This window comes from Rhodococcus sp. NPDC049939, assembly GCF_040656415.1.
GTDB lineage: Bacteria > Actinomycetota > Actinomycetes > Mycobacteriales > Mycobacteriaceae > Rhodococcus_F.
The window spans coordinates 402,487-460,157 of record NZ_JBFAMC010000001.1; the positions used below are offsets into that span (position 1 = coordinate 402,487).

Consider the following 57,671-nt stretch of genomic DNA (forward strand, 5'->3'; position numbering starts at 1 on the left):
GGTGATCGCGATCCGATCTGCACGTCCGTGTCGCACCGCGTTCGTGATCGCGTTCTCGAGCACGAGACGAAGCCCCGATGGCAGCCCGCTTATCGGCAGCGACGTCGGTGCGGACAACTCGAGGGCCACGTCCGGCAGGCGCCGGGACGCCTCCTGTACGCAGCGGTCGGCAAGTTCCACGAGGTCGAAGTCTTCGTGATCGGAGGCTTCGAACAGTTCTCCCACGGCCAGGCTCTCCAGGTCGGTGAGCGTCGCCTCGATCTGCCGTTCCGTTGCACGGAGTTCGTGCAGGATCTCGGTGCGTTGCTCCTCTGTGAGACGCATCGTTGCCAGGACTTCGAGGTCGGTGCGCATCGACGTGAGGGGCGTGCGCAACTCGTGGGCCGATACTGCGGCGAAGTCCCGAGCTGCGCCGAGTGCCTCCTGGGTTCGGTTCTGGGCCTTACCTATTCGTTGGAGCATGAGCCCGATCGCATCGGCTAGTTCCTCCGCCTCGCGGGCCCCCCGGATATCCGGTAGCGCGGCAGGCGGCTCGTCGCCGACGCTGTGCGTGGCAGTGGCGAGGAGCTCGAGAGGTCGTACGGCCCGACCGGCGAGTAGCCAGCCCAGACCGGCCGCGACGGCGATGGCCGCGAGCGACACTCCCGCTACCTGCCACTGCCGCTCCCGAATCGCACGGCTGAGGGTGTCCGCAGGAACCGAGATCTCAACGAAACTGCCGCTCATCCCCGTGATGGGAACTTCGCGCAAACGCACGTCCCTGCCGTCGATGACTCCCTCTCGTACCGAATCGTACGAGAGCGGATTGTCCAGCGTGCCGGGTGTGACGATGGTATATCGTTGTGCTGCCACGGTGGGAGGGCTGACCGCTATCCCGTCGGGGGTACTGAGCGACACCGAATCCAGGGTGTGATCGAGCTGCTCGGACCCGTTGACTCGTAGGAAGACTGCGAATACAACACCAATCGCGGCGATGACGATAGTGGCGGCCAGCGCGGAAACCAATGCGACGCGGGCACGCAACGACAGCGAGCGGCGACGCGTACTCACGGCTGCTCCCGCAACACGAACCCGACGCCGCGAACGGTGTGCAGTACGCGGGGCATCCCGCGGGCCTCCAGCTTCTTCCGTAGATAGGTGACGAAGACGTCGACGACGTTGGTGTCGGCGTCGAAGTCGTAACCCCACACCAGCTCCAGCAACTGGACGCGGCTGAGCACGATCCCCACGTTTTCCGCGAGTACGGCCAACAGGTCGAACTCCCGTTTGGTGAGTTCGACGCGCTCGCCGCCGACGTGGACTCGCCGTCCCGGAAGGTCCACTTCGAGCGCGCCGACCGTGACCGTTCCCGCCGGTGCCGGGGTGCGGGGTACCCGGCGCAACAGTGCACGTAGTCGAGCGGCCAGCTCACCGAGTTCGAACGGTTTGGTCAGGTAGTCGTCGGCGCCGGCCTCGAGTCCCGCTATCCGGTCGCCGACAGTACTGCGCGCGCTGAGTACGCAGACCGGAACGTCGTTACCCATCGCCCGGAGCGCTGTGACCACACCGACGCCGTCGAGCACCGGCATGTTCACATCGAGCACGATGGCGTCCGGCCGCGACTCGGTGACAGCCCGGAGCGCGGAGGCTCCGTCTTCAGCGGTCTCGAGTTCGAAACCGGACAGTCGGAGCCCCCGCGTCAGGGAGGACAAGACCTTGGGGTCGTCGTCCACAAGAAGGATGCGGGCACTGTCAGTCATGCGCTCCATGATGCCTGCATCCCCAGGCGCTAGCAGGGATTCACGGCGTGGATCGACTGGCCGGGAGTGACCTCGACGAGGTTCCAGTCGCCGTCGAGTCCTGGGCTCGCCCCGGTGATCTCGACTGCGACCCCATCCTCCACGCTGTACTTCTGGATGGTGCCGTCAGGGTACATGAGCTGTATCTGACCTGCGCCATCTATAGGTTCGGCGTACCGAATCTCCCCGTTTTCGAAGTCGAAATTCTGGATGATGCTGTCGGGCTGCACGATATGTGCCTCCCCGGAGGGGATCGCCCGTTCGATGTATTGGCAGCCTTCGCGATCAGGTGCTGCCGCCTGGGCAAGTGAGCCGATCGCTGTGGGGGAGCTGCTACCGATCGGACTTTGGGCCCAGGCGACGCTGGGAACCGCAATTGCGGCCGCACCGAGGCAGGCTGCGGCGACAGCGACTCGGCGTCGAGTCGGGTTGATGAAACTGGCGAATCTCATGTGCTGACTCCTCGTTCGTGTGGGCCCCCATGGCTTCCACACCGAAGAAGTTATGCGCCCAAAACTGCCCTCCCATTGGTGGATTCTTAGAGATCGATGAGAATGACATTTTCTCGGCCCCGGCCCCGGCCCCGGCCCGGATTCGGGCGCCGCTGCCGCTCATCCCGCAACTCTGACGACTTCAGGCCATGGTGTGGCGCCCCCGGCGCCGTCGTCGATCGATCGGGGTGGCGACCCGCGGGCGTGCAAGCAGCACTGCTATTGCCGTCGTAAGGGGAACCGACAGCGCGAGCGCGATACCGCCCACCGCGGATCGGGCGATCTCGACCGCGACTGCATCGCCCGTCAACACGTTCGTGACGGAGTCCCCCGAGACGCTGAAGAGCAGGAGCAGCGGCAGCGCACCGCCGGCGTATGCGAGTACCAGCGTGTACACCGTGCTGGCGATGTGATCACGTCCCACTCGCATCGAGGCCGCGAAGACGTGCCGACGGGAGGCCGACTCGTTCATCGACGCAATCTCGAACGCGGCCGACGCCTGGGTGATCGTGACGTCGTTGAGCACGCCGAGTGACCCGATGATGAAGCCGGCCAGCAGGAGTCCGGTGATGCTGACCTGTTGGACGTAGGCCTGGACGTTGACGTTCTGTTCCTCGGAGAGGCCGGTCAGCCGGGTTATTCCGATCGCGGCGGTGGACAGCACTGCAGCGACGAACATCGACGCGAGAGTTCCAAGTAATGCGGAACTCGTCCGCAGATTCACCCCGTGCGCCAAGTACAGCACTACGTAGAGGATTGCCGCCCCCGACACGAGCGCCACGGGCATTGCGGGTTTGCCGTCGAGCAGTGCGGGCAGGGTGAAGATGACCAGCACGCCGAACGCGAACCCGAGCCCCACCAGTGCGCGCAACCCACGCCATCGAGCAACGACGACAATCGCCACGACGAACAACGCGACGACGAGTGTCAACGACAGTCCCCGCGCGTAGTCGTTGAACGAGTAGGTCGGGGTGCCGGTCGAATCCGTCTGTCGGACAAGGCGGATGTGATCGCCAGCTGCCAGGTTCGGCCGGCCGGGTCCCGGCACGATCTCGAGTAGTGTCCGGGTTCCCTCGTTGGGTCCGGACTCGATGGTGACCAAGCTTCGTTGGCAGTCGATGCTGCCGCCGGTCGTCGGGGGCGGTGCGGGATCGCCCGAGAACGCCCGCCCCGCGGACGGGCTGCCGCACGGCGCCAGGTCCTGCTCGACGACCGTCCCGGCTTCGGTTGTGACGGCCTGACCGTCGGCGTTCCGGAACGGCAACGGGATCTCGACGTGCTCATTACTCGGCCACAGGATCGCAGCTCCGCCTATGACGGCGATCGCAATCGCGACGAGAATCCCGACGACAATTCGGGCTGCGGTCGGACCGACCGGTGCCGGTCCTTCGAAATGTCCGTGACCGTGACCAGCAGGCGGGAGGCGTGGACCGCGCTCTCCGCTGGGGGACAGCTGCGCTGTCATCGGCATTTTCTCCGCACCAGGCCAGGCTAGCGGGAAAGCGCTTAGAGGTGGACACCAGGGATTTGGAGTGGTCCAGCACGCCGCTCGGCTCGACATACGACACGCCTGGGATCACGTTGAGCGATCCCACATGAGTGCCCCGGGTCGGATCGATGACCAGCAGTGCCTCGGTTCCTTCCGCAAGAAGGATGCGGGCACTGTCAGTCATACGATCCATGGTGTGTATGCATCCGCGGGCTCTAGCAGGGATTCGAGCCGTGGATCCGGTCGGGGTTGATCTCGACGATGCGGTGGTCGCCACCGGCTCCGGGGCCTGTATCGGTGATCTCGACTTCGACCATGTCGTTCGGGCTGTAGTCCCGGACGGTGCCGTCGGGGTACATGATCTGCATCTCGCCGGGGCCACTCCCCGGTTCGGCGTACCTTATCTCCCCGTTTTCAAAGTCGAAATTCTGGACGGTGCCGTCAGGCTGCACGATATGTGCCCGCCCCGAGGGGATCGACTCTTCGAAGGATGGGCAGCCTGCGCGGTCGGGTGCTGCCGCATGGGCAGCAGCGCCGATCCCTGCTTGGGAGTTGCCGAGGGTCGGACTTTCGGCCCAGGCGACGCTGGGAACCGCTAGCGTGGCGGCACCGAGGCAGGCTGCGGCGACAACGGCTCGGCGTCGAGTCGGCTTGTCGAAACTGGCGATTTTCATGGATGGACTCCTTATTCGTGTGGGCCTCTGTGGCTTCCACACCGAAGAAGTTATGCACCCAAGACTGTGGACCGATTGGTAGATCCTTAGAGATCGATGAGGGTCACGGCGGTCCGTACGGGCGCTCTGGCACCCGTACGAACCGGCATCCGCAAATCAGGCTGCGCTGAGCAGGGGCTCGACGATCTGCTCGGCAATGGCAAGCCGAGCCTCGGCCGGGATGCGGGCTTCGTGGGCGCGGCGCATTGCCATGGCGAGTCGATCAGCAGTCTCGTTCAGCAGGTGTCCGTTGTGCCCCCGAACCCACGACAGGCGTATTTCGCGGCCACGCATCGCCTCGTGGATACGGTCCACCGTTGCCCTCACGTGGCCCGTCGCACGCAACGGCTGCTTCGTCCGAACCGCACCGAGGTGCGCGAGCGAGGCCTTGCTGTCGGTGAGAATGTGCAGTCGGCGATCAGGGAACCGCGCAATGGCAAGCTCGATCGCGAGCAATTCGCCTTCCAAGACCGTAGCGACGTTGGGGATCATCCTCTGGTAGCGGACGCCGTCCTCGCTGACACAAGCCACGCCGACTCCCCGGCGGCGCGACTTGGATGCGTCGGTGGCGACCCTCAGTTCCGGCAGCGCCGCGATCCGCTCGAGCTCTCGCTCCTCGCGCGCGGCCTCACGGTCACGGCGGTCGGCGTCGAGGACCTCGAGTGCTGCGAACGAAAGATCCAGGATCGCGCCGCGCGCGACCCCGACGATCGTCACCGTTGGGAAGAGATCGATTACGGCGCTGATCTCCTTGCGGAGCGTGTTGTCGGTGATGTGAAGGAGGATGGGTTCCGACGTAGCGGCCGAGATCTCGAGGAGCAAGGTGAAGGCATCGATGCCGGCCCCATAGTAGGACGCATCGCTCGCGTCGTCGTAGACGAACAGGCGGGTCTCGACTGCGTGGTCGGACCGCCATACGGCGACCGCGCGGGCAAGTTCGATTCGTGCGCCAGGGTTTCTGCGGATGTGGATGACTGCGAGCACTGTATCTCCTTCTGATCGAGGTTTGGAGTGTTGGACACATTGCCCGAGATGTACGACAAAGGGGCGAAATTGTCTGATAACCCCCGTTATCGGCAGAGTCATCAAGTCGAGTTCCCGCGGAGATCCTGTATCGGTTAGATTTCTCGAGCGGCCACACACGGGGGCTGTCGGTCAGCGAGAGGGGGTGCGTTACATGCAGCAGGCCAGTTCGTCTTCGACGCTCCTGCTTACCAAGCGGGATATCGCGACTCTGGCGAAGGTGAAGCGTCCGGTAGTAACGACATGGGCGAGACGATCCCGTAGCGGCGATCTTCCCTTTCCGCACCCGGTGGCTGTCGACGGACGGATCGAGAAGTTCGACGCCGCCGAGGTTGCCGAGTGGATTCAGACGCGCGGGCTGGGCAACAACGACTCGTTTGCCCGCGACGTCGCAATGCATGCGGTGTTCGAGCACGCTTCCGGGCTCGAGTCGGGCGTGGTTGCCGACGGCATCACTGCGCTGCTCTGCGTCAAAGCGTTGCTCGGGGAGCAGCTGGGTGACCTCGATTCGGACGAGCTGCTCGACGAGGTCGACGAGCTCGACCCAGATGACGAGTTCCTCTACTCCGAGGTCGACGCGCTGGGCGATCACCTCCTTGTGGTCGCCTTGCACGTCGATCGGATGGCCGATGCCGCATTCACCCCGGCTCAGGCGTTTGAAGCGCTGATGGCCAGGAGGTTCCGGGAACAGTGGTCGGCTCTTGCGGAAACCACACTCACGGCCGGCGCTGTGACGCTGTGTGCGCGGATGGGCGTGGCGTTGGCGCCGGACCAGCATCCCCTGTTCGTCGATCCTGCTCCGGACAGTGCAGATCTGCTGATCGCCATTCGTGAGGCTCTGCCCGAATACAGCGATCTGACTGTCATGACCGGGGCGGCCGACACCGTGGGGGCGCGACGGGCGCGACGGAGGTTGGCCGTACATCGGGCGAGGCGAATTGCACCGCCGGACAGCGGGTTCGCAGACGGGTTCAGCCTCGACCGGCCGACGATGTTCCTGACGCAGTACCCGTCGCCGTCGACGATCGACTACACCGACGGTCAGATGCTGGGCGAGATCGACAACATTGCCATGCAGATGGGGCCGGGCCAGCGTGCGGTGATCATCGGTCCGGCCAGTGTGCTCGTCGACGAGCTGCGTGATCGCGAGTGTGAGTCGATCCGCTCGGGGTTGCTCCGGTCAGGGCATCTGCGTGCAGCGATCCGGCTACCGGAAGGGCTGCTGACTGCACGCCCCGGCCGGTCGATGGCACTGTGGGTTCTCGGTGCGGTCGACTACTCCGTACCTGCCACGGAACGGCACATGGTGCTGGCCGATCTCGGTGGTGTCGAACTGTCTGACGACGTGATCGACGGCGTACTGGCCGACGTCTCGGCGGCGATGGGGTCGTCGCGCGAGGTTCGGGCGCACGCCTTCCGGTTCGGTTACGCGCGTCGGACATCGGATCTGCTGGCGGAAGCCGGTGCGCTGACCGCCCTTCCACGCGTTCACCGTTTGCGTCCTGAGCCCGCGGAGAGTGCCGCGCGGGTACTCGAACTGGTGGGTACCGCCGATGCCGCCGCGACCAGAGTCGAGACGGGACTGGGCCTGCGCGTCGAGTACCGCGACGCGGACGGTAGGCGAATGTCGACGGCAGGCGAACTGGCGGACGCCAAGGAACTGCGCGTGGTACCGGGAAACCGCCTCGATCCCGAAGACATCGACCCGGGTGGCACCGTGTCGGTGATCGGAGTGGACGAGGTGTACGGGCGTCGGGCGGTCGGTAGCAGGGGGATCGACCGCCTGACGTTTACGACGAATTACGCCAGCGGCCGATATACCGAGCCGGGCGACATCGTGTTCTGCACCGGTTCTACACCCGGTGCCCTTGTCGATCACGAAGGCGCGTCGGTGGTGCAGTGGCCGGCGCGGATCCTGCGTATCACTGATCCGCAAAGTTCGGGTCTGATACCGGAATTCGTTGCACAACACATTCGGGTGCGGGGACCTGCAGAGAGACCGCCCGGCGCGATCCGAGCCGGGTCGGCGTGGCGGCGGTGGGAGATTCCACGGGTGCGCCCGGATCAAGTGGCTGCGGTCACGGCGGCCATGGATGACCTTCGGGCTCGCCGTACCGCCGCCCGCAGGCTGCTCGACACCCTCGAAGACTTGACCACCACGCTGGTGGACGGTGTGGCGTATGGTGCGCTCACCCTGGCACCGGCACCAGAGACCGTCACAGAGAAAGGCTGACGATGCCCCCGAGGAAAAAGGCCGCGAAAGACACGGTCTCCGCACCGTCGACGATGAAGGAGCTGAAGGACACGCTGTGGAAGGCCGCGGACAAGCTGCGCGGTTCCATGGATGCCTCCCAGTACAAGGACGTGATCCTGGGCTTGGTGTTCCTCAAATACGTCTCCGACGCGTTCGACGAGCGCCGGGAGCAGATCCGTGCGGAACTGGTTGCGGAGGGAATGAACGAGGAGCAGATTTCATATCTGATCGATGATGAAGACGAGTATGTGGGCGGGACCGTCTTCTTCGTGCCGGAGAAGGCGCGGTGGTCGTATCTTGCGCAGAATGCGAGGGGCATCCAGGATGCTGTCGGGGTCGAGGGCCGCACGATCGGTGAGTTGGTCAACGCTGCGATGCGGGAGTTGATGCAGGCCAACTCGACTCTGGCGGGAACACTCCCGACGATCTTCAACAATCCGAGCGTAGATCAGCGTCGGCTCGGCGAACTGATCGACCTGCTGGGTGACACACGTTTCACGGGCGACGGTGCCACGAGAGCCCGCGATCTGCTTGGTGAGGTGTACGAGTACTTCCTCGAGAAGTTCGCCCGGGCCGAGGGCAAGAGGGGTGGCGAGTTCTATACGCCCGCCGGGGTGGTGCGGGTGCTAGTGGAGATGCTCGAGCCGTATGGCGGACGGGTATACGACCCGTGCTGCGGTTCCGGTGGCATGTTCGTGCAGACCGAGAAGTTCATCGAAGGCCACGGCGGCAATCCTACTGACGTATCCGTGTACGGGCAGGAGCTGAACGAACGCACGTGGCGGATGGCGAAGATGAACCTCGCGATCCACGGCATCACCGGCAATCTGGGGGACCGGTGGGAAGACACCTTCGCGCGGGACAACCACCCGGATCTGTTGGCCGACTACATCCTTGCCAATCCGCCATTCAACATCAAGGACTGGACCCGCAAGGAAGACGACAGCCGCTGGAAGTTCGGCGTTCCGCCTGCGGGCAATGCGAACTACGCGTGGATTCAGCACATTATCTCGAAGCTGTCCGCGCGCGGAAGCGCCGGTGTGGTCATGGCGAACGGGTCCATGTCGTCGAACTCCGGGGGTGAGGGCGAGATTCGCGGACGGTTGGTGGAGGCCGATCTGGTGTCGTGCATGATCGCCCTGCCGACACAGTTGTTCCGTAGCACGGGTATTCCGGTGTGCGTTTGGTTTTTCGCGAAGGACAAGGCTGTCGGCCCGAAGGGCGAGATCGACCGTCAGGGGCAGGTGCTATTCATCGACGCGCGCAACATGGGCCACATGATCGATCGCGCCGAGCGGGCGCTGAGCGACGACGACATCGCCAAGATCTCAAGCACGTTCCACGCCTGGCGCGGAACGGAATCCGCTTCCGGGTCTGTGTATGAGGATGAGCCGGGTTTCTGCTATTCGGCCACACTCGCGGAGATCAAGGAAGCCGACTACGCGCTCACACCGGGTCGCTACGTCGGCGCCGCGCCGATCGAGGACGACGGCGAACCGATCGCGGAGAAGTTGGAGCGGTTGACCGAGGAGCTCTTCGAGCAGTTCGATGAGTCGGCGCGGTTGCAGGCAGTCGTGCGTGAGCAGTTGGGGAGGGTTCTGTGACCGATTCAAGGGCGACCTTCTCTGAGCTCCTTGTGACGACAAAGGATGGTGACTGGGGCAAGAGTGAACCTACTGAAGGCCATGTCCCATACTTTGTTATCAGAGGAACAGATTTCCAGCCAGTCTCGACTGGCGAGTATTCTTCGGTTCCACTGCGCTACCTACCGGAACGGACGGTAGAGCGAAGGACGCTGAAAGCGAATGACATCCTCATCGAAACTGCAGGAGGGTCGAAAGATCGACCCACTGGCCGAACGATGCTGGTTACGGAAGCGACTCTCGCCGGATTCAACAATCCGGTGACGTGCGCGAGCTTTGCTCGAATGCTGCGCGTTAATCCGCGGAAAGCTGATCCTCGATTCGTGTACTGGTTCCTTCAGTACTTGTATGCATCAGGTCAAATCGAGCAGTTTCAGGTGCAGCATACGGGTGTCGCTCGATTTCAGTTCACCCAGTTCGCGTCGTCCCAACAGGTGCCTCTTCCTGAGTTCGTTGAACAGCGCGCCATCGCCGAGGTCCTCGGCGCCCTTGACGACAAGATCGCCGCGAACCGCAAGCTCGTGAGTTTGGCAGACGAGTTGGCCTTGACCTTGGTTCGGTCGCGGCTTTCTGCTTCTTCGACGGTGGCAGTCTCGGACGTTGCACTTGTGACAATGGGGCAGTCTCCGCCCGGTGAGTCGTTCAACGAAGATGGAGCCGGCGTGGTCTTCTATCAGGGAAACCGTGATTTCGGATTCCGATCTCCGACAAATCGTCTCTGGACGGTCGACCCGAAGCGTATGGCGAAGGCAGGCGACACATTGATGAGCGTTCGAGCGCCTGTTGGTGAATTAAATGTTGCTACGGAACCGATTTGTATTGGTCGTGGTCTAGCATCACTTCGTTCGGAGGTTGGCCGACCTTCGATCCTGTTTCACACATTGAAGGCGTCATCGCATCTGTGGGAGCCATTCGAGAGCGGTGGCACGGTATTCGGATCGATCAACGGGAAGGAACTGAAGAACCTGCAGATTCCGGTCTGCGAAGGCGACCTGGAAGAACTCGAAACGAGGCTTTCGGAGCTTGATTCCGTCGTTGACTCAGCTGAGGTTGAATCCCAAACCCTCGCCGTCACCCGCGACGCCCTGCTCCCGCGTCTGATGTCCGGCGAACTCCGCGTCCGCGACGCGGAGCGCCAGGTGGAGGGGGTGCTGTGATCAACGCGATCGGCAGAGACGACAGTCAGGTTGCCGAGTTTCACTAGACAGTAGGCGAGTAGGCCAGTAGTGCCCGACTCGGTGATTGCACCGTGCAAGTCATCGCCGGCCGGAACATCCGGGACCAACCGCCCCCTCTGCTCAAGCCGTATCCAACGTCGATCACCGCTGTCGTCAACGAAGCGGTCAACGCCGACGCCCCATCGGTTGGTATCGATGGGGCGTCGGCTCACATGTGAGCTGGCGGTATCGATCTCAAATCAGATAGCGAATGCCTGCCGCGACGGCGTAGTGCGGTGAGGCGTTGAGGTCACAGGCGTTCGGGGAAGTAGGGCCCCAGGTCTCGTGCCACCTTCAGCGCCAGCGGGCACGCCTGCTCGGTGGTGCCGACGACCACCTGCTTGTGGCCAACCATGATCTCGAGGACGGCGGTGTCGAAGTCGACTGATGCTACACATGCCAATCCGCCGGGGAAGTCGTGCAGGAGGGTGCGGTGCCCGGCGATCTGCGTATCCTCCATCAGGGTTAGGCGCGTGTCGTTCTCGGTTTCAGACAAGAGTCTTCCGTTGGACGACACCACCACCGAGAAATACGGATCGTATGAGAAGTAGGAGCACGCCCACCTCTGAAACGGGATCTCCCGATCCTCGAACTTCACTGGCTCGGTGTCGTCGATTCCAGAGGCGGCCAGGGCGTCGGGCCCGAATCCGTCGCAGGGGTGAAACGTCAACTGGGAAACTGGCTCGGCGGCCGGCTCGCCTACACTGGCACCGCCGCACCCAGCCAGCAGCGACACCACTGCAATGGTGGACACTCCGAACGCCCCCATGCGCATGCGCCGTGCCCTCACAGGTCGTCTCCGATCTGGCCGAGTGAGCTGGCGGTGATACCTTCTTGTTCTTCGTAGGCTCGCAGCACGGCCTCGAAGGTTGCCTTCATGTCCGACGCGTAGTCGGCGTGGGACATGAGCAGTCCGACTGCGGAGCTCTCGTAGGCGATCTTGCCGCCGCCGATCGCCTTGTCGTTGAATTTCTGGGTTAGCAGCTTTGCCGATTCCAACTCGTGCTCGCCGATCCCCAGGGACTCGATCCACAGGTCTGTCCTGGCTCGCTCAGCGATCCGGCGCATCTCATCAGCGTGGTCCTGGCACATCTTGATGCACCGACGTAGTCCTTCGGGGTCGACGCGCAGATGTCCCTCGCTCACGGCGGCTTCGGTGATCTGCTTCCACGCCGCGTTTTGCGGGATGGGGTTCTGGTCAGGTTCGGGGTCCGGGTGTGGAATCTGTGGGTCGGTCATGAATGTGCCTCTTCTGTGTTTTCGTTCGCTGCCAACGGTGTTCGGTCGCTCGCGCTATCTGCGGATCTACTCGACGACCATCGTGGCTAGCTCGCCGTGAGTGGTTTGTCTGGCATCACACGAGCCATGATTTCGGGGTCGGGTACTCGTCGTAGTCGTCGGGCCAGTTGGTGGGGCCGACGCTCGAAACCGTCTTCGGCTCAGGTGGTTGAGGCGCTGGGGCCCATGGCCATGTGAAGTACGGCGAGTCCTTCAGTTCTGCGACTTCCGGGGGAACAGGCCGGGCGCGCTGTTCGATCTCGCGCCAAGTGCATTCACCGCTGTCGACGCGGGCGGCGTACGCCCTCAGCTCGGGTGAAGAATTCGGCATGGAGGCCAACTCGAACATCAGTCCTTCGGTGACCGGGGTCGGTTCGTTGACAAGGTCGGCGATCACCGTGCGTTCAGTACGGATGCGAACGGTTTCGAGGCGGTCGGCGGCGTCTGAGAGCTTGCGGAATGCCGTTTCCACCGAGGGATCAAGATCCCGTTCCTTCATTTATTCCCCCTGGCAGGATCACTTAACTGATGTGCAGCAACGTTGAGGCGATGAGAGATCGTTGCTCGCGTCGCCGCGATGGTTGATTGCGCATAGTAGCGGGGGTTACCTGTCCGCTATGACCTCGCTGGACCAAGAGTGAGAGGCACCCTCGCGCACGGTACCCTCCCCCGGTGGTGCGATTCCTAGGACTCTTGAAGAAATATGGTGTGCTGAAACCTCTGAGGGATATCGCCCTGGCGGTGGCCGCGCTTGCTGCGCTAATGGCCGTCGTAATGTGGGTCGGTAATCCATACACCGATGACGCGCAGACCACGGCCGGTGCAGCTTCGTCGTGGGCCCCTCCGGCCAGTCCAGACGCGGGCACCACCACGGTCGCGCCGTTACCGCCGGGCTTTCCTTCGATGGAGTTCCCGCCGCCGATGGTCGAGGCGCCCGAGGGACAACCTCAACCGGTACCCACTAAGTTCGGACTTACCTACACCGTCCCGGGAACGGAGGGTTGGCGCCCGAGCAACATGGCGGTGATGGGTTGGAGCGACGACGACGGATTTATTGCCGGATACGGCGCCGTGAGCGACTACGGCTACCGCTACTGTCCGGAGTTCAAGAGTTCTCGACTAGCAATCAGCGGTGCCACTGGACGAAATGGTGTGGATATTGACACAGCCGCTCGCGATGCAGTCGGAGAGGTACGGCGAATATTCTCGAACGGTTCGAAGATTGATATTCGGGGTCCATTCACCTTTCAGGTATCCGGACAGCCCGCGGTGCGCTACACCGCAGCTGTCACAGACATCCCCCAAGACCGTTCCTGCGATCCGACCCGGGCTGGATTCGACATCGTCGCCACTCCGGCCTATGCAACTGCGGAGGTGATGGTCTTCATGATCGAACATCATGTGGGTCTTCAAGGTTCACTATCGGATAAAGACATAGACGCGATTGTCATGTCATTGGAAAAGACCGAAGAGTAGGCAGGGACATGACGACGGGTGAACTCTTCTACGCGGAGCCCAACCAGATCGCTGGTCTCGCCAAGTTGTTCGACGACATCGGCACGGACAGTCAACGGATCTCCGACTTTGTTGGCAAGAACGGACCCCCGAGTGCGGACTTCTCGGGGGCGATCATCAACTCCTTGCTGACTCCATTTCGCGAGCTTTCCGATTTCACCATCAGACGCATGGATGACATCGCAAAGCAGAACGTCGACACCGGTGTCGAACTGAACAAGATCGCCTGGATGTATCACGACCAGGAAAAACGAAACTATGAGGCGCTCAATGCTCACACCCAATACATAGGTGACGAGTACGTCGTGTACGGACCCACTGTCGAGATGCCCGGGATCACCGAGACTTACGGTGCTGTGGCCGACTACCCCAGGTTGGAGGAAGTCAATCTTGATGATCCAGTGGCCAACAAGGAGGATGTCGGAGCGATCGTCACCGAGGCGGCCGGATGGCTCGGTGAGTTTAACGAATCCATCAAGAACGTCACCCGGATCGCGGGAAGGGAATGGGATCCGCTCGAACATGTGTTGTCCCCGATCAGTGGAAACTGGAGCGAACTGAAGCGAATCGGTGGGGCGTACAAGATTGCCGGAGAAGCGTTCGAAGCGTCCGGGAAGAACATCGATGCCGGCCTCAGCCGCGTTGATGAGTACTGGGATGGTAAGGCGGCGTGGGCGTTCGCCGACTACGCGCGCCTACAGATTGCGGCGATGAAGTGGGAAGGTCCCGTCGGTCGTACCCTCTCCCTTGGGCTCGAGATAGTCGCTGACACGATCAGGGACTCGGTGAAGACAGCGGTCGAAAAGCTGGCCGAATTGCTCGAGGCCGAGGTGAGCTTCGACGGCATCGCCGGCAAGCTCAAGTTCTTGGTGAAGAAGGTGCCGGTGATCGGTACTTCCGTGCAGGTCGCGTCGATCGCGCACACCATCTACACGGTGGCAGATTTGGTCATGACTCTGGTGGGTGAGATCGAGGAGTTGACCAGCCGGTTGAAGGAATACCTGGAGTTCCTGTCCGACCCTGCCGGGAAGGCGATCGAGAAGTTGGAAGAGAAGCTCTCACCGATCACCAGTCGGGTCGAAGACGCCACCAGGAAAATGGCCATTGGCGAGGATTTGGTTGCGGTCGCGCAAATCGACGACACGTTGAACCGGCCGAAGCAAAGTTTCGAGGTCGGGGAGGGCACTCAACCGTGGGAAGACGCTTGAACGAGAACGGTCGGTGGATTCTGTCATAATCCTATTCCGGCGACCCGCACCGACACCCACTTCGGCATGCTAGGAGCACTTTGAACTTCATCCGCCCATATCTCCGAGTCATCGCAGGCTTCTTCGCCGCGGTGTTTACCTGGATGGCGATCGACAGCTTGTTCAAGCTCGAGATCAGTAATGCCGTAATCGGGCTTCTGTTCGGTGTCGGGCTGTGGTATCTGGCTGTCGGCAAGCCGATTCGGGATCATTTCGCGCGCATCAAGGCTCAGAAGGATGCCCTCGCTGCCCGGGCGCAGGCCGGTCACGAGGCCTTCCTGGCGGGCGATGCGACTGCAGCCCTTGCAATGCCGCCGGAGCCACCGGCAAAGAAGCCGGTCCGGAAGGGTGTCGTAGCTGCCTCCATCATCGCCGCCGCGCTGGTTCTGTTGGGCATCCTCGGCGACACCAGCGGTGAGACCGACGATTCGTCATCTGAATCGCCTTCCAGCACAGCGGCAACTCCGGAGCCGACAGCTGCGCCGGAGCCCACGGGCCAGCCCGAGGCAATGCCCACTGCCGCCGCTCCGATTTCGAGCACCCCACAGTCAGTGGTCCCGTCGACAGCCTCCGCCTCTGCATCGACGCCGCGGTCGTTGGCTTTCATGCCGAACGTCATGTGCATGGATCTGCAGTCTGCTCAGGACACGATTCAGGAAGCTGGCGTCTTCTTCTCCCGTAGCAATGACGCAACGGGCAAGGGGCGTATGCAGATATCTGATCGCAACTGGGTGGTCGTCGACCAGAGTCCGGCACCGGGTGCTCCGATCGACGAAGGCGACGCCCTGCTGTCTGTCGTCAAGTCCGGAGAGCCCGGCGACTGCTCGTAGCCCTGCATCGAGTGCCTCGAGGATCGGAGACAGCCTGAATGACTACGCCCACCGAGAAGCTTGACGGATTGCTACTGAAGGCTCGTGCGGCAGCGGAGAAGCTGGCCTATGAGCTCGAGATTGCGCTCGAACTTGTCCGCGATGAAGAATCCCTCGAGGTCGATCTCGAGCAGCTCGTCAAGGACTGGAACCGCGCCCGAACCGTACTGGCAATGGCGGTGTTCGGGCAGTCGACTCTCCCAGACGGCGGCTTGAATGCCTGTGAGACAGCGATCGCCAACCGCCGGCGAGTCACCGAACTCGAAGCCGAGATCGTACGTGTGCGGAAGGAAATTGGTTACCTGGAACAGTCGCCGGGTGGTCTCGCCGACGAACTCTCTGACGTGCTCGCAGGCAAGCGTAATCAGATTGCAGAACTCGAGTCCGAACTGGCTGCCATCAAGCCGGCGCAACCGCCTTCTCCGGTACGTGCTCCTGAGCCTGCACCTGCACCCAAACGCGCATCCACATCGACTGCGCCTGCGGAACCGCTTCCTGATCTCATACGTTCTTCGGAGCCTGGGCCGAAACGCTGCGGCGTATGCCTCGAGATCAAGAAGCTGTCGAGGGTTGGTGGCGGGTGGCGGTGCCCCAAGTGCGGCCACCTCGAGCAGGAGATCGCTTCGGCTCGAAAGGCTCTCAATGCACTCGGGGCTAAGCCCCTCGGTCAGCCTGGCCGAAGCGACCTACCCGGAACCGCACGAATTCGGGAGGAGGGCGAGCAAGCTATGGCGGACCTCGAATCCCGCCGTAGACGTCCGCCAGTTGCTGCATCCAAGCCCGCACGCCGTCCAGCCCCGGGGAGGGTCAACACGGATGACCCCACGGTGCACGATCTCAGGCAACGCTGGAACTCACGGTCCTGAGTGATCCCTTCCAACAACGAAGTGCGGCATGGGATGGACCATCCCGAGGACCTCGCCGACGAGGCTATATGCAAGAGGTTGAATCGACCAGAACCCAGCTCTTTTCGGGGTAGTCGCGTTCCGCCAGTGCCGAGAACACCTCGACGAGCTCGCTCTTGTCGACGGGATTGAAGAAACCGCTGAAGATGAGCTGTGCGACGGTGTTCATACGCTCGAGCGGCAGCGCGATCTGGAACTTCTCTGCAACGTGGAGGGCCGCAAGGATCACCTCGTACGGCTCACCACACGCGAGGGCGTTGCGAATCAGACGTGTGTATTTCGAAGGCGTCGAATCCACGTCCTCGCAGATAGCCCTCGCCGCGGGAATCACGAGATTTCGTGGATAGTCGTCAGGAAACTCGTTGAACACGACGTCGTCTCCGGCGAAAGGGTATGCGGTGATGGTGCGTGAGTGCTTGCCCTTACGTTGTCGCCTGATCACACACAGCCAGACGTCGTCGAACTCTCCTTCGTAGAACACCGTCGAACCGATGACGGTGCGAGTGCGCGGTTCGAGCGTGACCTTTCTGAGCCGCTCCATCACCGTTTCTCTCGACCAGTTTGGCGGGAACTCGGACTTGCCGGGAAGTCCCACGCCGGAACCGTGTCCGCCTGCTGGAGGTCTGTGCATTGTCGCGACGAAGTCGCGAGTAAGGTCGGCTGCGGACGAGCTCGGCACCGGTGTATAGTCCTCGACCCAGTCCACGACCCCGTTGCGCCGCAGCCACTCCTGCGGCCCCAGCACGTGGATTTCGTCTGCGAACAGACTCACTACCGGAAGCGGGTGCGCGTACGACGGGACGCCGAAACCCTCGCACAGCTGCCTGATGCCCTCCCGTGGAACCGTCACACGCAGTTCAGGTTCGGAGAGGAACGACAGGCTGTCGGGCGTATACGAAGAGAATTCGAATCCAGACTCGCCAAAATGGATGGACATTTTGTAGCCGGCAGCGTCGACCCCGATCGACCGGTATACCGAGCCGCACGCCACTTCGGATTCAGGAATGAAGGCGCCTAACGTTTGGTACTGGTTTTTCAACGGTTGTGGTCCACTCGTTTGCCCGGCCTGCCACAGCATCAGGTCTAGGAACACTTCCCGTACCAGGCGTCGATCGTCTGCGCCAAGTCCGCGGGCGAGGATCTCGGCAGCGACCACGCTTGTGCGTGAGCTACGGAGATCGTCCGACCGCAGAGCATCGTGCGCGTCACACCAGCCGTCGACGGTGCTGCCTGCAAGGTCGACAACGGCTTGGATGACCCGGACCTGCTCGGGAGTGCGGAAGTTGTTCCGGCCGAGCGGCTTCACGCACACCCGCTCCCCGGGAATCAATCTCCACCCGGTGTATGGTCCGATGCTCTCCGTAGTGCGCGAATCGGTGAAGGTGAGCGGTCTCCGCGAGTACTGGTATTCGTCGGAACTGACGAAGCGGTTCCACAGATCGTGGGCGCTTGCTGGTGGATCGTCTAGCAGACCCGAGTGATGGTCGAGCGTGTCGAGTAGTTGGTCCAATACCTCGCGTACCGGCACTTCGCGATAGATCCGTGGATCCTCCCCGTCATGCCAGTAGTCGGCACTGTCCACGTGGAAGACCATCTCCGGATCGGGCGAGGCTACGAGGGCGTCGTCGTCAATCGCGGTGATTTCTGTTCGGGCAGGTGCCGGATCCGCCAGATGCTGCCATATCAGGCAGGCGTCGCCGTAGTTGAACGGGGATGCTGCCTTCGATACCGCGGTGGCCCTCCTCGGGGACATCGATGGTGGCAACACCGAGCCGCCCACCGGCAGAGCGGGATTCAGGGTATGGACGATGTTGCGGCGTGGATGAGTTGCATATCGGAGTGTCGAAATGCGTTCCGCGAAGTATTCGGTCATTGAGCTCCTTTCGAAATGGGATGATCGGGTGGGCGCGAGCACCCCCCAGCGCCCGCGCCCACCCGATCTGGTCTCTATTTGAGAGCGACGCGCGTGCCACCCGAGAACATGGAGTCGTGCAGTTCGATTTCGGCCGGCTCGGCGTCAACCGGCATGTCGTAGACGACCTTCATCGTCACCGCGTTGCCGGGGTTCACCTCGTCCCAGATCGACACGTCCGTGTCGAGGCCAATGCCGGCCGACGTGTCGGAAGTGAACTTGCGGCCCTGCGTGTCGTACATCTCCTGGTTGCTGGGGCTCAGGCCCTTCGGCTCGCTGGAGATGTTCCGCACCGTCATGGTCACGACCACGAACTGGCCCTGCGCTTCGGACATGAGGTACGGATTGTCGCCGATGGAGCTGAGTCCGGTTTCGACGCCGGTGACCACGAACTCGAACTTGCCGTCCCGTACCGGAGCGCCGAGCCCCGGCAAGACCTCTTCCGGTGCCGGGGCGACCGGGGCGGGTTCGACAACTGCGGGAGCGGCCGCGTCGACAGCGGCGACGTCGGCAGGGGCGATATCGACGGGGGCGACATCGGCAGAGGCCGCCGCGTCCGTCGTCTTCTCGTCTTCCTCGCCACCGCCGGCGGCCGCGCCGATGACCACGAACGCCGCGATCGCACCGGCGATCCAGGGCCACTTCTTGGACTTCTTCGCCGGCGGCTGGGCGGGCGGGTACGGCTGGGGCTGGTACGGCTGGGACTGGTACGGCTGGGACTGGTAAGGCTGCTGGGGCATCGTCATTGCTGGGTCCCTTCGGATGGAAACGGATTGGGTCGATGGAAATTGGATGGGATGGTTCATTCGCCGATCGAGAGCGTCAGCCCCTCCGGCCTCGTGGAACTTGCTTCCGTGGGGCACGTCGGTGACGGCGAAGCTGGATGCAATAGCCGGAACCTCCGGTGCTTTCCCGATTCGGTCGATGTGATGGACATATCGTGCAAACACGACACGAGAGCTCTCAAGTGCATCTCTGATAACGGGGGTTATCAGAGATCCAGACCTATCGGCACGATCCGGCTATCGCTAGCCGGTACTCTGTGCCCCGTTGTGTTGTTGAGAGGGAGGGCATGGCAGTGATAGAGAGCCGCGGGTTGAGCGAGAACGATTGGGAGCAGATGGCGCTCGACGTCCTCGGCGAACTGGGGTGGATCCACCTCAACGGGACGGAGATCGCGCCCGGTACAGGTGAACGAGCCTCGCTGGACGAGCTGCTGATCGTGCCGCGCCTGAGGAAGGCGATCGCGCGGTTCAACCCGAACCTCCCCGAGCACGTCCTGGACGAGGCGGTGGCGGCGATCGAGTCGGCCGGGTCCACCGACGCCATCGCCGAGAACGAGGTGATCCACGGATTCCTCACCGAAGGCCTGCGGAAGATCTCCTACGTCGATGAAACAGGTGAGGAGGTAACTCCCACCGTTCGCCTGGTCTCGCCCGACCCGGACGAAAACGACTGGCTCGCCGTCAACCAGGTGACCATCGTAAAAGGTGATCACCGGAGGCGATTCGACATCGTCTTGTACATGAACGGAATGCCGGTCAGCATCGTCGAGCTCAAGAAGGCCGGCTCGGAGAACGCGGGACTGGACCAGGCGTACGCACAGCTTCGCACCTATCTGAAGGAGTTCCCGCTCGCGTTCCGATTCGCAGTCTTCAACCTGATCTCGGACGGAATCAGTGCTCGGTACGGGACGCCGTTCACACCGTTCAATCATTTCTCGCCGTGGAACGTCGACGACTACGGCGAGCCGGTCACCACTGACACCCTGGACGGTGCGACCCCGCTCGATACGGCGCTGTTCGGGTTGTTCAATCAGGAACGCTTCCTTCAGCTTCTGCGCAACTTCACGGCATTCGACCACGACGAGAACGGCCTGCTCAAGCGAATCGCCAAGCCGCACCAGTACTTCGCCGTCACCAAGGCCGTCGGTACCACGGTGCAAGCCGTCGGCAGTAGCGGCAAGGCTGGGGTCGTGTGGCATACGCAGGGTTCGGGCAAGTCCATGGAGATGGAGCTGTACGCGAACCAGGTCATTCGGCACCCGCAGCTGGCCAACCCGACGATCGTGGTCATCACCGACCGCAACGAGCTCGACGGACAGCTCTACGAGACGTTCCTGCGGTCACGGTTGCTTCCGGAGCGGCCCAAGCAGATTCGGAAGCGAGAGGAGTTGAGGCAGGAGCTGTCCGGGCGCACCACCGGCGGCATCTACTTCACGACCCTGCAGAAGTTCGGGCGAACCATTGACGAACGGTACTCGGGAGCCAGCCACCCGTTGCTCACCGAGCGCCGCAACGTCATCGTGTTGGTCGACGAGGCGCACCGCAGCCACTACGACAACCTCGACGGCTACGCACGCCACCTGCGCGATGCACTACCGCACGCCACCCTGATCGCCTTCACCGGCACACCGATCTCGTTCGAGGACCGCAACACCCGGGACGTCTTCGGTGACTACATCGACATCTACGACCTGACCCGTGCGGTCGAGGACGGTGCCACCGTGCCCGTTTACTTCGAGAGTCGACTCGTGAAGGTGTCTTTCGGCGAAGATGTTTCGGAGGAAGACGTTGACGCGTCGGCGGACGAGGCGACGCTCGGGCTAGATGACACCGAGCGCGACCGCATCGAGAAGAGCGTCGCGGTCATCAACGGAGTATATGGTGCGCCGACGAGGTTGAAGAAACTCGCTGCGGACTTGGTCGAGCACTGGGAGTCCAGGCGCGCCGCCATGACTCCGTTCGTCAACTCGGAGCAGAACCCGAGCGCCGCGGGTAAGGCGATGATAGTCGGCGCGACACGGGAGATCTGCGCCAACCTGTACCGCGAGATCGTGGCGCTGCGCCCCGACTGGCACACCGACGACCTGTCGACAGGCAGGATCAAGGTCGTCTACTCCGGCAGCCCCAGCGATGCGCCGCCGATCATCGACCATGTTCGACGCGACTCCGAGAACGCTGCAATCAAGAAGCGCCTCAAGGACATCGACGACGAACTCGAGCTCGTCATCGTCAAGGACATGATGCTCACCGGCTTCGACTCCCCGCCGCTGCACACGATGTATCTTGACCGGCCCCTCAAGGGAGCGCTGCTGATGCAGGCGCTCGCTCGGGTCAACCGGACGTTCCGCGGGAAAGAGGACGGACTCCTCGTCGCCCACGCACCGGTCGCCGACAACCTCGCACAGGCGCTCGCCGAGTACACCGATGCCGACCGGAAGAACAAGCCGATCGGACGCGACATCGACTCCGCGGTCGATACCGCCAAGGATCTGATACGGGTCATCGAGAACATGCTGCACGGATTCGACTGGCGCGCGCAGTTGCAAAAGCGCGGTCCCCGAGCCTACTTCGATGCCGCCAATGCGACCGTCAACTACCTGCGTGATCCCCGACACCCGGAGAACCAGGTGGAAGAGGGGCAGGACACTCTCGCGGTCCGTTATCGCAAGTTCGCGTCGCAGCTGTCACGGGTGTGGGCGATCTGCGGCAGCCACGAGGCGCTGCGGGAGCAGGCGCCGGTCGCGACGTTTTTCGAGGAAGTCCGCGTGTACATGGCGAAGTGGGACGCCGAGGAACGCTACGCGCGAGGTCAGGCTGTCCCGGAGGACGTCCAGCGTGCGCTGCGCCAGTTGATGGCGGCGTCCGTCGAGTCCGATGAGGTGCTCGACATCTATGACGCGGCAGGCATGCCGAAGCCGTCGCTGAAGGACATAAACGTCGACTTCATCCGCAAGGCACAGGAAGCGAAGAACCCGAATCTTGCGATCGAGGCACTGCAGAAGCTGATTACCGACGAGTCCCGAAAGGCGGCGAAACACAACGTCGTCCGACAGCGTGCGTTCTCGGAGAAGTTGCAGGCCTTGATGACGAAATACACCAACAGCCAACTCACCTCTGCCGAGGTGATTGCAGCGTTGGTCGAGATGGCGAAAGAGGTTGCAGCCGAGTCGGATCGGGGGAGCCACTTTACGCCACCGCTGGACGAGAACGAACTCGCGTTCTACGACGCGGTTGCGCAGAACGAGTCGGCGGTCGAGGAGCAGGGCGAGGGCAAGCTCGCGGACATTGCACGCGATCTCGTCGCAGTGATGCGACGCGACGCCTCGACCGACTGGACCGTTCGTGAGGACGTCAAGGCTCGGCTGCGATCAAAGATCAAGCGGTTGCTCACCCTGCACGGCTACCCGCCGGACCGCCAGCCGGCGGCCATCAAGCTGGTCATCGAGCAAATGGAGGTCATCGCGCCGACCATGGCCGCCTGACCCGGCGAACCGGCTGCACACGCTCGATCTCGAGGACCGAGCCTGATGCGGACGGACACCGCTGATCGGTCATGGCGCATCCAAAGCGCGCTACTCGCCGCTCCCCACGGTTCCACCCGGATGAAGGCGGGCATCCAACGCCGCATTCGAGCGGCCCCGATACCGCCTCCGGGAGTGTGTTTTCACCGGAGTCGGGGTGCTGCGTGCGTCATAGTGGACAACGAACCGAGCAAGCCCGCCGGCGGTGGACCTCGCGGGCCACGGTCGGCTGCATCGGGTTGTGCACTGGACATTGGGTCAGATGCAGATCGGAAGCACTAGCGATCCCAGCGGGATGACGAGGCACAGCCCTACCGAACCCTGTACGGGAGTCACGGCCTCCGACACCGCCGGTGCGACTGGCGCCGCCGGAGCCGCAATCGCTGCCGGCGCGGCGAACGCACCCAGCGAGAGCGAAACCGCAACAGCGGCGAGTGCTGTGGAAATTCGGCGTGTCATGATACGAACCTTCCTTCTGAAAATATGCGCAAAACGCACAATTCCATCGTCACCAGATGAGCGCTGCGTCACAAGGCCGACGAACGAACAGTTGTGTCACGGCCTGGGACAAACGCGAGGTTCCATATGCCGAGGGCGCCACATTCCGCACGCCGACTACTCGCGCCACCGAGGTCTGCGCACTACGATCACAGGCCCGGACAACCCCGCGCCGACCGACACTGCGGATGCTCCGCACCTGGCGGTCGATCACGTGACTCGACTCGGTGTCGGCCGGCAGCACCTCCGGGGTCCCAAGGCAAGCACCTTCGGGTTCCTCGGCAGGGCCTTGCGCACGTGGAGCGCCGCACTCTGGTTCTCCGGCTGGAAGCCGGGGGCCAAGGCGATTACTGCGCTGTTGGAAGACGAACGGGGTACCCACGCCCAGCGGCGGCCCACGTGTAACTACTCCACGGTGCACGGCGTTCTGGTGGGTCAGGAGGTGGTGTGAGACTGCGCAGCTAGTACACGGGCGACCCCGCCGACATGGTGTTCGCCGGACAGTCGCCACCACACCTGCGATAAGAATTTCGACGCCGGACCACCTGCGCCGCTTGCTGATTACGGATCATGCTCCGACCGCCTCCGTGAGCGTCGGTCATCCCACCGTGGCGCCGCAACCCAGCCGATTTACCAACTGCTCATGAGCTCGAGACGCGATCATTGGCGTGCAGATCGAGCTGCCGAACCCCGGAATTGAGCGCTTCCTCGGGCGATCAAGCCGTTGAAGGTACTCATGTTTCGAACGTCTGCTTCGTCCAGCGCGGATTGCGGTGAAGGGCACTGACACGGTGGGAGGCAGCGCGGAGATACCGCCTACGCCGAGAACGACAATGGCCCCGGCTGCGCCGTGCGCCGGCCAGGACCTTCAGGAGAGCCGACAACGGGAATCGAACCCGTACCCTCAGCTTGGAAGGCTGATGTTCTGCCATTGAACCATGCCAGCATGCACGATATCGGGCGCCTAAAGGAAGTCCCAACCCCCTGCGCGGGAAACATTATCAGATCGTGATATAGGAGTGTTGGAATTTTTTTGGCCACCTGTTGCCTATCCCTTGCGAGCTGTGCTTGCACGAGCTCCGTGGGCGCCTTTCGTTCCGGCCCCTGCTACGCGCACAACGTCGATGAGTTGCGAGCGGAGGAGCGCGAGAGGCTACTGATCACGCAGGAAGCAGGATCTTCTCGACGTCCTGAACGAACGTGCTCGACGCGGCCGGGTACAGCGGGCAGCCCTGCCGTGGCTGTCTTGCTCCACTGTGCGGAGCGGACCGATTCGGATGGTGTGCTGGCCTAACGCAGTGCTGCTCGGATGGCCGCCCGAGCGGATCGTGGGGATGTACGGGAGTGCTTTGGCGAGCCGAAGCTGTTTCTGGTGTCGCCGCCACGGCGCGTGGAAGCTGGACGACTACCTGATCGCGTCGTGTGGTGCGACGGTGCATGTCTTCTTCCTGTGGAAGCTGTCGCAGTGAATTCGACCGTGGTACCGAGTATCACGGCCTGGATTGGCAGATCACCAGTGATGCCGCTCGGGGATGGGCGGCGACGGTGACGGGGTGCCTGCGAATAGGATTTCGGGGTTGACGACACCGAGTCAGTACGTTGCCGGATCCCAAACGTAGAACGGCAGCGGCAGCACCAGAGGGAGCGTGATGCTGCCCATCGGGCTGTAGAGGTCGAAAGAATCCTTCGTGCCGACCAAGTCGACCAAACTTCCGGCACCCTCGAACGCACCCAAGGACCGCACAAGTTGGTGCCTGTTGCCCGACGGGTCAAGCTGATAGACCGCGGTGACGCCGTGCCATGATTTGCAGTAGATGTCGGCCGTTCCGAACGGGCTGAGCACGGGATCCGTTGTAAGAGTTGCAGGCTCCCACGGGAGGCGGAAGCGGTCACTGCACGGTGTCCACTCCAGTCCCCCGGACCCGGTCTCCTCAGCGGCTGCTGTCGGCGCGGAGATGATGCCCATCCCGACCGCCAACAGAACGCCAGCAACAACGAACCGCGAACGCTTCATCCGACCAGCCTCCAATTACGTAGTGGTTGGTCTTCTTTTCGGTGCGGCGTTCGATTACGTTACTCACGATGGACGTAGATCCCAACAATCTTCCTTGCCTCGAGGGGTCCTGGCCGCGTTGAGTGCGGACGAGCCCGAAGCCCGCCTGACGCTGGGTTGGGAGGCCCCGCTGCGGCACGCCACGTTCTACAAGGCGGTCTACCCTCCAGCGGTGCTTCCCGACGAGAATCAAAGCAAGCGCTGTGATGGTGGCTGCAGACCAATCCTGGCTGACTCTGCCAGGTCCTTCAGGAGAGCCGATGACGGGAATCGAACCCGCGTTCTCAGCTTGGGAAGCTGATGTTCTGCCATTGAACTACATCGGCGGTCACGATATCGGGCGCCCCAATGGCAGGCCCGACACCCTGCGCCGGAAACATTATCAGATCGTGATCTAAGAGCGGCGGCGGCACACCCGGAGTTCACGGGAACTGGCAACACCGGACGCAGGCTGCGTCGACGCACGACCCGATCGCATTTCAAGCCTGGTCGGGTGAGCCGGTGGACACCCGCACCGATCTGCTGCTCCCTATGGCTATCCATACCCGATAGCCTCTACCTGTGCTTCTCTCCGATCGCGATATCCGTGCCGAAATTTCCACTGGTCGCCTTGCCATCAGCCCGTTCGATGATTCGCTAATTCAGCCGTCGAGCGTGGATGTGCGTCTCGACAGCTTGTTTCGTGTGTTCAACAACACTCGGTACACGCACATCGACCCGTCTCAGCGACAGGACGAGCTGACCACGCTCGTGGAGCCGACGAAGGGGGAGCCGTTCGTTCTGCACCCGGGCGAGTTCGTGCTCGGCTCGACCCTCGAGGTGTGTTCGTTGCCCGACGACCTGGCGGGACGGCTAGAGGGCAAGTCATCGCTCGGACGTCTGGGATTGCTGACGCACTCGACGGCCGGCTTCATCGACCCTGGCTTCACCGGACACATCACGCTGGAACTTTCCAACGTCGCGAACCTGCCTATCACGCTCTGGCCTGGTATGAAGATCGGTCAACTGTGCCTGCTGCGGCTGTCGAGTGCGGCGGAACACCCATATGGCAGTTCGGCCGTGGGCTCCAAGTATCAGGGACAGCGGGGGCCGACCCCGTCGAAGGCGTACCTCAACTTCATCCAGGGGTGAGGTCGAGGTAGCCTCCTTTCGACCGGCTGGTGTCAGCTGCGGTTCCAGTCTCGGCTCGCGACCGGGAGCAGAATCGTCGCAGCGGCCAAGCCGAACAGAACATGTTCCACGATAAATGTGGGGTATCCGACCATCGAGGCCATGTTCGAGATCGGGTCACCACCGGAGAAGATCGCGGCAGCCAGGGGCAATCCCATCCAGGTACTCACAGCAAAGACGATCAGTCCGTAGGCCGCACCAGCGGCGATGAGCCAAGCTCCATGCAGCCTGGTCAACCGTGCAATCAGGGCCAGGATCGCTCCGTATGCGGCGCCAACCATCATGTGGATCACCACGCCCACAACCGCCGGCCCCGGCGTGAAGTAGAAGTAACTGCCAGACATGGCACGTTCCATCGAGGCCATCATTGCGTCTGGGGACGTGAGCGAGGATGCGATGTGATACAGCGGGGTGAAGAACCCGCTGTTCTGGTAGGTGGCAGCCGCGATCATGGCGTACATCGCCATCACCAACGCCGCGCCGACACCGGCTACAGCCCCGATTGCAGCGGTTCTCTCGAGTTGCGCACGAACTGAAACACTATGTCCTGGAACGTTGTTTGTTGCGTGGGTCGCCATGAAATCGCTCCTTTGCGCTCGGATGCACGCGCGGCGCGGTGCTGCCAAGGAAACCCGCGAGGTGCCGTACATACTTCCCGCGTTCTCGACGGCGCGTTCTGACGGAAGAAATGCGACCCCTACCTACGTTCGCGAGACCTGCGACTTCGCCCATGATTCCCCCCAATCCGGCATGCTCGTAGGAGATAATCGGAAGCGCAGCGCATACCCGCGCGGATCTGAGGAGGAGCCGTGAACATTGCCCTGTGGATCGTCGCAATCGTGCTGGCGGTTGTATATCTCGCCGCCGGACTGATGAAGGTGGCGGTGCCGTACAAGAAGCTCACCGAGAACCCGAATATGTCCTGGGCCAGGGATTTCTCCCCCAATTCGGTTCGCGCGATCGGTGTGGCCGAACTTCTCGGCGCGATCGGTGTGATTCTTCCCCAAGCCACAGGTATCGCGGAGGTCTTGACCCCGCTGGCAGCAACCGGACTGGCGATCGTTCAGGTGGGGGCAATGATCTTCCACATCCGGCGCAAGGAACTTCAGGTACTGCCGGTGAACATCGTGCTGCTGTTGCTGGCAATATTCGTCGCGGTTGGCCGATTCGCAAACTGGGGTTGAGTCGACCGTTCGGGATCGTGGGTTCCAAGTGATTGGAAGCAGGAGGCCTGATGAAGATCGACTTTACGCCGGACCCGAAGCTGTATCCGTTCACCTCGCACTGGTTCGACAGCCCACATGGACGGATGCACTACATCGACGAAGGCACCGGTCCGCCGATCCTGTTCTGCCACGGTAACCCGACATGGAGCTTCCTCTACCGCAATATCATCACCGGACTACGGGATCGGTTCCGGTGCATCGCGGTTGACTATCTCGGATTCGGATTGTCGGATCACCCTGAGGCTTTCGGATACACCATCGAAGAACATGCGTTTGTCGTCGGCACACTCGTCGACCACCTCGAGCTGGACGGGTTCGTGTCATTCGGTCAGGACTGGGGAGGCCCGATCAGCATGGCCGTCGACACTGCCCGCGCCGATCGGGTGCGCGGTGTGGTGTTGGGCAACACGTGGTTCTGGCCCGCGAACAGCCCAACCATGAAGATGTTCAGCAGGGCGATGTCAAGCCGTCTCATGCAGCGCGCAATTCTGAACGACAACTTCTTCGTCGAGCGTCTCATGCCTGTGGGAGTCTCGCGTTCGCTCCGGCCCGGAGAGATGGCGCACTACCGGAAGGTGCAACCCTCGCGGGAGGCGCGCAGGGGCGTAGCGGAAATGCCCAAGCAAATCCTGGCAGCCCGTCCAATGCTCGAGCGTCTCTCCCGAGACGTGCCTGCCAAGCTCGGAGCAAAGCCGGCCCTGATCGTCTGGGGCATGAAGGATTTCGCGTTCAAACCGAAGAACATGATTCCCGGTGTCCAGGCTGCCTTCCCCGACAACGTCTTGGTCGAGTTGCCCGACGCCAACCACTACATCCAGGAGGATGCTCCCGATCGAATCGCCGAGGCGATCGTCAGACGTTTCGGCTGAACTCAGGAAGCCGCAGATCTATCTCCGGTTATTCGGGAACGAGGCCCGCGATGGAGCAGTCACCGAGCGACTCTATCGGGCAGATTCCAACTTCTTCGGTCCCGACAGTATCCAGCGGTGCCCGAAGGGGTCGATGAGCGTTGCGGTACGTCTACCGAAGTTCTCCGAGACCCCGCGCTCGACGGTGCCCCCGGCATCATGGGCCCGCTCGAGCACTGTATCGGTGTCGTCGACGGGCAGAACCAGGGTCACACACGTCGCGCCGGATTCGGGCGCGGTCAACCCCATATCCGGGAACTCCTCGGCCAGATAGATCATCCCGGTCTGCAGGCGCAGCTCGCTGTGGCCGATGTTGCCGTCGTCCAGAACGAATGGTTCACCGACCAGTTCGGCGCCGAATGCCCTGCAATACCATTCGATGGCTTCACTTGCCCCGCGGACTGTCAGGTACGGCAGGGCGCCCGGTGCTGGAAAATCTGTCATGGGGTGAACCTATCCCCAGCCTCCGACAAGCCGATCCGCGTAATCGGTTGAAGGTGAGAAGGAAGCTGGGTCATGACGCCTTGCGTGAACGGATGAAATCCCTACACGTGAGCCACTGGTCAGATCCCGAGAGCCCTTTCTAGGGTGTGTAGTTCGTGTCCCAGCCGGCTCGGGATGGATTTGAGGTCCGGCACCGCGCTGCGGCAGCCGATGACGCCGAACGAGATTTCGTCGTCGTTGCTAGTGCAGGTGATGTTGAGGCCCTGGCCGTCGACGGGTGCCGACAACGAATGGAGGGCGTCGAGGCGTGCGCCGTTCCAATAGAGCTGTGAACGGGGACCGGGCACGTTCGAGATGATCAGATTGAACGGCGGCCGCAGCCACGTGTTGTGCCCGAAGACCACGTTTGCAGCGAGGCCGGCCATGCCGAGAGCGCTCATTGCGAGAATCTGTGTGGAGGTTCTCGAGGCGTACGCCTCCTTGCCCTCGCGCATCGACTTGCGGATGGTCTCGAGTCGATCCGCTGGTTCGGCGAGGTGGGTTCCGAGGTTGCACATAAGCACCCCAACGTTGTTGCCGCTCGACTCTTCACCCTGATTCGTCAGAGCCACCGGGACCATCGCGATCAGCGGATCGGAGGGCAATGCGTCTTGATCCTGGAGGTAGCTGCGGAGCGCTCCCGAGGACATCGCGAGTACGACGTCGTTGATGGTGGAATCTGACAGCTTGGCGACGAGACGGAGGCGCTCGAGCGACCATGACTGGGCTGCGAACTGACGGGCGCTCGTGATGGGTACGTTGAACGGAGTCTTCGGGGCGGGCAGGGTCAGCGGCCCACCCTGATCGCGAAGGGCGCGCGATACAGTTCCGGCGAGGGCGGGCACGAGTCCGGCGACTTCGCCGACGGCGCCGCGTGCGGCGCGGAGTGCCGAGCCGGGGATGCTCGATGCACTCGACGAATTCGTCGATGGTGCAGGTGCGGGCTTCTTGTGACGCTGTTGCCACATGGCGGGCATGTTCCGTTCTTCGGCGTCGTCGCTGAATGCTCGGCGAAGCATTTTCATGGAATTGACACCGTCGGTGACAGCGTGGTGAATCTTGGCGTAGATGGCGAAGCGGCCGTCACTCAGCCCCTCGATCAGGTGCATCTCCCACAGAGGGCGATCGCGGTCGAGTAGTGACCCATGTAGCCGCGAGCACAACGTCATCAGTTCGGCGTCGCCGCCGGGGGCGGGCAGGGCGGCGTGCCGGACGTGGTGATTCAGATCGACATCCACACTCTCCCAACCCCACTGGCCCAGCGTGGTCAGAGAACGGCGGGCACGTCTCGAGAGCTGGGGCTGGAGGAGTCCGTCACCGTCGGCCACTGCGCGGTCGAGCATGGCGAACATGTCATGAGCGTCGACCCCTTCCGGTGGCTGGAATATTTCCAGGCTGCCAACATGCATCGGGTGTTCGCGGGACTCGGCCAGAAGGAACATCGAGTCGACGGGGGACATGGGAAGCAGCATGAGGCCCTTTCTGCCGCCGAAGACGTCTTCGGCGGATTACGCGAGAGTCGGTCTGAAGTGTGGAGATTACTGGATGTGACGATATTCCGAATTGTCGGAATAGCCATCAGGGTAGAACCAATGGACCACTGAATCGATGACAAATCACGAAGGAGCGACGCACGTGTTTTTACAGGCTTCGGGTGAGGCGTGCCACTGGACATTCGTCCAATCTTTCAGATGTCACTCGGCCGGTGACAGGTAACGACCTCTTTCGTGACACCATCCCGAATTATGGCTGCGCACTATCGAATTCATTCTCGCAAATTCTCCCGAGGCCGATAGGTCAGAACGCTGGTAAGAACGGTGGGGTGAAGAAGCCATGGGCAGTTGTCAAACACGTGCCGGTCGGAGGGCCTGCACTGCTCGGCGCTCTCTTGGAAGAGCGGAGCATCCGCTACATCGAATACCCCATGTATGCGTCCTCGGAACTTCCGTCGATCTCTGACATCGGTGGCCTGGCAGTTATGGGCGGACCGCTGCATGACTCGGATGATTTCCCGTATGAGCATCTTCCGCGGGAGCGAACCCTCATCAGGGAGTCCGTGACGGCAGGACTGCCGATGCTCGGGATCTGTCTGGGCGCGCAACTTCTCGCGTCCTCGTTCGGTGGTGAAGTTTGGAGAGGCAGCCGCCCCGAGACAGGCGCGGGGCGTGTGACGGTGACCGAGGCTGGGGAGCGCGATCCGGTATTCGGTTCGGTCGGCACCGATCTCCCCGTCGTGCACTGGCACCAAGACACATTCGAACTCCCGGTTGGCGCCCTCCAACTGGCATCGGGTCAGATGTTTGAGAACCAGGCATTCACGATCGGCCCCCGGGCGTACGGGTTGCAGTTCCATGCGGAACTGACACGCGACCAACTGCCGATGATGCAGGCTGAGATGCCCGAGGGGACTGCGCCTTCCGGAGAGCACATGGACGAGGTGGAAGCGGTCGGGCGGATCCTGGTCGGTTCGTTCCTCGATCTTGCCTTGGGCTGAGGACAATTGTCTGAGAGGTCACCGATGAGTTTGAAGTACGTCGGTCGGCAGCGTCGCCGAACCCGGCGGTCAAGCTCTCGATGACGAAGTCAGTGCGAGCACGCCGCTACAGGTGCGCCCTGGGTGGCCGGGCCCAGCACACGCGCGACCTGTTCCTCGCTCAGCCCCAACTCGCGAAGCCGGCCACAGGCCACATCGACTTCGATCAGCCCGGCGTCGATCTCGTCGCGCAGGCGGCTCACCTCGTCGAGGATCATCTCCGCTTCCTCGATCGCCTCCATTATCTGGCCAGGCCGAGTCTGGAGCACGGCAAGGAGTCGGTCGCGGGCGTCGGTACTGAGTCTGGTGACAAGCTCCCGCTGATTTGCCGACGCCTGGTTCCTGCGGCTGTGGATCTCCGCCGACCTGATTGGCGCAGTGTCGGGATCGGTTGCGTAGTCGTCGACGGATGCATAGTCGGGTTCCCGGACGGACTCCTGCTCGTCCGACAGGTCGATCGTGCGACGCAGCGGGCGGTTGGGTAGCAAAAGGACGGCGACCAGGGTGAGGGCCGCGAAAGCGGCGGCAATCAGGAAGATTCGACCGGTCGCGTCACCATAAGCGGCACGGACGACTTCCTGCACCGGAGCGGGTAGTGATGTCAGATTCAGGCTGTCGCCTCCGCTGCTCGAACCAGCCGGAAGACCGAGTTTGGCGAAACCGTCCGCCGACAGGTCGGACACGCGGCTGGCCAGTACCGAACCGAGAACGGAGACACCGATCGCGCCACCGAAGGTCCGGAAGAAGGCGACCGAACTCGAGGCAGCACCGACGTGCTGGACACTGACAGTGTTCTGAACCGAGAGCACGAGATTCTGCATCAGCATGCCGATGCCCAGACCGATGACGGCGATGTAGAGGCTGACCAGAACCAGGTTGGTTGCGTGGTCGATGGTGCCGAGGAAACTGAATCCGATGATGAGCAGCACGGCGCCGCTGACCACGAACGGCTTCCACTTACCGAAGCGTGTGATCAATTGTCCGGATCCGACCGAAGAGATGAGCATTCCGGCAACCATGGGGATGGTCAGCATGCCGGCCACTGTGGGGGTGTAGCCACGCGACGTCTGGAAGTACTGACCCAGGAAGGTGGTGGCCCCGAACATTCCCACCCCCACGGCGATTGACGCGATGATGGCAAGCCCGGTGGTCCTCTCGGTCACGATCTTCAGCGGGATGATGGGAGAAGAGACCTTGGATTCGACGACCACGGTAGCCACCAGCAACAAGATTCCGGCCCCCACGTAGATCGCCGTCTCGCGGGACAGCCATGCGTAGTAGCCGGTTTTGCCTGCAAAGGAGACCCAGATCAGCAGGATCGACACACCGGCGGTCAGCAATGTTGCGCCGAGCCAGTCGATCGAGGTGTCGTCCTTCTTCTCTGTCGTGATGTGCAGGGTGCGCTGTAAGAGGATGAGTGCGACGACGGCGAGAGGCACACAGACGAAAAAGCACCAGCGCCAACCGAGCGGGCTGTCGACCACGACACCACCGAGTAGGGGACCGCCCGACATCGACACCGCCATGACTGCACCGGTGTACCCGGAGTAGCGGCCGCGTTCACGCGGCGAGACGATGCTTCCGATTATGGCGACGACGAGCGCGGTCAGCCCACCCATGCCGATGCCCTGGACCACGCGTGCGGTGAGAAGAACCGGCACGCTGTGCGCGAAGCCCGCGAGGATGGAGCCGATCACGAAGACGACGATTGCGCTCTGGACGAGAATCTTCTTGCTGAACTGGTCGGCGAGCTTTCCCCAGATGGGAGTGGAGGCGGCGTTGGCAAGCAGTGCCGTAGTGATGACCCAGGCGAACGCGGTCTGACTGCCCTCGAGGTCGGCGATGATCGTGGGTAGCGCAGTAGAGACGATAGTGCTGCTCAACAGCGCGGTGAACAGTGCGGCGAGCAAGCCGACCAATGTCTTCAGGATTTGACGGTGAGTCATTCTGCCCGCTTCGACGGCCGCTCCTTGAATCTGTGTTTCAGTCAATGTCTTGTATTCCAATCGGATTCGCGTTTAGTCGAGGATCCGGATGGCCTCGAAACGATCGCCTGTCCGGCCTTGCTGTCACTCTGCACGATCAGGGCGTCGCGAAACACTCGGCAGCGCCCGAGATGCAGATCGAGGATTCACAAGACACTATATACATTGTTAGCGCAAGTAAGTAATTGAGCGGTTGTTGGATTCGTCACAGGCGCCGCCCGAACGATCCGGGACGTCTCTACAGCAGGACGGCCTATGGGCCGATGGCCACTGGGCGGTTCGGGTCGGACGACCACTGTGACCACGACCCCGGATACAGGGCTGCGTCGAAACCGGCCAAAGCGAGTGCGGCGATCTGATGTGCTGCCGTCACTCCGGACCCGCAGTACACGCCGGTCGTGGCGTCCGATTCGACTCCAAGAGTGGTGAAGCGTCGACGAAGTGTTTCGGCGGGGAGGAATCGTCCGTCGGGCCCGAGGTTCTCAGAGGTGGGGGCGCTGAGGGCGTCGGGGATGTGTCCAGCCCTCGGGTCGATGGGCTCGGTGTCTCCCACGTAGCGTTCGACGGCGCGGGCATCGAGGAGCACCCCATGGGTGGCGAGGTTTGCGGCATCGTCCGCCGTCAACGTGGGAAGGTGGTCAGCGCTGAGCACCACGTCACCCGGCGAGCGTGGGAGTTCGTTACCAGATCGGGTGGAGTACCCCGCCGAAGTCCACGCGTCGAGACCGCCGTCGAGCAGTGCCACCTCGGAAACTCCGGCCCAACGCAGCAGCCACCATGCGCGCGCCGCGGCAAGGTTGGCCGTCGCGTCGTATGCCACGACCTGGGTGGTGGATCGGATCCCCCAACGTCGGGCGGCATTCTGGAGGTCTTCGACCGTTGGAAGCGGATGCCGACCGAGCGAGGGTGCCCCGTGCGCGGCCAACTCGTTCTCGAGATCGACGAATACCGCACCGGGAATGTGTGCGTCGAGATAGTGCTGCCTGCCCTCGGTGTCGCCGAGCGCCCAGCGGACGTCGAGAAGTATCGGCGGAGCATCGCCACCTAGCATTTCTGCCAATTCATCGACAGTGACTAGAAGCCCTGTCACGAGTTCTCCTTCCCACCGCCTACCGGGGCGGAATCACACCGGACCGAGACGGCTGGACCAGATCAGCTCACCCCACGGCGCACGGGCGCGCGCCCGTAGGGCTGGCGGACGGGCGGCATGCTCGGCAGCTCCGGAATCGGTTTGGTCACGGGAGAGGAACCGAGAGTGAACTTTCTTCCGTGATGGGCGAGCCGGACCGGGTCACCGGATCTGAGCCGGTAGGTCGCGAAGTTCGCGCGGATGTCCACATGGATTTGACTGCCCCGCACGGTCATCCGGAAGTTCACGTTGGCCAGTTGCGGAGGTATCCGGGGTGCGAACGTGATGTCGCCGCCGTGGTCGCGCATTCCACCGAAGCCGGCGACGCAAGCCATCCACGTTCCTGCCAGCGACGCGATGTGCAATCCGTTTTCGACGTTGGAGTGCAGGTCGTGGAGATCGGTCAGCGCCGCCTCGGCGAGGTAGTCATAGGCGAGTTGAAGCTGGCCGACCTCTGCGGCCATTACCGATTGCGCGCAAGCCGACAGTGAGGAATCGCGCACCGTGAGGGCCTCGTAGTAGGCGAAATTGGCGACCTTCTGCTCATGTGTGAATGCGTCGCCGCGAAGATACATCGCCAGTACCAGGTCGGCTTGCTTCACCACCTGCTTCCGGTAGAGATCGAAATACGGATAGTTGAGCAGCAGCGGGTAGTTCTCGCGTGGGGTGCCCTCGAAATCCCACTCGGCGTGGTGAGTGAAGCCGTCGGATTGCTGATGCACCCCGAGCGCTTCGTCGTACGGAAGACGCATCCGTGCACCCGCATCGCGCCACAGAGCAGCTTCCTCGTCGTCCACGCCGTGTTCACGCGCGAGATCAGGTCTGCGCTCGCACATGGTGGCTGCGTCGTGCAGATTCTTCTGCGCCATCAAATTGGTGTAGACGTTGTTGTCGGCGACGGCCGTATATTCGTCGGGCCCGGTGACGCCGTCGATCCGGAATTCGCCTCGCGAATTGTGGTGGCCGAGAGAAGTCCACAGGCGTGCAGTCTCTATGAGTAATGTTGCACCGCACTCGGATTCGAACTCCTCGTCTTCTGTTGCCGCCAGATATCGGGAGGTAGCGGCAGCAACGGCGGCGCCGACGTGGAAAGCAGCGGTTCCCGCAGGCCAGTAACCGGAGCATTCGTCGCCGTTGATCGACCGCCACGGGAACACCGCGCCCGCCTGGCCCAGCTGCTCGGCACGATTCTTCGCCTGGTCGAGAGTCGAGTGTCGCCAACGCAGTGCATCTCTTGCCGAGTCCGGCACGGTGTAGGTGAGCACAGGAAGGACGTAGGCCTCGGTGTCCCAGAACGCGTGTCCGTCGTATCCAGGACCGGTCAGGCCCTTGGCGGGAATCGCCCGTGACTCCCCGCGCGCACCGGCCTGGAGTACGTGGAACAGTGCGAAGCGGACAGCCTGCTGCAGTTCTGCGTCACCTTCTATCTCGATGTCCGCAGTTTCCCAGAAGAGGTCGAGATACTCGCGCTGGCGGAGCAACAGTTCGGTCCAGCCGGTTTCGAGCGCTCCGGCGAGCGCTCCTTCGACCTGCCCGCGCAGGGCCGGTGTCGACCGCCGCGCCGACCATCCATACGCCAGGTACTTCGTCACCTTCAGACGCTCGCCCTTCGGCACCTCGACCGCGACGGTGAGCCGAGCCAGATCCTCTTCGGTCTCGATGCTGCATCGCCCGTTGGCAGGAAATTCGACCTCGTGGTCCATCCCCGCGGCCATTCGCAGTCCTGAGGCCCTCGTGTGATGGGCGAGAACAGCTCTGTAATCGTGGGCTGCAGCGAAGTCCGCGACCAGCGGATTGTCCAGGGCAGCCGCAACTCGGGGATCGTCGGTGCGAACAGGTAGGGGCTCGTTGGCGAGCAGATCGGATTGCAAAACCAACTCGATGTCGCCGTCGAGTGGCTCGACCTCGTAGCGGACGGCGGCGATGGCACGCGAGGTGAACGACACCAGACGCTCCGAATGGATTCGCACTTGTCTACCGGTCGGGGAGATCCAGTCGGTGGTGCGGCGCAGGGTGCCGGAACGGAAGTCGAGGACCCTCTCGTGGGCCGGAGCGCTCCCATACCGCATGTCCAGTGGCTCGTCGGCCACCAGCAATCGGATGATGCTGCCGTCGGTCACGTTCACGACCGTTTGGCCGTCCTCGGGGTAGCCGTAGCCCGCCTCGGCGTAGGGGAGGGGGCGTTGTTCGTAGTAACCGTTGAGGTAGGTGCCCGGAAGCCCTCGCGGTTCACCTTCCTCGAAGGTGCCGCGAATCCCTATGTGTCCGTTGGAGAGTGCGAAGGTGGACTCTGTAAAGCGCAATGCTTCCAGGTCCAGTCCGCGCCAGCGGAGTTGCCACGGTGAGATTTGGTAGCCCAGGTCGCCCATGCTCATCTCTCCAGGAGGTCGGACAAATCGTTCACTACTACATCGGCGCCGTGGGTCCGCAGAGCCTCGGCTTGATCACTTCGATTGACGCCGACGACGAAGCCGAATTCACCGGCCCGCCCAGCTTCCACCCCGGCCAGTGCGTCCTCGAACACTGCCGCTCGATCGGAACTTACGTCCAGTGCGCGTGCACCCGCAAGGAACGTGTCGGGCGCCGGTTTGCCGCGAAGACCTTGTTCCGCGCTCACCACGCCGTCGATGAGGACGCGTATATACCGGGTGAGACCGGCCGCCTCGAGGACCGCCTTGCCGTTTGCGGAGGACGTGACCACAGCGATCTTCAGCCCGGCCTCGTGTGCGGCGCTGACGTATCGCACCGAGCCGTCGTAGGCGGCAACGCCTTCTTCGTCCATCACCTTCAGCAGCAACGCGTTCTTGGTGCTCCCGATCCCATTGATCGTCGCCGCACCGAGCGGATCGCCAGGGCCCCCCTCCGGCAGGCTGATGCCACGGGACTCGAGGAAGGTCCGGACCCCGTCGGTACGGGGTCGTCCGTCGACATAGTCGAGATAGTCCTCGTCCGAGAACGGCCGAAAGTCTGGGCCCTCACGGTGCTTCAAGAAGTCGTCGAACGTGCGTTTCCACGCCTTCCGATGCAGCACTGCCGTCTCGGTGAGCACGCCGTCCAGATCGAACAAGCACGCAGAGATTTCGTCGGGCAGTCCCATCACGTTCCCGACGGTACCGCTGTACAGGTGCCGTGCCGTCGAGGCTCGCGCAAATCCCCTCGGGTGGTGACGAAACGATTCGAATTCCTGCGAATACGGCTATGTACCGAACGACCTGTATGTTTCGTTCGATCCTGAATTCCTAGGCGATGGAGGTTTACCTGTGAGACGAGTACTCGTGGCCGCGACAAGCTTCGCGATCCTGGCCCTGCCCGCATGCGGGTCCGATGGTGATGGGGCGGATGCATCAGAGACGTCGGGTTCGACCACGGCGGTAGCGACCAAGACCTTTCCCCCACTCCCACCGGAGGTGGCGCCGCCGTCAGCCGGATCCGAGGTCGGCAACGGTGGATCGTCGGCCGCCGGCCACGGTGGGTCGGGAGGTGGTGGGCAGGCGTCGACTCCGGGTCAGGTACAGGTGGCCGGCAATGGTGCCCCGCCAGTTGTCGAGCAGCCTGCCGCCGTGGAACAGCCTCCTGTGGAAGATCCGCCGGCAGAAGATGAGCCTGACGGGGGCAGCGCTACCGGTGACGAACCGGAGGGTGAAGACCAGGAAGGCGGTAGTGCCGACGGTGAGGGCACAGAGGGAGATGGCACCGACGGTGACGCGCCGCAAGAGGATGCCCCGGACGACGAGAACTCGGGAGATGGCGAATCGGATGGTGAGGATGTCGGCGGTGACGTACCCGAGGGTGACATTTCGGAGGGCGGGAGCACTGACACCGGGGACGCCGATGGCGAGACTCCGGCAGGTGAGGTTTCGGGAAGTGAAGGCTCCGAGGTAGAGGTTGCCGAGGGTGGCACACCCTAGTTGAACGAGGCGGGCTGTCGGGCGTCACACGTCGTTGACGCCCAATCTCCTCGAGGGTTCACAGCCATGCCGACGCGCCATGACGTGATCGCCCCGGTTACCTGTCTGGTTTGTGTCCCCCATTCGGGGGAGTCGAGATCCACCCGTTGCAGGGATTGATTGGCGGATTGAGATCGGTAATCTTCCCGAAGAGAGCTATGACCGGTCAGACCAGTCGCTAGTATGGTCGGGACGATCGCAGATATGGACAGGATTTTTTGAGCATGTCACGGATAACGAACATTGAGGTGGCTCGGGCACGCCGATCGAACAGGGTTATGTTCATCGGAAGTCCCACCCGGTATAACGACGTCTCGCGCTGGGCGATGGTCAGACAATGGGCGATGATCCACGGACTGGAGCCGATCAGCAAGTTCGATGGCGACGTACTCTGCGCCATAGTGACCGAGGATGTCCTCGACGGGGTCTGTTCTCCCAAGGATTCAGTTGCCTTTCGGCGCGCCGAGGAACTCGGAGTGCCCTGCATCAGCGTTTACGACACCGCCCAGATCTGGCAGGTCACTGCGAAGGTTCGCGCCCGGATCAGCAAGTCCAAGGTGCAGGAATCCCGGCTTGCGCGATCTGGGATGACACGGGCATCGGCTGAACCATCTTCGATTGCTCACTACTGCGGAGGATGAGGACCCTCCGCAGATTCTCGCGGTTGGCGGACCTGGACGTCCGCCTCCCGCCGGTTCGACAATGGTTCGTGTTCTGAATGAGTGCGCTTGATCAGGCCCGCGAGAGCCTTCTGTACGCGCACCATCCTCCGCTACTGCTGGTGGCTCCGGCCGCCTCTCCCGCTGCACGCGACCAGTTCTCACCTACGACTGGTTGGCCGATTTCCGGAGGTCGGCGTCGGCCGATCGGGGGACCCCAGATTCCCCCGACACAGGGGCCGTTCGGGGGACTTACGAAAACGCGATTTCGCGACAGTATTGATCTGGCCAGGCGTAACCAAATCCGAAAGCTAGAGACAGGGGCAAAATAGATGTCGACGATTGCGAGTGCCACCTTGGTGGAGCTGGCTTACGAATGGTGCACCGAGTTCGAGCATTGCATCGAGACGGAAGTTCAGCTGTCGCCATCGGATGTCGCCGACACCGAGAACGACACGGAGAGCGAACTGTTCACGGGGAACATGCCCGTTGTCAGCGAGGCGACCCAATAACCGAAGTTGCCCACCGACCCGGACGTCGAGTGCCGGACAGCACGCAGGTGGGCATTCGATCCGGCCGTGGCAACGTCGGTCTCATGTGGGCACCGCGGGGCGGGTGCGTACCGGTGCCAGACCAGAGACCACGACGATGGCTGTGATCGATCCGGCCGCCATGATCGCGGCGAGCACCACGATTTGGAAGCGCCCAGCCTCCAGCGGTGATACACCACCGAAGATCGCCCCGACGAATGCGCCGGGGAGGGTGACCAAACCCGTGGTCTTGGTCTGGTCCGTAGACGGGATCAAGGCTGAGTGCACCGCGAGTCGGGTGAGTTCGCGCGTCGCCTGCCGAGGCGTGGCGCCGAGTGCAAGCCAGCCCTCCACCGTTTCCCACCGCTCGTCGGTGACCTCCATGAATCGCCGGCCTGCGAGCGTTGCGGTCATCATCGCGTTGCCGATGACGATGCCGCCGATGGCCAGGGCGTAGCGCGATGAGAATTCGATCGCCCCGGTGATGAAGGTGACAGCGAGCGTCACGGCGATTCCGAGCGCCATCGCCGTGAAGACCAACCCGACGTGCCAGAGGTTCCATCCGATCCGACCCGATGCAGTCAGTGCCGCCACTGAGAACATGACGAAGAGAGCGAGAGCAACCCACAGCGGGTCCGTGATCACTCCGGACAGGATGATGCTGATCAGCGCGAGTTGGAGCGCGCCCCGGAGTACCGCGAGAGCCGGAGCGAAATAGCGTGGCGTTCGGAATCCCCAGAGCACTGCCGTTGTGATGGCGACGAGTGTTGCCACGCCGATGACGCTTGGGAGAAACTCCTCGGACCAGCTCACAGACAAAGGGTACTCAGCGGTGTGCGCCGGAGGCGTTCTCAGTTTCGGGTAGAGCCGGTGGTGGCCAGGTGAGTATCAGGTTGCTGCGATGGGTCGATCATGGGGCCATTCAGGCCCGAACCCCCCGCGCGATGACGCCAAGGAGATCGGCAATCTCCGATCCCACGTTCAGAAAGGTCTCCTCGTCCTGCCCGATCGGGTCCGGAATGTCCTCGCGGGATCCGTTCGGCTCGTGCTGAAGGCGGGCTGACGCGAGATCCTCTACCGTCCTGGCTCCCGCGGCTTCGGTTAGTCGGGCAGCCTCCATGAGTGTGAAAGTCTTCTTCGCGTGCTCCGGAGCCAAGGCCAAGACCTGGTCGCGGTGGTCTTCGGTCATTGTCAGAACCAGATCGGCTTCCACTGCGAGGTCTCTGGTGAGCGGACGGGCCGAGAACCCGCTGGGGTCGCCGCCCAGGCCCTCGAGAACTTGCGCAGCAGTTGGTTCCATCGATTCCCCTGGAACAGCGTCCGTACCTGCACTTCCGGCTGTCAGATCGGGGATCCCGAGTTCCTCGGCGTATGCCACTGCGAGGCGCTCGGCCGTTGGAGACCGACAGACGTTTCCGGTGCAGACGAAGAGAACATGCATGGGCGAAGCATAAGGTCTCGGTCTGCCACGTTTGCACACGCACTGCTGGCTCCGAACATCGGTCGAGGCGAATTCGTGTTTGCTTTGCCCGGCGTCGAGGGTGCCTGTTCTGCCCCGTCCTCGGAATCTGCTACCTGGGAGTAATCGACGCGGCCTGGTGGAACTGGCCATGATCAGCGCGGATCCTATGCCACTCGTGAAAGTGGCGAAACTCTCGTCCGACGGGTGACCGACGACCGGGGTCGAAGACGCTCCTGCCTCCCCGAAACAATACCGACAAGTCGCTATCATAAACATTTGCTGCAAGCAAAAGGTAGCGTCGTCGATAACGCTCGTCATCAATATCGCTGTCGAGGCGGAGGAATGACTATGGCGCGCTTTCGTTGGCTGTTTCAGATGTTCCTGTTGGTCGGGGTTGTGCTCTTCTTCGCCGTCCCCGCCCACGCGATGGAGATCCCCACCCAGCCGGGTCCGGAACAGTCGAATCCAGGCGACGCGATCAGGTTCGCTGAGCAGCACCCGCATTCGGTACCTCCCGGCGTAAACGATTTCACGTGCCGTCCCGACGCCGCGCATCCGCACCCGGTGGTGCTGGTTCACGGCAGCGACGGAAGTACCTACGCGAGCTGGGCCGGGTTGAGCTCGAAACTGAAGGCAGCCGGTTACTGCGTGTTTGCTCTCAACTACGGACAGGAGCCCGGCACCCAGAAGTTCGGGGTGGAGACCATGACCAAGGGGGCCACCGAACTCAGTGGCTTCGTCACGGATGTGTTGTCCTTGACCGGGGCGGACAAGGTTGATGTGGTCGCACATTCTCAGGGCGCCACGGTGGCCCGGTACTACATAAACAGGCTCGGCGGAGCGGCAGACGTGGACAAGTGGATCGGTCTGGCGTCCCCGACTTACGGCGGGACGTTCTACGGGTTGGCTACCGCCCTCGAGGCGTTGCCCGGGGGCACCACACTGATTACCAATTTCGGTTCCAAGGCCCTCGCCGAGCAGGTCCAAGGGTCCGGATTCCTCGATGCCCTCAATGCGGGCGGTGACACCGTGCCGGGTGTCGAATACACCACAATCGGTACCAGGTACGACGAAGTGATCCAGCCGTACACCAACGTAAGGCTCCGCGATCCGGGCGCGTCGAACATCCTGGTCCAGGATTTGTGCCCGGAAGATCAGACAGGCCACTTCAACCTTCCTTACGACCCGTTCTCCCAGCAACTGGTCCTCAACACGCTGGATCCCGCGAACGCAGTTGAGCCGACATGCACCCCGGTGCCGTTGGGGACTGGCATTGCCGGAGTGATCATCGCGAGCAATTCCTGAGAATTTGTGGCCGAACCTTGCCGGACGGACGGGCCGCTACCGCGACTGTCCGCTTCGATAAACTGCGCGGCGTGGAGTGGGGGATTCGGGATCGGACCCGTGCAGAGTCACGGTGGGCGGCTCAATGAGTTCGGTTCTCGGTGTGTCGGTTGGTGCAAGCACCGTTCGTTTGACTCGACCCGACCCCGGCGACCCAGGATCCATCGCGAACCGGCTTCTTCCTGCCTTCCAGGCCCAAGCGATCGAAGTCAGTGGCGAACAGCCTGCGGAGGTTGCAGCCGAATCGATCAGCACAGTCCTCAACGACTCGTCAGGTGCCGGGCAGAAGTACACGACCGGGATCGCCTACCGGGACGAAGTGCAGGCGGAAGCAATTCAAGGCGCGATCGATCGCCGACAGATTGGTGATTACCAGCTCGTGCTCGAGGCGGCGGCTGCGCTCTCGTTTCTAGAGGCCTCGGGTGTGTTGGGTAAGCAGCATCGGATGCTCGTGTTCTACGACCTCGGTGGCTCGGGCCTCACCGTGAGCGTCGTGGACCGGGCGGCGGGCGTGGTTGTGGAATCGGTGCGCACCGACACCGTAAGCGGAGACATTTTCGACCAGGCGATTCGTGGCCACCAATTGGAGAACGCTCGCATCGCAGCGCCGGTCGACACGACCGCGAGTCGCGCACTCGACTCTCGCTGCCGTCAGGCGAAAGAACATCTGTCTTCAGACGGCGGCGCTGCGATGCCCGGAGACGGTGGGCTGCTGTTGCTTTCGAGGGATGTGTTCGAGTCGTTGATCGGTTCCGCCGTCGAATCGTCGGCGCGGCTCACCTATGACCTGATCGCCCGCTCCGGTTGCGGCCCGGATCTTGTAGTCGCCATTGGCGGCGGTGCGCACGTCCCGCTGGTTCGGTCTGTGCTCGAGCGGTGGCTCGGGTTGCCCGTCATCGTTCCTGACAACCCAGAGTTGGTCGTGGCCCGGGGTGCTGCATTGCTCGCGCAGCAGATTCAGCAGTCGGCCGATACGGTGGCCGCCGTTCAGCCCCAGCTGGCCGAGCCGCATGAGCCGTACGAGCGCTACAAGCCGTACCAGTCCCAGGCTTCTTCGCTACAGTACCCGCCGGAAGAGGCCGCGCCGGATCCGTTCGGGCCAGACGTCTCGCACCTCGCACCGGGAAATGGTGCGCCACACAACGCAGTTCGGGCCGGTACGCCTTCCTGGCTCGGTGCCGCGGCACCGCCACCGAGCTCGCAGCTGACAAAACGACCGATCCGCAAACCTGTACTGGCAGGTGCAGGCGTCGTGCTGGCGGTTCTCGGAATCGTCGGGCTCGGCCTCGGCTACGGCGGCAACCTCTTCACTCAGAGTGAGGATGCGCCCCCATCGCCGATAGCTACACCACCCACCACCCGTCCGTCGGTCGTCACGGAAATGGTTACACAACCGCCGCCACCACCCCCGCCGCCGTCGTCAGCGCCGCCCACCTCAACGGTGGCTGTCCCTGCACCGGTGCAGAGGGCGCCGCAGGTGTGGACGTCGCCACCCCCGCCTCCTCCGCCTCCGCCGCCTCCGCCCGCTCCGATCTTCCCCGGACTACCGCAGATTCAGCTCCCGCCCCTTCCTCCGCTGCCGGAGCTCCCGAGGATTCCCGGCTTGTAGAGCTGCCGTGCATCCGTCGCGGTCAGTTCCCAGTAGCCGCATCCGAGTTGACGGGCATACGATAGGGATGTTGAGGGGGCGCAAGAAAGGATGTGCGCAGTGATTGCGAATTCAACGGACTACAACACGCCTGGTGTTCACAGGGCTGGAGCGGTTACCGCGCAGAACGAAAATAGCCACCTTGTCGCATATACGAAGCCGATTCTGAAGATGTTTCCGCCAACCAGCGAGATGACCGTCAAGGTGACGATGATGACGGTCTACTCGCTGATGGCGATAACGATTGTTTTCATCGTCCTGCGAGAGGTGGGCGTTTACAGCTAGGCGATCGAACGGTCTCGGCCGGCGAAACACCTCGGAACACCGAAAACTGTTGCTGCGCTTTGACGACGGCGGAATGCCAGGATGAAGGGTGCGATGGGCAAATGCCCTCGCATCTTGGTATCGGTGGCAGATTCGATCTCGATCGATACTTGCTTCGATCCTGGCCCCACCGCAGTGTCGGTTGGGTCGCCGGCAGCGAGGATTCGGCGATGTGCGACTGATTGTCATCGGCAGCTGTCGATGTTCTGGATCTCTCGTCCGTGCGATTCTCCATCCGAGAGATCGCCTTCGCGTGCGAGAGTGTTCGGAACGTCACAGCTGAGGTTGCGACGTGAGAGAGCCATGTTATCCAGAGTGTGTGGTGTGCATTGCTTTGGTGTCGCTTATCTGTCGCCAGTGTGTTTAGATATCACTGAATGGTGCGCAGCTAATGTGCAGCGAACGCAGGTCCATTCAAAGGGTGGGCCGGAGCTCCGACCGAGGGGTGTGTTCCGCTGTCCGCCGAACTGCAGAATGGGCAAATGTGCCGAGCTGGGTGGCGGGGTACGGGGGGGGTGTTCCCCGCCACCAACCTGGTAACCACAGGGGGGAGGGGCACCAGGTGCTCGCGGCACTCGAGGTGCCCGCAGACAATCTACAGAAACGACGGGGGCATCCGTCAACCGGCCCCGGCTGAATCTTCCGTCGGGTTCGGGCACATCGCCATGGCTCGTTCTGTCAAACCGGTAGCTCGAGGATTGTCGTGCCCTGCCATATGGACAGCTCTAGGGCCGTAGCCGGTTCGAAGGTCCTGCAGGACTTGTGCTCTCACCACGATGCAGGCCGAAATCGACGGTGATTTGCATCACACTTGCGTCGACGCGTGGTTCAGGTACTACTCAGGACCCGCCCTCGGATTCCGGAGTCTCGGCCCCGACGAGTTTCATCGACTCTTCCCATCGTCGCCGGAAGCGGTCGCGCGTGGCCGCGTCCAACTCTTCCTCCTTGCCGTACAGGAAGCGCCGGTAGTGCACTTCTTCGCGTTCACTGGCGTCGGCGACTTGTGATGGCTCTTCGAGTAGATGGCCGAACGCGAACTCCACCAACGGTTGACGAGGGCCGGACGGGCCTCCGTTGACCTCGAGTAGCCGGGTCACGTACGCCCCGGTGATCTTGGAGACCACTCGGCTGAGGCTGCCTGCGGCATCGGCAAGTCCAGGCACTTCCGGATGGGCCGCACTCAATTTCGTGATTCGAGTGTTGGGGTCCAAGATTTCGACGATGGTGTCCAGATCCAGTGAGATCTCGGACGGTCCCAGTGTGAGTGGATGCGACCCCGACGGCCGCTCCCCCCGTGCGAGCGCTTCGAGCGGTGTCGGATCGCCGCCTTCGAGTGCTCGCGCGGCGCTGCCGGGAACCCACTGCAGGGCGGTGTCCAGTTTGCGGAGCGTCTCGATACTCGGGTCCGGGCCCGTACCGTTCTCGGCCCGTGTCTGCGCTGCGTCGGACGGGCCGCCGGCAGCAGTCACTTGATCCTGCGTGAGGTTCAGAAAGCGGCGTCGCTTGTGGACCAACTGTCCGAAACGGACGCGAGTACTGCTAGACACGATTCCCCCAAAGAGACATGTAAGCGACGTCTGTATCGCCTACAGTATCTCCGATACTACTGCTTGTAACTGGTCAGGAAGTTTCCGAATCGCTCGATGGCGACAGCGAGGTCCCTGGCCCACGGCAAGGTCACGATGCGGAGGTGGTCGTGGTCGGGCCAGTTGAAGCCCGTGCCTTGAACCACCAGGATCTTCTCCTGCAGCAGAAGATCCTGAACCAACTTTTCGTCGTCGTAGATTTCGTACACGTTGGGGTCGAGCCGAGGAAACGCATACAGAGCGCCACGTGGTTTCACGCACGTGACCCCAGGAATCATGTTGAGACGTTGCCAGGCCACGTCGCGCTGCTCGAGGAGTCGTCCACCCGGCAGGATCAGTTCTTCGATGCTCTGGTGACCGCCGAGCGCAACCTGGATGGCGTGTTGACCCGGCACGTTCGGGCACAGTCTCGTCGACGCCAGCAGATCGAGACCCTCGAGAAATCCGCCGGCGTGCTCCTTCGGTCCGGTGATCGCCACCCAGCCGGAGCGGTAGCCCGCGACGCGGTAGGCCTTCGACAGCCCGTTGAAGGTCAGGCACAGCAGATCCGGAGCCAGTGTCGCGAGCGAGATGTGCTTGGCGTCGTCGTAGAGGATCTTGTCGTAGATTTCGTCGGCCAGGAGCAGCAGCTGATGTTTGCGGGCCAGATCGACCAGTTGCTGCAACACTTCCATCGAGTAGACCGCACCCGTCGGATTGTTCGGGTTGATGACCACCAGCGCTTTGGTCTTGTCGGTGATCTTCGACTCGATATCCGCGATGTCGGGGTTCCAGTCGTTGCCCTCGTCGCACAGATAATGCACCGGGGTGCCGCCCGAGAGGCTGGTCATGGCCGTCCACAGCGGGTAGTCAGGTGCCGGGATGAGGACCTCGTCGCCGTTGTCGAGCAATGCCTGCATCGTGATCGTGATGAGTTCGGATACACCGTTGCCGAGGTAGATGTCGTCGACGTCGAGCTCGGGGAATCCGGTAACCAACTCGTACCTGGTCGCGATCGCGCGCCGGGCCGACAGTATTCCTTTGGAGTCGGAGTAACCCTGTGCGTAGGGGAGCGCGGCGATCATGTCGCGCATGATCACGTCCGGCGCATCGAAACCGAACGGCGCAGGGTTGCCGATGTTGAGTTTGAGTATCCGGTGGCCTTCCGCCTCCAACCGGGCGGCGTGGGCGTGTACCGGTCCGCGAATTTCGTAAAGCACGTTCTGAAGCTTGGTGGACTGGTCGAAAGTGCGCTGCGTCCTACGCGGGTTGCCGTGGTCTGGGTTGGTCACGGCAGCCATTGTCCCACTCCCAGGCAACCGGATTTCTACTGGTGGGTTCCCGCTGGCTTGGGGTTCCAACGCGCGACTGCCAGGGAGGACATGCTTGCCGATACGGCCGGTGCCCCTGGGGAAGGTGGGAATACCGGCTCGAGTATCGCTTCGCAGGCCTGCGAAGGGTGTTTCGGGCTGCGCGGGGTATTGGGGCTGCACATTGCGGCGAGGCGGAATATTCTCGGCCAATGACCTCTGCGCCGTATGGTTCCTGGCCTTCTCCGATCGCAGCGGCGGACCTGGCCTCCAGCGGCCACCCCGTCGAGGGTGGCAGATATGTAGGCGAGGACGTGTGGTGGTCGGAACTGCGCGCCAGTGAGGGGGGTCGAGTCGCCGTGCGACGTACTGGGTTGGACGGCGAGCCCGAGGACGTCCTGCCCGTCCCGTGGAACGCGCGCTCACGGGTGCACGAGTACGGTGGCGGCGCCTGGACCGTCACCGACGCGGGCCGACTGGTGTTCGCGGAGTTCAGCGATCAGCGACTGTATCTGTTGAAGGGCGAGAACCCGGTGCCGCTGACACCTGAGCCTCCCCGCGCTTGTTCGTTGCGGTACGGCGACCTGTCCGTGAACGAGGGCGTGGTGTGGGCGGTGCGTGAAACGCACGATGCGGACGGTGGCGTCACCCGTGATATCTGCATGATCCCGCTGGACGGATCAGCAGTGGACGACGCGGACCAGGTGCGGTCTGTCGTGGCCGGTTCCGGCTTTCTCGCCAATCCACGGCTGTCTCCGGATCGTCGTCACCTCGCATGGATCGCCTGGAATCATCCCCAGATGCCCTGGGATGGAACCGAACTCAGAGTGGCGAAGATTGTCGACGGCCGCGTGACCGGCGAGATCAAGACGCTGCTCGGAGGCCCGGTGGAATCGGTGCTGCAACCAGAGTGGGTCGGGCCCGCGGAGCTGTACACGATCAGCGACCGCAGCGGCTGGTGGAACCTCTATCGAGTCGACATCGACACATCCGATGTCGTCGCGCTGTGCCCGATGGACGCCGACTTCGGTGGCGCGTTGTGGTCGCTCGGATCGAGCTGGTACACACCTCGTGACGACGGAACACTGCTGACCGTCAGAACATTCGGCACGGATACCCTGGCGGTACTCGATCCCGGTACTGGTTCTCTCACAGACGTGGCGCTCGATGGTCTCACCAGCGTGAGTCTGGGGGACCGTCGGGGTAATCGGATCCTGCTGGTCACCGGTGGTGCACAGGAACCGTCGGGCCTGCGTGAACTAGACCTCGACACCGGTGCGCTCACTACCATCCGGCTGTCTGTCAGCGACCTTCCGGAGTCGGCCTATCTACCGGAGGCTCAGCAGCTGACCTTCGAGGGCGCCGACCGGGAAGTCCACGTCATCGCGTATCCACCGCGCCATCCACGGTATGAAGGCGAAGCAGGCGAGCTGCCGCCGTACGTCGCGTTCGTGCACGGCGGTCCTACATCACGCGTCACGCCATCCCTGAACCCTGTGTTCGCGTTCTTCACAAGTCGTGGGATCGGTGTCGTCGATGTCAACTACGGCGGGTCGACCGGATACGGCCGTGAATACCGTAACCGGCTCCGGGGCCAATGGGGTGTCGTCGATGTCGAGGACGTGATTACAGCAGTGACCGGGCTGGCCAAGTCGGGTATGGCCGACCCCCGCAGATTGGTCATCGAAGGCGGGTCGGCCGGCGGTTGGACCGTTCTCGCGGCTTTGACCACATCGGATGTGTTCGCTTGCGGTGCTTCATATTTCGGTGTGGCCGAGCTGGAAGAGTTTGTCAAGGAGACGCACGACTTCGAGTCCAGGTACCTCGACGGCCTGATCGGTCCGCTGCCAGAGTCCGCGGATCTCTATGCGCAGCGCGCGCCGTTGAACAATGTCGCTGGGCTCAACTGTCCAGTGCTGTTGCTGCAGGGACTCGACGATCCGATTGTGCCGCCGTCGCAGGCGGAGCGGTTCAGGGATGCGCTGATGGAGAAGGGTATCCCGCACGCATATCTGGAATATGAGGGTGAGGCACACGGATTCCGCAAGCTGAGTACCCTGATCAACTCGCGCAATGCCGAGCTCTCCTTCTACGGGCAGGTACTCGGATTCGAGCCGCCGGATATCCCGCGGCTCGAGCTCTGGCAGCCACCGAAGGGCTGACTGCTCGCACGGGCCCCCGAACGACGCGTTGTCCCGGACGATCTTCCTCAACCTTGGATCAGTGATCCAGCCGACAGGGAGACGAAGATCAACATGAACACGAAGAGCAGCCATCCAGCGCCTTGCCAGATGGCCCAACGGCCACCCCCACGCCACGTGCGGATCGTCTGGACGAACGCGCCGACGCCACCGATCGCGAGCAGCGTCGGCGGGACGAAGACGAGAACATACTTTTCCGCGCCAGCGCACTCGAGTAGCGAGCCCGGGCAATCACCCCTGCGCACCCACATCCAGACGACGCTTACGAGTACGACAGTCAGGGCGGCGCCGAGGACCGTCGCGGTGTAGCCGGCTGCATGCCGAAATGTTCGTTCGCCGAGGTCGTGGTTGTTGCCTAACACTTTGGACAGGATGTGGTCAGTGGCCTACGGCACGATCCGCCAGCTCGTGGTGGCCCGCTTTCCGGGCGCAATGAGCGCAGCAGTAAATGTCTCCGTCGGCCTCTACTCCGTGGCCGAGAATGCGGCAGCCACAGTGATCGCATATTGGCGCCATCGCCTGTGCGGCGCATTCGAAGCTGTCGAAGGTGGCGGTTCTGCCACCGCGTGTCACGGTAAAGGCCTTGTCGTAGTCGTTGCCGCAGGTTTCACACGTGGTCATATCGACTCCTCTTCGCGATCGATGCCCTCCTGAGCATTGCGGGGACCTGTGTCTGGGTTACCCCGGGAGGGTCGGATCGAACCGGACATATCCGACGGTTCAGCGAGCCAGACCATTTGCTTGTCTTATGTTGGTGTGCCCGAGTAAAATTCGCACAGCTGAATCGCTCAATACCCCAGCTGGAAGGGATTCGCGGTCAAATCAGTAGTCGAAGTAAACCGGGGCAGACAGTCGCATCTTCGAACGGGAACGCGGTACCGGCTGGGGGCGGAGACCCGAAACGATATCTGTGGTTGTGTGGGGTTGTTGCGCCGCTGAGCCCATTCCTTGCATGGTTGGCGGTGCAGTTGTTCGGGCTGGGATTTCTCTGGGCATTGGGCGTACTGCTCATGGCCGTAGTAGTCCCCCTTGTCGACGTATTTACAGGTCTGGACAAGCGCAACCCAACTGACGAGCAGGCCGCAGCACTGGAGCGCGACCCCTTCTATCGCTGGTGTACTTATCTCTACCTTCCGATGCAGTACGCCGGTCTGGTCTTCGCCTGCTACCTGTGGGTGAACGCCCACATGGAGTGGCCCGAACGCTTGGCGCTCGCATCGACCGTCGGGATTGTCGCGGGCATCGGAATCAATGCCGCGCACGAACTAGGTCACAAGCGAACCGCACATGAGCGGTGGTTCGCCAAGATCGCTCTCGCTCAGTCGTTCTACGGTCACTTCTACGTCGAGCACAATCACGGGCACCATCTGAAGGTCGCCACCCCCGAGGATCCGGCCTCGGCCCGGTTCGGCGAGTCGTATTGGCGGTTCGTGCCGAGAACGGTGTTCGGTGGCATCCGGTCGGCTTGGGTTCATGAAAGCGCTCGATTGAGGCGCCGCGGAAAGCGGGTGTGGAGCCCGGGGAACAACGTTCTCAACGCCTGGGCGATGAGTGTCGTTCTGTTTGCTGTGCTCATCGCCGTCTTCGGCTGGGCCATCGTGCCGTGGCTGATCTTCCAGGCGGTCTTGGCGGTGCTCATGCTCGAATGTGCGAACTACCTCGAGCACTACGGACTGCTGCGAGGCACGCTGGGGAATGGCCGGTACGAAAAGTGTTCGTACCGGCACAGCTGGAACAGCGATCACCTCTGCAGCAACATCTTCCTGTACCACCTACAGCGTCACAGTGACCACCACGCCAACCCTCTCCGCCGCTATCAGACGCTGCGCACCATGGACGAGGCACCACAGTTGCCCGCCGGGTACGCGGTGATGATCTGGCTGGCGCTCGTTCCACCGTTGTGGCGCAAAGTCATGGACCCGAGGCTGCTTGCGCACTATGACGGCGATCTCTCGAAAGTGAACGTTTCTCCTGGTCACCGCATGAGCCCCGCTTCGCGGGAGGATTCTGCAACCGCGTCGGCCTGAACGGTCCAGGGATCATGGCAACGAACGAGAAAACAGCGCCCCACCGACTACGGTGAGGCGCTGTTTCGTGGATGCGGTCGGCTAGCTCTTGCGTCCGGGCGCCTTGGCGCCGGCCTTGAACCCGAGCCCGCCGGGCTTGGCTGCCGGCGGTGCCGACGGGGTCTCCGCCGTCTTCTCGGCGGCACTGTCGCCGTTCGGAGCCTCTGACTTCGGCGCCTCTGACTTCGGGGCCTCGGTCTCGGCAGCTTCGGACTTTGGTGAAGCGGCCTTCTTAGCACCGGGTGCCTTGGCGCCGCTCTTGAAGCCCAGTCCACCAGCCTTCGCGGCCGGGGGTGCCTGAGGTGTCTCGGCAGTCGGGGCCTCAGGAGCCGACGACGTTTCGGCAACCTTGGACTCAACGGGGGCAGCCTTCGCGCCGGGTGCCTTGGCGGCACCCTTCATCTGCAGGCCCTTGCCGCCGGGCGCTTTCGCCCCGCTCGCCAGCCCCAGACCCTTCGGCTTCGCAGGCTGCTCCTGGGTGGGTGATTGCGCGGCGGCAGCACCTGCTTCGGTAGCCGGTGCCGGTGCAGCCTTCGCCCCGGGTGCCTTGGCGGCACCCTTCATCGCCAGGCCCTTGCCGCCGGGAGCCTTCGCCCCGCCCGCCATGCCGAGCCCCTTGCCGCCAGGAGCCTTCGCGCCGGGAGCCTTGGCCAGCCCCTTCATCGCCAGACCCTTGCCCTCGGGAGCATCCTTGGCAGCGGGAGCTTCGGCGGCCTCCACTACTTCGGTACGTTCCTTCTCGACGACCGCGGTCTTGGCTTCGGCCTTGGCGGCGGCAGGCGCAGCCGGCTTCTCCCTCGGAATCACCTTGATGTTCGCGGTGAGCTTCTCGGGTTCGAGACGCGTGATGGACGAGAGCATCAACTGCGCGACGTCCACGACCTCGACGCCCGCACCCTGCCCGGATTCCTGGCGTGCAGTGACGCCGTCGGTGAGCATGACGCGGCAGAACGGGCAGCCCGTCGCGATCTTCTTCGGATCCGTCTCGAGCGCCTCGTCGACCCGGTCGATGTTGATGCGCTTGCCGATGTTCTCTTCCATCCACATGCGGGCACCACCGGCGCCGCAGCACATCGAGCGTTCTCCGTGACGGGGCATCTCCTTCAGCGTGGTGCCGGAGGCTGCCATCAGCTCGCGCGGAGCGTCGTACACCTTGTTGTGGCGACCGAGGAAGCAAGGGTCGTGGTAGGTGACGTTCTCGTCGACGGATGCGACCGGGATCAGCTTCTTCTGGCGGACCAGTCGGTTGAGCAGCTGAGTGTGGTGGACGACCTCGTACTTGCCGCCGACCTCCGGGTATTCGTTGCCAAGGGCGTTGAAGCAGTGGGCGCAAGTGACGACGATCTTGCGCTTGCGTTCTTCGACGCCGTCGAAGACAGAGTTCAGCAACTCGATGTTCTGCATTGCCAGCTGCTGGAACAGGAACTCGTTACCGGCGCGGCGCGCGGAGTCACCGGTGCAGGTTTCTTCGGCGCCGAGGACCATGAACTTCACACCGGCGGTAGCGAGTAGCTCCGCGACGGCCTTCGTCGTCTTCTTGGCGCGGTCCTCGTAGGCACCGGCACATCCGACCCAGAACAGGTATTCGTAATCCTCGAAACTGTCGGCGTCCTGGCCGAAGACCGGGATGTCGAAGTCCATCTCGTCTATCCAGTTGAGACGGTCCTTGGAGTTCTGTCCCCAGGGGTTGCCCTTGTTCTCGAGGTTCTTGAAGAGGCCGGCCAACTCGGACGGGAACTCCGACTCGATCAATACCTGGTAGCGGCGCATGTCGATGATGTGGTCGACGTGCTCGATGTCGACGGGGCACTGCTCGACGCAGGCGCCGCAGTTGGTGCAGCTCCACAGAGTCTCGGCGTCGATGACCGGCGCCAGTTCGCCTGCGACGGTCTCGCCGACCAGCTTGCGCTCGGCCTCCGTTCGGGCGGCCTCGGAAATCGCGGCGAGCTTGTCCTCGAGGACCTTGCCGTCGCCATCAACCAAGCCGATCTCGTCGCCGCCCATGTCCTTGCGGCCGCCTGCGAGCAGGTACGGCGCCTTGGCGTAGCCGTGATCGCGCAGGGATGTGATCAGCAGCTTCGGGGACAGCGGCTTGCCGGTGTTCCACGCAGGGCACTGCGACTGGCAGCGACCACACTCGGTGCAGGTGGTGAAGTCCAGCCAGCCCTTCCAGGAGAAGTCCTCGATGTTGCCTGCGCCGAACGTGTCGGTGTCCGGATCGGCCTCTTCCATGTTGATCGGCTTGCCGCCCGACATCATGGGCTTGGCCGCACCGAGAGCGACGTCGCCGTCGTCCTCACGCTTGAAGTAGATGTTGAAGAACGCCGAGAAGCGGTGCCATGCGACACCCCAATTGATGTTGCGGCCGACGACGTACAGCCACACCATGGCGGACATCAGCTTGATGAACGCGAAGACGGAGACGAGTTCGGGGCTACCCGGGAGGAACTCCGCGACGCGCATGGTGAAGAAGTCGGTCCACGGATTGGCGTGTCCGTAGGTAGCGATCTTGCCGGCCTTCACGAAAATCATCCCGAGGCCCTCGATGAGGACAACAGCCTCGACGAAGTATGCCGCGCGGAAGTTGGAACCACTGAATCGTGATAGCCGGGCTGGTCCACGTGGGTGGTTTCGCTGGCGAATGATGACTAGAGCGATGATGCCGATGACGGTGCCGATTCCCAGCAGTTCATCGATGAAGTGGTAGACGGCAGTTCCACCGATAAGCGGCCAGTTTCCTTCTGGGTTGAAGGTCTGGATGTAGGCCTCCATCGCAACGATCGACCCCAGCAAGAAGCCGATCATGACAAGCCAGTGTCCCCAGCCGACAGTTCGGAACTTGTTCATGCGCGTGTGCGCGAAAACCTCCACGACCATCTGTTTGAGTCGTGGGAAGAATGGTCGCCAACGGTCCGGGGCGGGCTGACCGATCCGGATGGCGCTGACGATCCTCCATACGCCGAGGAAGAATGACCCCCACGCGGGAATGCTGAGTAGCACGCCGATGGTGCCCAACGTGATCGTCAGAGCATTCATGTCGCGGCCTTTCGGTTCTGGGCGGCGCGGCGGCCACCTCGGGACTCAGGTAATCCTAGCCCCCATCAAGAAAAGTTACCAGTGGGTAACCTGCGAATTCTACCGTTCGGTAACTTACCTGCGATTCGCTGGATCCACCAGGTTGGGGCGACGCCGTGGCATGGGATGCAAGCCATGAGCGGGACACCGGTTTCTCACGCTAATTGGTGCGACAAGGCCGGGTGTGCCCAAGGTTGCCCTAACCAATCGCTTCGAACCCTGCTCGACGCTGTAGCTGAATCAGATGGACCGGGTCCCGCGCCTACATACCCGGGAACTGCACTCTCGGCGACTCATCCTCAGGTGAGATTAGTCATACGACTCACGTGGGATTGCTTGGAACACCGACGGCTTAGTTAACCTTCGTTCGTCTTTGCGGCCCTCTTTGACGAACGGATTTAGATGTACCTCCGAAGGTTTACTGCAACGTCGCTCCTTGTTGTCGCGGCGATGGGCGTTGGTTCGGCCACTGCCTACGCCGAGCCGTCCGCTGGGCAGCAGCCCGCTGCGGAACAGGCAATTCCGAACCTCAACTACGAGACCACTCTCGACGGTGGCGCAGCTGTGACCACCATCGACGCTGGCGCCTTCTCGATCAATGCCGGGAACGACACGATCGATGTCCTCGATGACGCAGGCAACGTCGTCGCCTCGATTCCGAGCTTCTTCCGAGTGAACGATCTGCAGCACCCCTTCGAGGTTGCCGTAGACGAAACTGCCCGCGTGCTGCGCATGGTTCCGAACATGGACCCGGCGGCGGCCACGCTCGTTCCTGTGGCGGAACAGCTGACGCTCCAGGATGTCGCCGCGCCTGTGGATCAGGAGGAGCGTGACGCTCGCGCGCTCGACGACTTCCAGCAGCAGTTCGGGATCACGACCGCGATCGCCGATGTCGTCGCCGCCATCATCGGCGGAGTAGTCGGTTGCGGGGTCGGAATCGCTGCGGGATCGCTTGAACTTGGATCGGTGGTGGACCCCTTCCTTGAAATTCCCGATTCCCCAATAGCGGACTGCATCGGGGGCGCCCTGCTCGTCGCACCCGTCGCCACGCTCGCGGGAACCGTCCTCGCCGGTGGTGGCGGTCTCCTTGTGCACGGGATGCAGTTCTTCGATACGATCAACAGCCCCTTCGTCGCACCCGGCGCTCCAGCACCCGTCGCATGAGGGGTCGCGCATCACGACACTTCAGGGCGTTCACGGGAGTAGCGGCACTTGTCATCGCGGCGCTCGGGATCTCGGCGGGAACCGCACACGCGGCTCCGCTTGGGCAACCGGATTCGCCCGACTTCGGCTACGAGGCGTACCTCGACGGCGACTCCGTGGTCACCTCGATCGACGTGGGCGCCTTCCGGATCACCGATACCGGGGATGCCGTCGAGGTCCTTGACGCGGGCGGAAATGTCGTCATCGCACTACCTCTGACTATTCGAGTGGGCGATGCGGTCTATCCGATCGATGTCGACCTCGAAGCGCGGACGTTGACGCTGACCCCGCAGATCCCCGATGACGTCCAACCCGAGCTGAAGTCGTCGATGGAAGAGGAACTCGGCGCGCGGGAGGAGCTGGCAGCACCGGTGCAGCCCGCCGCGCCGGAGCAAGTCGATGAAGAAGAGGTATTCGACACGCAAGAGGAACGCGACGCCGCGGCGCTCGCCAGTTTCGGCAGCTACCTCGAATACGCCACCATGATTGGCGGGTATCTCTTCGGTGCGATTTTCGGCGTCGTGGGTCTCGCCCTCGGCTGTCCCCTCGTAGTGGGCTGTCTCGGCGGTGCGATGGCAGGTTTCGCAGCTGGTGATCTGATCGGAACCATGCTCGTGGGAGGTGTTGCTCTGGCGGTCCTCGGAACCGACTACCTCATTACCGTCAACACCCCGTTCGAGCCGCCGGCACCCGCACCGGTACCGGCAATCTGACAGTCTAGGTCCGGATCCGGCCCTTCAGCCGTCTCCGATAAAGATGGCCCGCTTCCTCGAAGGAAGCGGGCCATCGTCGTCTCTACGGAGGCTGCTACGACGTGCGTAGTCGAAGGCCAGGGTTCTCGGCCAGCACGGTATTGATCGGCGTAGCGAACAGTTCCGGTCCCTCGCCGAGGATGAAGGTGACGACATCGGCGATCTGGCAGAACGAGTACTGCGCGACGTTCGACGCGCTCGAGATTCCGAGTGCCTCGGTTCCGGTGACGATGGTGCCGCCGCTGTCACCCTGCAGAGCGCACAAATTGGTCGAGAAACTGTTGGCCAGCGTTCGTCCACCCACGTCGATGGTCTGGCCGACGGAAGTAACTACGCCGCAGGTGAAACCAGTGGTCGCGCCCGACTTGCATACCGGGGCGCCCACAATCGGATCGGCCGTTCCGGTGATTCCGAGCGGCGCCGAACCGGGAATGCGGACCCCGTTGTTCTCGAACCGGTGTGCAGTGTTCTCGTCGGCGAGAAGGATCGAGTAGTCACTCACATCGAGGCTGGTCTTCGCGAAGGTCCCCACACGCGGGCCTGTGCCACCGGGGAACAGCGCGAAGGCCTCTGAAGCACCGGAAGTGCCTGCGACGGCGAGGTTCGGATCGCAATGTCCTGCGGTGATGTTCACCGCCAGACCCGAGCTGTCGGTGCCGTTGAAACCGAATGAGCAGCGCAGGCCGACGCCGTCGCTGAACGAGCCGAGAGCATCGCCGCCCAGGAGGGCATCGTCCGGCAAGGCTTGTGAAACGGGTGCCAGTTCGGCAAGCGCCTGCGGGAATGTGGTGGTGGCTGACTGCACAACCCGCGCTCCCTTCATGAAGTCCGGAAGCTGTAGCCCGTTCACATCGTCGGCACGGAGAACGAGTCCGTTGTTCACGATGTCGACGGCTACCCCGCGAACCAGGTCGGCAACGGAGGGAGGTTGGGTCTCCAACCAGTCGTCGAGAGCCTTCG

At 62.7% G+C, this 57,671-nt stretch carries 51 protein-coding genes and 2 tRNA genes (2 of these 53 only partly in view); 23 read left to right on the top strand and 30 right to left on the bottom strand.

Annotated elements, in window-relative coordinates:
- The 6 genes from AB0I57_RS01690 to AB0I57_RS01715 form a co-directional block, all read right to left on the bottom strand.
- Positions 1-1,050: the 5' portion of a HAMP domain-containing sensor histidine kinase gene (locus tag AB0I57_RS01690; RefSeq protein ID WP_358328923.1), read on the bottom strand. Its footprint begins 252 nt before the window's first position; the window shows 1,050 of its 1,302 coding nt (coding positions 1-1,050); the start codon lies at positions 1,048-1,050; its stop codon lies off the left edge, out of view.
- Entirely contained in the window at positions 1,047-1,748 is a 702-nt protein-coding gene (locus tag AB0I57_RS01695; RefSeq protein WP_358328926.1) for a response regulator transcription factor, read from the bottom strand. The genes AB0I57_RS01690 and AB0I57_RS01695 overlap by 4 nt, the downstream gene beginning before the upstream one ends.
- Positions 1,749-1,768: 20 nt before the next feature.
- Complete coding sequence (locus AB0I57_RS01700; protein WP_358328929.1) at positions 1,769-2,230, bottom strand: hypothetical protein; 462 nt, start codon at positions 2,228-2,230, stop codon at positions 1,769-1,771.
- Between the two features lie 181 nt (positions 2,231-2,411).
- A complete protein-coding gene (locus tag AB0I57_RS01705; protein WP_358328932.1) occupies positions 2,412-3,734 on the bottom strand; it encodes a YibE/F family protein in 1,323 nt (440 codons plus the stop codon).
- Between the two features lie 239 nt (positions 3,735-3,973).
- Complete coding sequence (locus AB0I57_RS01710; protein WP_358328935.1) at positions 3,974-4,432, bottom strand: hypothetical protein; 459 nt, start codon at positions 4,430-4,432, stop codon at positions 3,974-3,976.
- Positions 4,433-4,588: 156 nt separating this feature from the next.
- Positions 4,589-5,455: an RNase H family protein gene (locus tag AB0I57_RS01715; RefSeq protein ID WP_358328938.1), complete on the bottom strand. Its 867-nt coding sequence runs from the start codon at positions 5,453-5,455 to the stop codon at positions 4,589-4,591.
- A gap of 193 nt (positions 5,456-5,648) precedes the next feature.
- Here AB0I57_RS01715 and AB0I57_RS01720 point away from each other — a divergent pair, with 193 nt between their 5' ends.
- From AB0I57_RS01720 to AB0I57_RS01730, 3 genes are read left to right on the top strand one after another with little or no spacing between them, the layout of a single operon-like run.
- Entirely contained in the window at positions 5,649-7,727 is a 2,079-nt protein-coding gene (locus AB0I57_RS01720) for a hypothetical protein (RefSeq protein WP_358328942.1), read from the top strand.
- A 2-nt stretch (positions 7,728-7,729) separates the two neighbouring features.
- Positions 7,730-9,352, top strand: coding sequence for a class I SAM-dependent DNA methyltransferase (locus AB0I57_RS01725; protein ID WP_358328945.1), 1,623 nt, complete (start codon positions 7,730-7,732; stop codon positions 9,350-9,352).
- A complete protein-coding gene (locus AB0I57_RS01730; protein WP_358328948.1) occupies positions 9,349-10,548 on the top strand; it encodes a restriction endonuclease subunit S in 1,200 nt (399 codons plus the stop codon). Before AB0I57_RS01725 ends, AB0I57_RS01730 begins: the two co-directional genes overlap by 4 nt.
- Before the next feature lie 310 nt (positions 10,549-10,858).
- Here AB0I57_RS01730 and AB0I57_RS01735 read toward each other — a convergent pair whose 3' ends face one another.
- The 3 genes from AB0I57_RS01735 to AB0I57_RS01745 form a co-directional block, all read right to left on the bottom strand.
- Positions 10,859-11,362 (bottom strand): DUF3558 domain-containing protein, encoded by a 504-nt coding sequence (locus tag AB0I57_RS01735; RefSeq protein ID WP_358328951.1) that lies wholly within the window; start codon positions 11,360-11,362, stop codon positions 10,859-10,861.
- Between the two features lie 32 nt (positions 11,363-11,394).
- The gene (locus tag AB0I57_RS01740; RefSeq protein ID WP_358328954.1) at positions 11,395-11,847 is read right to left on the bottom strand and encodes a hypothetical protein; all 453 of its coding nucleotides are present in this window, start codon (positions 11,845-11,847) and stop codon (positions 11,395-11,397) included.
- 115 nt (positions 11,848-11,962) lie between these two features.
- A complete protein-coding gene (locus tag AB0I57_RS01745) occupies positions 11,963-12,385 on the bottom strand; it encodes a hypothetical protein (RefSeq protein WP_358328957.1) in 423 nt (140 codons plus the stop codon).
- 173 nt (positions 12,386-12,558) lie between these two features.
- On the opposite strand from AB0I57_RS01745, the gene AB0I57_RS01750 reads away from it, so the two are divergent.
- The 4 genes from AB0I57_RS01750 to AB0I57_RS01765 all read left to right on the top strand — a co-directional run bounded on the left by AB0I57_RS01750 (position 12,559) and on the right by AB0I57_RS01765 (position 16,383).
- Positions 12,559-13,362 (top strand): hypothetical protein, encoded by an 804-nt coding sequence (locus AB0I57_RS01750; protein ID WP_358328960.1) that lies wholly within the window; start codon positions 12,559-12,561, stop codon positions 13,360-13,362.
- A gap of 8 nt (positions 13,363-13,370) precedes the next feature.
- Positions 13,371-14,609 carry a hypothetical protein gene (locus tag AB0I57_RS01755; protein WP_358328963.1) on the top strand — a complete coding sequence of 413 codons (1,239 nt, stop codon included), beginning with the start codon at positions 13,371-13,373 and terminating at the stop codon, positions 14,607-14,609.
- An 80-nt stretch (positions 14,610-14,689) separates the two neighbouring features.
- Positions 14,690-15,478 carry a hypothetical protein gene (locus AB0I57_RS01760; RefSeq protein WP_358328965.1) on the top strand — a complete coding sequence of 263 codons (789 nt, stop codon included), beginning with the start codon at positions 14,690-14,692 and terminating at the stop codon, positions 15,476-15,478.
- Between the two features lie 38 nt (positions 15,479-15,516).
- On the top strand, positions 15,517-16,383 hold the full coding sequence (locus AB0I57_RS01765; RefSeq protein WP_358328967.1) for a hypothetical protein: 867 nt from the start codon (positions 15,517-15,519) through the stop codon (positions 16,381-16,383).
- Positions 16,384-16,447: 64 nt separating this feature from the next.
- Here AB0I57_RS01765 and AB0I57_RS01770 read toward each other — a convergent pair whose 3' ends face one another.
- Together AB0I57_RS01770 and AB0I57_RS01775 are read right to left on the bottom strand one after the other, a co-directional pair.
- Positions 16,448-18,295: a hypothetical protein gene (locus AB0I57_RS01770; protein ID WP_358328970.1), complete on the bottom strand. Its 1,848-nt coding sequence runs from the start codon at positions 18,293-18,295 to the stop codon at positions 16,448-16,450.
- A gap of 74 nt (positions 18,296-18,369) precedes the next feature.
- Entirely contained in the window at positions 18,370-19,080 is a 711-nt protein-coding gene (locus AB0I57_RS01775; RefSeq protein WP_358328973.1) for a DUF4352 domain-containing protein, read from the bottom strand.
- 326 nt (positions 19,081-19,406) lie between these two features.
- Between AB0I57_RS01775 and AB0I57_RS01780 the strand changes: the two genes are divergently transcribed.
- On the top strand, positions 19,407-22,601 hold the full coding sequence (locus AB0I57_RS01780) for a type I restriction endonuclease subunit R (protein ID WP_358328976.1): 3,195 nt from the start codon (positions 19,407-19,409) through the stop codon (positions 22,599-22,601).
- Between the two features lie 297 nt (positions 22,602-22,898).
- Here the strand turns inward: AB0I57_RS01780 and AB0I57_RS01785 are convergent, their stop codons facing one another.
- On the bottom strand, positions 22,899-23,099 hold the full coding sequence (locus tag AB0I57_RS01785) for a hypothetical protein (protein WP_358328978.1): 201 nt from the start codon (positions 23,097-23,099) through the stop codon (positions 22,899-22,901).
- Between the two features lie 253 nt (positions 23,100-23,352).
- On the opposite strand from AB0I57_RS01785, the gene AB0I57_RS01790 reads away from it, so the two are divergent.
- Positions 23,353-23,589 carry a hypothetical protein gene (locus AB0I57_RS01790; protein WP_358328980.1) on the top strand — a complete coding sequence of 79 codons (237 nt, stop codon included), beginning with the start codon at positions 23,353-23,355 and terminating at the stop codon, positions 23,587-23,589.
- A gap of 424 nt (positions 23,590-24,013) precedes the next feature.
- Here the strand turns inward: AB0I57_RS01790 and AB0I57_RS01795 are convergent.
- From AB0I57_RS01795 to AB0I57_RS01805, 3 genes are all read right to left on the bottom strand, one after another.
- Positions 24,014-24,084: transfer RNA gene (locus AB0I57_RS01795), tRNA-Gly, on the bottom strand.
- Between the two features lie 645 nt (positions 24,085-24,729).
- Positions 24,730-25,152, bottom strand: a complete 423-nt coding sequence (locus tag AB0I57_RS01800; protein WP_358328983.1) for a hypothetical protein — start codon at positions 25,150-25,152, stop codon at positions 24,730-24,732.
- A 294-nt stretch (positions 25,153-25,446) separates the two neighbouring features.
- Positions 25,447-25,517, bottom strand: a tRNA-Gly gene (locus AB0I57_RS01805).
- A 235-nt stretch (positions 25,518-25,752) separates the two neighbouring features.
- On the opposite strand from AB0I57_RS01805, the gene dcd reads away from it, so the two are divergent.
- Positions 25,753-26,322 carry a dCTP deaminase gene (gene dcd / locus AB0I57_RS01810; RefSeq protein ID WP_358328986.1) on the top strand — a complete coding sequence of 190 codons (570 nt, stop codon included), beginning with the start codon at positions 25,753-25,755 and terminating at the stop codon, positions 26,320-26,322.
- Positions 26,323-26,354: 32 nt separating this feature from the next.
- Here dcd and AB0I57_RS01815 read toward each other — a convergent pair whose 3' ends face one another.
- Positions 26,355-26,939: a hypothetical protein gene (locus AB0I57_RS01815; protein WP_358328989.1), complete on the bottom strand. Its 585-nt coding sequence runs from the start codon at positions 26,937-26,939 to the stop codon at positions 26,355-26,357.
- Between the two features lie 231 nt (positions 26,940-27,170).
- Between AB0I57_RS01815 and AB0I57_RS01820 the strand changes: the two genes are divergently transcribed.
- On the top strand, positions 27,171-27,545 hold the full coding sequence (locus AB0I57_RS01820) for a DoxX family protein (protein ID WP_358328991.1): 375 nt from the start codon (positions 27,171-27,173) through the stop codon (positions 27,543-27,545).
- A 50-nt stretch (positions 27,546-27,595) separates the two neighbouring features.
- On the top strand, positions 27,596-28,456 hold the full coding sequence (locus tag AB0I57_RS01825; protein ID WP_358328994.1) for a haloalkane dehalogenase: 861 nt from the start codon (positions 27,596-27,598) through the stop codon (positions 28,454-28,456).
- 72 nt (positions 28,457-28,528) lie between these two features.
- Here AB0I57_RS01825 and AB0I57_RS01830 read toward each other — a convergent pair whose 3' ends face one another.
- Together AB0I57_RS01830 and AB0I57_RS01835 are read right to left on the bottom strand one after the other, a co-directional pair.
- Positions 28,529-28,939: a VOC family protein gene (locus AB0I57_RS01830; protein WP_358328997.1), complete on the bottom strand. Its 411-nt coding sequence runs from the start codon at positions 28,937-28,939 to the stop codon at positions 28,529-28,531.
- Between the two features lie 119 nt (positions 28,940-29,058).
- Entirely contained in the window at positions 29,059-30,450 is a 1,392-nt protein-coding gene (locus tag AB0I57_RS01835) for a wax ester/triacylglycerol synthase family O-acyltransferase (protein WP_358329000.1), read from the bottom strand.
- 350 nt (positions 30,451-30,800) lie between these two features.
- Here AB0I57_RS01835 and AB0I57_RS01840 point away from each other — a divergent pair, with 350 nt between their 5' ends.
- On the top strand, positions 30,801-31,472 hold the full coding sequence (locus AB0I57_RS01840; protein ID WP_358329003.1) for a type 1 glutamine amidotransferase: 672 nt from the start codon (positions 30,801-30,803) through the stop codon (positions 31,470-31,472).
- A gap of 89 nt (positions 31,473-31,561) precedes the next feature.
- Here AB0I57_RS01840 and AB0I57_RS01845 read toward each other — a convergent pair whose 3' ends face one another.
- From AB0I57_RS01845 to AB0I57_RS01860, 4 genes are all read right to left on the bottom strand, one after another.
- Complete coding sequence (locus tag AB0I57_RS01845; RefSeq protein WP_358329006.1) at positions 31,562-33,457, bottom strand: MDR family MFS transporter; 1,896 nt, start codon at positions 33,455-33,457, stop codon at positions 31,562-31,564.
- A gap of 292 nt (positions 33,458-33,749) precedes the next feature.
- Complete coding sequence (locus AB0I57_RS01850; RefSeq protein WP_358329009.1) at positions 33,750-34,586, bottom strand: sulfurtransferase; 837 nt, start codon at positions 34,584-34,586, stop codon at positions 33,750-33,752.
- A gap of 62 nt (positions 34,587-34,648) precedes the next feature.
- On the bottom strand, positions 34,649-37,000 hold the full coding sequence (locus AB0I57_RS01855; protein ID WP_358329012.1) for a glycosyl hydrolase family 65 protein: 2,352 nt from the start codon (positions 36,998-37,000) through the stop codon (positions 34,649-34,651).
- Positions 36,997-37,722, bottom strand: a complete 726-nt coding sequence (locus tag AB0I57_RS01860; protein WP_358333037.1) for a beta-phosphoglucomutase family hydrolase — start codon at positions 37,720-37,722, stop codon at positions 36,997-36,999. Before AB0I57_RS01860 ends, AB0I57_RS01855 begins: the two co-directional genes overlap by 4 nt.
- A 163-nt stretch (positions 37,723-37,885) precedes the next feature.
- On the opposite strand from AB0I57_RS01860, the gene AB0I57_RS01865 reads away from it, so the two are divergent.
- The 3 genes from AB0I57_RS01865 to AB0I57_RS01875 all read left to right on the top strand — a co-directional run bounded on the left by AB0I57_RS01865 (position 37,886) and on the right by AB0I57_RS01875 (position 39,743).
- Entirely contained in the window at positions 37,886-38,533 is a 648-nt protein-coding gene (locus AB0I57_RS01865; RefSeq protein ID WP_358329015.1) for a chromosome condensation regulator RCC1, read from the top strand.
- A gap of 263 nt (positions 38,534-38,796) precedes the next feature.
- Positions 38,797-39,213, top strand: a complete 417-nt coding sequence (locus AB0I57_RS01870; protein WP_358329017.1) for a hypothetical protein — start codon at positions 38,797-38,799, stop codon at positions 39,211-39,213.
- 350 nt (positions 39,214-39,563) lie between these two features.
- The gene (locus AB0I57_RS01875) at positions 39,564-39,743 is read left to right on the top strand and encodes a hypothetical protein (RefSeq protein ID WP_358329020.1); all 180 of its coding nucleotides are present in this window, start codon (positions 39,564-39,566) and stop codon (positions 39,741-39,743) included.
- An 81-nt stretch (positions 39,744-39,824) separates the two neighbouring features.
- On the opposite strand, the gene AB0I57_RS01880 is transcribed toward AB0I57_RS01875, so the two are convergent.
- Both AB0I57_RS01880 and AB0I57_RS01885 read right to left on the bottom strand, forming a co-directional pair.
- Positions 39,825-40,574, bottom strand: coding sequence for an ABC transporter permease (locus tag AB0I57_RS01880; protein WP_358329022.1), 750 nt, complete (start codon positions 40,572-40,574; stop codon positions 39,825-39,827).
- 109 nt (positions 40,575-40,683) lie between these two features.
- Positions 40,684-41,202: a protein tyrosine phosphatase gene (locus AB0I57_RS01885; RefSeq protein ID WP_358329025.1), complete on the bottom strand. Its 519-nt coding sequence runs from the start codon at positions 41,200-41,202 to the stop codon at positions 40,684-40,686.
- A gap of 369 nt (positions 41,203-41,571) precedes the next feature.
- Here AB0I57_RS01885 and AB0I57_RS01890 point away from each other — a divergent pair, with 369 nt between their 5' ends.
- The 3 genes from AB0I57_RS01890 to AB0I57_RS01900 all read left to right on the top strand — a co-directional run bounded on the left by AB0I57_RS01890 (position 41,572) and on the right by AB0I57_RS01900 (position 44,500).
- The gene (locus tag AB0I57_RS01890) at positions 41,572-42,528 is read left to right on the top strand and encodes an alpha/beta fold hydrolase (protein ID WP_358329027.1); all 957 of its coding nucleotides are present in this window, start codon (positions 41,572-41,574) and stop codon (positions 42,526-42,528) included.
- Between the two features lie 124 nt (positions 42,529-42,652).
- Complete coding sequence (locus tag AB0I57_RS01895; RefSeq protein WP_358329030.1) at positions 42,653-44,176, top strand: Hsp70 family protein; 1,524 nt, start codon at positions 42,653-42,655, stop codon at positions 44,174-44,176.
- Between the two features lie 90 nt (positions 44,177-44,266).
- On the top strand, positions 44,267-44,500 hold the full coding sequence (locus tag AB0I57_RS01900) for a hypothetical protein (RefSeq protein WP_358329033.1): 234 nt from the start codon (positions 44,267-44,269) through the stop codon (positions 44,498-44,500).
- Positions 44,501-45,378: 878 nt separating this feature from the next.
- Here the strand turns inward: AB0I57_RS01900 and AB0I57_RS01905 are convergent.
- Positions 45,379-46,086, bottom strand: coding sequence for a helix-turn-helix domain-containing protein (locus tag AB0I57_RS01905; protein WP_358329036.1), 708 nt, complete (start codon positions 46,084-46,086; stop codon positions 45,379-45,381).
- 56 nt (positions 46,087-46,142) lie between these two features.
- Complete coding sequence (locus AB0I57_RS01910) at positions 46,143-47,405, bottom strand: pyridoxal phosphate-dependent aminotransferase (protein ID WP_358329039.1); 1,263 nt, start codon at positions 47,403-47,405, stop codon at positions 46,143-46,145.
- Positions 47,406-47,626: 221 nt separating this feature from the next.
- Here AB0I57_RS01910 and AB0I57_RS01915 point away from each other — a divergent pair, with 221 nt between their 5' ends.
- Positions 47,627-49,576: a prolyl oligopeptidase family serine peptidase gene (locus AB0I57_RS01915; protein ID WP_358329042.1), complete on the top strand. Its 1,950-nt coding sequence runs from the start codon at positions 47,627-47,629 to the stop codon at positions 49,574-49,576.
- Between the two features lie 47 nt (positions 49,577-49,623).
- On the opposite strand, the gene AB0I57_RS01920 is transcribed toward AB0I57_RS01915, so the two are convergent.
- A complete protein-coding gene (locus AB0I57_RS01920; RefSeq protein ID WP_358329045.1) occupies positions 49,624-49,977 on the bottom strand; it encodes a hypothetical protein in 354 nt (117 codons plus the stop codon).
- Between the two features lie 16 nt (positions 49,978-49,993).
- On the bottom strand, positions 49,994-50,236 hold the full coding sequence (locus AB0I57_RS01925) for a hypothetical protein (protein ID WP_358329048.1): 243 nt from the start codon (positions 50,234-50,236) through the stop codon (positions 49,994-49,996).
- Between the two features lie 287 nt (positions 50,237-50,523).
- Here AB0I57_RS01925 and AB0I57_RS01930 point away from each other — a divergent pair, with 287 nt between their 5' ends.
- Positions 50,524-51,642 (top strand): alkane 1-monooxygenase, encoded by a 1,119-nt coding sequence (locus AB0I57_RS01930; RefSeq protein WP_358333040.1) that lies wholly within the window; start codon positions 50,524-50,526, stop codon positions 51,640-51,642.
- A gap of 81 nt (positions 51,643-51,723) precedes the next feature.
- On the opposite strand, the gene AB0I57_RS01935 is transcribed toward AB0I57_RS01930, so the two are convergent.
- Positions 51,724-54,717, bottom strand: coding sequence for a heterodisulfide reductase-related iron-sulfur binding cluster (locus AB0I57_RS01935; protein ID WP_358329050.1), 2,994 nt, complete (start codon positions 54,715-54,717; stop codon positions 51,724-51,726).
- A 489-nt stretch (positions 54,718-55,206) separates the two neighbouring features.
- Between AB0I57_RS01935 and AB0I57_RS01940 the strand changes: the two genes are divergently transcribed.
- A complete protein-coding gene (locus tag AB0I57_RS01940) occupies positions 55,207-55,920 on the top strand; it encodes a hypothetical protein (RefSeq protein ID WP_358329052.1) in 714 nt (237 codons plus the stop codon).
- Positions 55,917-56,672 carry a hypothetical protein gene (locus tag AB0I57_RS01945; RefSeq protein ID WP_358329054.1) on the top strand — a complete coding sequence of 252 codons (756 nt, stop codon included), beginning with the start codon at positions 55,917-55,919 and terminating at the stop codon, positions 56,670-56,672. Before AB0I57_RS01940 ends, AB0I57_RS01945 begins: the two co-directional genes overlap by 4 nt.
- 94 nt (positions 56,673-56,766) lie before the next feature.
- On the opposite strand, the gene AB0I57_RS01950 is transcribed toward AB0I57_RS01945, so the two are convergent.
- Positions 56,767-57,671, bottom strand: partial view of a S1 family peptidase gene (locus tag AB0I57_RS01950; RefSeq protein ID WP_358329057.1) — the 3' portion only. The gene runs 400 nt beyond the window's last position; 905 of the gene's 1,305 nt are visible here — the last part of the coding sequence; its start codon lies off the right edge, out of view; the stop codon is at positions 56,767-56,769.

What these genes read in the sequence shown, in the direction of transcription:
- AB0I57_RS01695 (WP_358328926.1), bottom strand. Translation starts at nt 1,748, where the DNA reads ATGGAGCGCATGACTGACAGTGCCCGCATCCTTCTTGTGGACGACGAC.
- AB0I57_RS01700 (WP_358328929.1), bottom strand. Translation starts at nt 2,230, where the DNA reads ATGAGATTCGCCAGTTTCATCAACCCGACTCGACGCCGAGTCGCTGTC.
- AB0I57_RS01705 (WP_358328932.1), bottom strand. Translation starts at nt 3,734, where the DNA reads ATGACAGCGCAGCTGTCCCCCAGCGGAGAGCGCGGTCCACGCCTCCCG.
- AB0I57_RS01710 (WP_358328935.1), bottom strand. Translation starts at nt 4,432, where the DNA reads ATGAAAATCGCCAGTTTCGACAAGCCGACTCGACGCCGAGCCGTTGTC.
- AB0I57_RS01720 (WP_358328942.1), top strand. Translation starts at nt 5,649, where the DNA reads ATGCAGCAGGCCAGTTCGTCTTCGACGCTCCTGCTTACCAAGCGGGAT.
- AB0I57_RS01725 (WP_358328945.1), top strand. Translation starts at nt 7,730, where the DNA reads ATGCCCCCGAGGAAAAAGGCCGCGAAAGACACGGTCTCCGCACCGTCG.
- AB0I57_RS01740 (WP_358328954.1), bottom strand. Translation starts at nt 11,847, where the DNA reads ATGACCGACCCACAGATTCCACACCCGGACCCCGAACCTGACCAGAAC.
- AB0I57_RS01745 (WP_358328957.1), bottom strand. Translation starts at nt 12,385, where the DNA reads ATGAAGGAACGGGATCTTGATCCCTCGGTGGAAACGGCATTCCGCAAG.
- AB0I57_RS01755 (WP_358328963.1), top strand. Translation starts at nt 13,371, where the DNA reads ATGACGACGGGTGAACTCTTCTACGCGGAGCCCAACCAGATCGCTGGT.
- AB0I57_RS01765 (WP_358328967.1), top strand. Translation starts at nt 15,517, where the DNA reads ATGACTACGCCCACCGAGAAGCTTGACGGATTGCTACTGAAGGCTCGT.
- AB0I57_RS01770 (WP_358328970.1), bottom strand. Translation starts at nt 18,295, where the DNA reads ATGACCGAATACTTCGCGGAACGCATTTCGACACTCCGATATGCAACT.
- AB0I57_RS01775 (WP_358328973.1), bottom strand. Translation starts at nt 19,080, where the DNA reads ATGACGATGCCCCAGCAGCCTTACCAGTCCCAGCCGTACCAGTCCCAG.
- AB0I57_RS01780 (WP_358328976.1), top strand. Translation starts at nt 19,407, where the DNA reads ATGGCAGTGATAGAGAGCCGCGGGTTGAGCGAGAACGATTGGGAGCAG.
- AB0I57_RS01785 (WP_358328978.1), bottom strand. Translation starts at nt 23,099, where the DNA reads ATGACACGCCGAATTTCCACAGCACTCGCCGCTGTTGCGGTTTCGCTC.
- AB0I57_RS01800 (WP_358328983.1), bottom strand. Translation starts at nt 25,152, where the DNA reads ATGAAGCGTTCGCGGTTCGTTGTTGCTGGCGTTCTGTTGGCGGTCGGG.
- AB0I57_RS01815 (WP_358328989.1), bottom strand. Translation starts at nt 26,939, where the DNA reads ATGGCGACCCACGCAACAAACAACGTTCCAGGACATAGTGTTTCAGTT.
- AB0I57_RS01825 (WP_358328994.1), top strand. Translation starts at nt 27,596, where the DNA reads ATGAAGATCGACTTTACGCCGGACCCGAAGCTGTATCCGTTCACCTCG.
- AB0I57_RS01830 (WP_358328997.1), bottom strand. Translation starts at nt 28,939, where the DNA reads ATGACAGATTTTCCAGCACCGGGCGCCCTGCCGTACCTGACAGTCCGC.
- AB0I57_RS01835 (WP_358329000.1), bottom strand. Translation starts at nt 30,450, where the DNA reads ATGCTGCTTCCCATGTCCCCCGTCGACTCGATGTTCCTTCTGGCCGAG.
- AB0I57_RS01845 (WP_358329006.1), bottom strand. Translation starts at nt 33,457, where the DNA reads ATGACTCACCGTCAAATCCTGAAGACATTGGTCGGCTTGCTCGCCGCA.
- AB0I57_RS01855 (WP_358329012.1), bottom strand. Translation starts at nt 37,000, where the DNA reads ATGAGCATGGGCGACCTGGGCTACCAAATCTCACCGTGGCAACTCCGC.
- AB0I57_RS01860 (WP_358333037.1), bottom strand. Translation starts at nt 37,722, where the DNA reads ATGGGACTGCCCGACGAAATCTCTGCGTGCTTGTTCGATCTGGACGGC.
- AB0I57_RS01870 (WP_358329017.1), top strand. Translation starts at nt 38,797, where the DNA reads ATGTCACGGATAACGAACATTGAGGTGGCTCGGGCACGCCGATCGAAC.
- AB0I57_RS01875 (WP_358329020.1), top strand. Translation starts at nt 39,564, where the DNA reads ATGTCGACGATTGCGAGTGCCACCTTGGTGGAGCTGGCTTACGAATGG.
- AB0I57_RS01885 (WP_358329025.1), bottom strand. Translation starts at nt 41,202, where the DNA reads ATGCATGTTCTCTTCGTCTGCACCGGAAACGTCTGTCGGTCTCCAACG.
- AB0I57_RS01890 (WP_358329027.1), top strand. Translation starts at nt 41,572, where the DNA reads ATGGCGCGCTTTCGTTGGCTGTTTCAGATGTTCCTGTTGGTCGGGGTT.
- AB0I57_RS01895 (WP_358329030.1), top strand. Translation starts at nt 42,653, where the DNA reads ATGAGTTCGGTTCTCGGTGTGTCGGTTGGTGCAAGCACCGTTCGTTTG.
- AB0I57_RS01900 (WP_358329033.1), top strand. Translation starts at nt 44,267, where the DNA reads ATGTGCGCAGTGATTGCGAATTCAACGGACTACAACACGCCTGGTGTT.
- AB0I57_RS01910 (WP_358329039.1), bottom strand. Translation starts at nt 47,405, where the DNA reads ATGGCTGCCGTGACCAACCCAGACCACGGCAACCCGCGTAGGACGCAG.
- AB0I57_RS01915 (WP_358329042.1), top strand. Translation starts at nt 47,627, where the DNA reads ATGACCTCTGCGCCGTATGGTTCCTGGCCTTCTCCGATCGCAGCGGCG.
- AB0I57_RS01925 (WP_358329048.1), bottom strand. Translation starts at nt 50,236, where the DNA reads ATGACCACGTGTGAAACCTGCGGCAACGACTACGACAAGGCCTTTACC.
- AB0I57_RS01935 (WP_358329050.1), bottom strand. Translation starts at nt 54,717, where the DNA reads ATGAATGCTCTGACGATCACGTTGGGCACCATCGGCGTGCTACTCAGC.
- AB0I57_RS01940 (WP_358329052.1), top strand. Translation starts at nt 55,207, where the DNA reads ATGGGCGTTGGTTCGGCCACTGCCTACGCCGAGCCGTCCGCTGGGCAG.
- AB0I57_RS01945 (WP_358329054.1), top strand. Translation starts at nt 55,917, where the DNA reads ATGAGGGGTCGCGCATCACGACACTTCAGGGCGTTCACGGGAGTAGCG.